This is a genomic window from Pseudoalteromonas luteoviolacea (genome assembly GCF_021654285.1).
Classification (GTDB): domain Bacteria; phylum Pseudomonadota; class Gammaproteobacteria; order Enterobacterales; family Alteromonadaceae; genus Pseudoalteromonas; species Pseudoalteromonas luteoviolacea_J.
The window spans coordinates 1-57,671 of the sequence record NZ_JAKFZS010000025.1 but is presented as its reverse complement, the minus strand read 5'-3'; the positions used below and the strand labels follow the sequence as shown (position 1 = coordinate 57,671).

At 40.1% G+C, this 57,671-nt stretch carries 48 protein-coding genes and 2 pseudogenes (1 of these 50 running past the window's edge); 20 read left to right on the top strand and 30 right to left on the bottom strand.

Annotation, left to right across the window (positions count from 1 at the left end):
• The 5 genes from L1077_RS20375 to L1077_RS20355 all read right to left on the bottom strand — a co-directional run.
• Positions 1 to 1,257, bottom strand: the 5' portion of a protein-coding gene (locus L1077_RS20375; protein WP_237138742.1) for an ABC transporter permease. It extends 186 nt beyond the left edge of the window; only the first 1,257 of its 1,443 coding nucleotides appear in the window; it begins with the start codon at positions 1,255 to 1,257; its stop codon lies beyond the left edge, outside the window.
• Positions 1,258 to 1,314: 57 nt separating this feature from the next.
• Complete coding sequence (locus L1077_RS20370) at positions 1,315 to 2,037, bottom strand: ABC transporter ATP-binding protein (protein WP_237138741.1); 723 nt, start codon at positions 2,035 to 2,037, stop codon at positions 1,315 to 1,317.
• A 154-nt stretch (positions 2,038 to 2,191) separates the two neighbouring features.
• Entirely contained in the window at positions 2,192 to 2,644 is a 453-nt protein-coding gene (locus tag L1077_RS20365; protein WP_063363560.1) for a hypothetical protein, read from the bottom strand.
• A 14-nt stretch (positions 2,645 to 2,658) separates the two neighbouring features.
• Complete coding sequence (locus tag L1077_RS20360) at positions 2,659 to 3,930, bottom strand: MFS transporter (RefSeq protein ID WP_237138740.1); 1,272 nt, start codon at positions 3,928 to 3,930, stop codon at positions 2,659 to 2,661.
• Positions 3,931 to 3,933: 3 nt separating this feature from the next.
• The gene (locus tag L1077_RS20355; protein ID WP_237138739.1) at positions 3,934 to 4,755 is read right to left on the bottom strand and encodes a nicotianamine synthase family protein; all 822 of its coding nucleotides are present in this window, start codon (positions 4,753 to 4,755) and stop codon (positions 3,934 to 3,936) included.
• Positions 4,756 to 4,919: 164 nt separating this feature from the next.
• Here L1077_RS20355 and L1077_RS20350 point away from each other — a divergent pair, with 164 nt between their 5' ends.
• Positions 4,920 to 6,092, top strand: coding sequence for an efflux RND transporter periplasmic adaptor subunit (locus L1077_RS20350; protein WP_237138738.1), 1,173 nt, complete (start codon positions 4,920 to 4,922; stop codon positions 6,090 to 6,092).
• The gene (locus L1077_RS20345; RefSeq protein ID WP_237138737.1) at positions 6,089 to 9,193 is read left to right on the top strand and encodes an efflux RND transporter permease subunit; all 3,105 of its coding nucleotides are present in this window, start codon (positions 6,089 to 6,091) and stop codon (positions 9,191 to 9,193) included. The genes L1077_RS20350 and L1077_RS20345 overlap by 4 nt, the downstream gene beginning before the upstream one ends.
• Positions 9,194 to 9,260: 67 nt before the next feature.
• Here L1077_RS20345 and L1077_RS20340 read toward each other — a convergent pair whose 3' ends face one another.
• Positions 9,261 to 11,390, bottom strand: coding sequence for a TonB-dependent siderophore receptor (locus L1077_RS20340; RefSeq protein WP_237138736.1), 2,130 nt, complete (start codon positions 11,388 to 11,390; stop codon positions 9,261 to 9,263).
• A 282-nt stretch (positions 11,391 to 11,672) separates the two neighbouring features.
• On the opposite strand from L1077_RS20340, the gene L1077_RS20335 reads away from it, so the two are divergent.
• A complete protein-coding gene (locus L1077_RS20335) occupies positions 11,673 to 12,038 on the top strand; it encodes a hypothetical protein (protein WP_237138735.1) in 366 nt (121 codons plus the stop codon).
• Between the two features lie 259 nt (positions 12,039 to 12,297).
• On the opposite strand, the gene L1077_RS20330 is transcribed toward L1077_RS20335, so the two are convergent.
• Positions 12,298 to 13,107: an FkbM family methyltransferase gene (locus L1077_RS20330; protein WP_237138734.1), complete on the bottom strand. Its 810-nt coding sequence runs from the start codon at positions 13,105 to 13,107 to the stop codon at positions 12,298 to 12,300.
• A gap of 752 nt (positions 13,108 to 13,859) precedes the next feature.
• Here L1077_RS20330 and L1077_RS20325 point away from each other — a divergent pair.
• Positions 13,860 to 14,087: a hypothetical protein gene (locus tag L1077_RS20325; protein ID WP_237138733.1), complete on the top strand. Its 228-nt coding sequence runs from the start codon at positions 13,860 to 13,862 to the stop codon at positions 14,085 to 14,087.
• A gap of 92 nt (positions 14,088 to 14,179) precedes the next feature.
• On the top strand, positions 14,180 to 14,395 hold the full coding sequence (locus L1077_RS20320) for a hypothetical protein (RefSeq protein WP_237138732.1): 216 nt from the start codon (positions 14,180 to 14,182) through the stop codon (positions 14,393 to 14,395).
• Between the two features lie 54 nt (positions 14,396 to 14,449).
• Here L1077_RS20320 and L1077_RS20315 read toward each other — a convergent pair whose 3' ends face one another.
• Positions 14,450 to 15,505, bottom strand: coding sequence for a Kelch repeat-containing protein (locus L1077_RS20315; protein ID WP_237138731.1), 1,056 nt, complete (start codon positions 15,503 to 15,505; stop codon positions 14,450 to 14,452).
• 691 nt (positions 15,506 to 16,196) lie between these two features.
• Between L1077_RS20315 and L1077_RS20310 the strand changes: the two genes are divergently transcribed.
• From L1077_RS20310 to L1077_RS20295, 4 genes are all read left to right on the top strand, one after another.
• Positions 16,197 to 17,330 carry a helix-turn-helix domain-containing protein gene (locus L1077_RS20310; RefSeq protein WP_237138730.1) on the top strand — a complete coding sequence of 378 codons (1,134 nt, stop codon included), beginning with the start codon at positions 16,197 to 16,199 and terminating at the stop codon, positions 17,328 to 17,330.
• 148 nt (positions 17,331 to 17,478) lie between these two features.
• On the top strand, positions 17,479 to 18,156 hold the full coding sequence (locus tag L1077_RS20305) for a DUF4386 domain-containing protein (protein WP_237138729.1): 678 nt from the start codon (positions 17,479 to 17,481) through the stop codon (positions 18,154 to 18,156).
• 805 nt (positions 18,157 to 18,961) lie between these two features.
• Positions 18,962 to 19,639 carry a DUF4386 domain-containing protein gene (locus L1077_RS20300; RefSeq protein WP_237138728.1) on the top strand — a complete coding sequence of 226 codons (678 nt, stop codon included), beginning with the start codon at positions 18,962 to 18,964 and terminating at the stop codon, positions 19,637 to 19,639.
• Between the two features lie 140 nt (positions 19,640 to 19,779).
• A complete protein-coding gene (locus tag L1077_RS20295) occupies positions 19,780 to 19,923 on the top strand; it encodes a hypothetical protein (protein WP_237138727.1) in 144 nt (47 codons plus the stop codon).
• A 310-nt stretch (positions 19,924 to 20,233) separates the two neighbouring features.
• Here L1077_RS20295 and L1077_RS20290 read toward each other — a convergent pair whose 3' ends face one another.
• Positions 20,234 to 23,035, bottom strand: a complete 2,802-nt coding sequence (locus L1077_RS20290; protein ID WP_237138726.1) for a tetratricopeptide repeat protein — start codon at positions 23,033 to 23,035, stop codon at positions 20,234 to 20,236.
• 211 nt (positions 23,036 to 23,246) lie between these two features.
• Between L1077_RS20290 and L1077_RS20285 the strand changes: the two genes are divergently transcribed.
• Complete coding sequence (locus L1077_RS20285) at positions 23,247 to 24,251, top strand: GNAT family N-acetyltransferase (protein WP_237138725.1); 1,005 nt, start codon at positions 23,247 to 23,249, stop codon at positions 24,249 to 24,251.
• A 60-nt stretch (positions 24,252 to 24,311) separates the two neighbouring features.
• Here L1077_RS20285 and L1077_RS20280 read toward each other — a convergent pair whose 3' ends face one another.
• On the bottom strand, positions 24,312 to 25,946 hold the full coding sequence (locus L1077_RS20280) for a PKD domain-containing protein (RefSeq protein WP_237138724.1): 1,635 nt from the start codon (positions 25,944 to 25,946) through the stop codon (positions 24,312 to 24,314).
• Between the two features lie 420 nt (positions 25,947 to 26,366).
• Here L1077_RS20280 and L1077_RS20275 point away from each other — a divergent pair, with 420 nt between their 5' ends.
• Together L1077_RS20275 and L1077_RS20270 are read left to right on the top strand one after the other, a co-directional pair.
• Complete coding sequence (locus L1077_RS20275; protein ID WP_237138723.1) at positions 26,367 to 26,837, top strand: hypothetical protein; 471 nt, start codon at positions 26,367 to 26,369, stop codon at positions 26,835 to 26,837.
• Between the two features lie 74 nt (positions 26,838 to 26,911).
• Entirely contained in the window at positions 26,912 to 27,079 is a 168-nt protein-coding gene (locus tag L1077_RS20270) for a hypothetical protein (protein ID WP_237138722.1), read from the top strand.
• 71 nt (positions 27,080 to 27,150) lie between these two features.
• On the opposite strand, the gene L1077_RS20265 is transcribed toward L1077_RS20270, so the two are convergent.
• Together L1077_RS20265 and L1077_RS20260 are read right to left on the bottom strand one after the other, a co-directional pair.
• Positions 27,151 to 28,716 carry a HEAT repeat domain-containing protein gene (locus L1077_RS20265; RefSeq protein WP_237138721.1) on the bottom strand — a complete coding sequence of 522 codons (1,566 nt, stop codon included), beginning with the start codon at positions 28,714 to 28,716 and terminating at the stop codon, positions 27,151 to 27,153.
• A 44-nt stretch (positions 28,717 to 28,760) separates the two neighbouring features.
• Entirely contained in the window at positions 28,761 to 29,732 is a 972-nt protein-coding gene (locus L1077_RS20260; RefSeq protein ID WP_211036829.1) for a hypothetical protein, read from the bottom strand.
• A gap of 405 nt (positions 29,733 to 30,137) precedes the next feature.
• On the opposite strand from L1077_RS20260, the gene L1077_RS20255 reads away from it, so the two are divergent.
• Entirely contained in the window at positions 30,138 to 30,395 is a 258-nt protein-coding gene (locus L1077_RS20255; protein ID WP_063362957.1) for a hypothetical protein, read from the top strand.
• Between the two features lie 322 nt (positions 30,396 to 30,717).
• A complete protein-coding gene (locus L1077_RS20250) occupies positions 30,718 to 30,978 on the top strand; it encodes a hypothetical protein (RefSeq protein ID WP_237138720.1) in 261 nt (86 codons plus the stop codon).
• Positions 30,979 to 31,469: 491 nt separating this feature from the next.
• Here L1077_RS20250 and L1077_RS20245 read toward each other — a convergent pair whose 3' ends face one another.
• Together L1077_RS20245 and L1077_RS20240 are read right to left on the bottom strand one after the other, a co-directional pair.
• Positions 31,470 to 32,882 (bottom strand): serine hydrolase domain-containing protein, encoded by a 1,413-nt coding sequence (locus tag L1077_RS20245; RefSeq protein WP_237138719.1) that lies wholly within the window; start codon positions 32,880 to 32,882, stop codon positions 31,470 to 31,472.
• A 372-nt stretch (positions 32,883 to 33,254) separates the two neighbouring features.
• Positions 33,255 to 33,470, bottom strand: a complete 216-nt coding sequence (locus tag L1077_RS20240; RefSeq protein WP_237138718.1) for a hypothetical protein — start codon at positions 33,468 to 33,470, stop codon at positions 33,255 to 33,257.
• A 428-nt stretch (positions 33,471 to 33,898) separates the two neighbouring features.
• On the opposite strand from L1077_RS20240, the gene L1077_RS20235 reads away from it, so the two are divergent.
• Together L1077_RS20235 and L1077_RS20230 are read left to right on the top strand one after the other, a co-directional pair.
• Positions 33,899 to 34,273 (top strand): hypothetical protein, encoded by a 375-nt coding sequence (locus L1077_RS20235; RefSeq protein WP_237138717.1) that lies wholly within the window; start codon positions 33,899 to 33,901, stop codon positions 34,271 to 34,273.
• A 90-nt stretch (positions 34,274 to 34,363) separates the two neighbouring features.
• Positions 34,364 to 36,352: a TonB-dependent receptor plug domain-containing protein gene (locus tag L1077_RS20230; RefSeq protein ID WP_237138716.1), complete on the top strand. Its 1,989-nt coding sequence runs from the start codon at positions 34,364 to 34,366 to the stop codon at positions 36,350 to 36,352.
• Positions 36,353 to 36,441: 89 nt separating this feature from the next.
• On the opposite strand, the gene L1077_RS20225 is transcribed toward L1077_RS20230, so the two are convergent.
• Both L1077_RS20225 and L1077_RS20220 read right to left on the bottom strand, forming a co-directional pair.
• Entirely contained in the window at positions 36,442 to 36,930 is a 489-nt protein-coding gene (locus tag L1077_RS20225) for a DUF1579 domain-containing protein (RefSeq protein WP_237138715.1), read from the bottom strand.
• 155 nt (positions 36,931 to 37,085) lie between these two features.
• Positions 37,086 to 38,660: an alkaline phosphatase gene (locus L1077_RS20220; protein ID WP_237138714.1), complete on the bottom strand. Its 1,575-nt coding sequence runs from the start codon at positions 38,658 to 38,660 to the stop codon at positions 37,086 to 37,088.
• A gap of 446 nt (positions 38,661 to 39,106) precedes the next feature.
• On the opposite strand from L1077_RS20220, the gene L1077_RS20215 reads away from it, so the two are divergent.
• Both L1077_RS20215 and L1077_RS20210 read left to right on the top strand, forming a co-directional pair.
• Positions 39,107 to 41,278 carry a M3 family metallopeptidase gene (locus L1077_RS20215; RefSeq protein ID WP_237138713.1) on the top strand — a complete coding sequence of 724 codons (2,172 nt, stop codon included), beginning with the start codon at positions 39,107 to 39,109 and terminating at the stop codon, positions 41,276 to 41,278.
• Between the two features lie 226 nt (positions 41,279 to 41,504).
• Positions 41,505 to 42,698 (top strand): CobW family GTP-binding protein, encoded by a 1,194-nt coding sequence (locus tag L1077_RS20210; protein ID WP_063362965.1) that lies wholly within the window; start codon positions 41,505 to 41,507, stop codon positions 42,696 to 42,698.
• Positions 42,699 to 42,767: 69 nt separating this feature from the next.
• Here the strand turns inward: L1077_RS20210 and L1077_RS20205 are convergent, their stop codons facing one another.
• The 11 genes from L1077_RS20205 to L1077_RS20155 all read right to left on the bottom strand — a co-directional run bounded on the left by L1077_RS20205 (position 42,768) and on the right by L1077_RS20155 (position 53,020).
• Positions 42,768 to 43,301: a nucleotidyltransferase family protein gene (locus tag L1077_RS20205; protein WP_237138712.1), complete on the bottom strand. Its 534-nt coding sequence runs from the start codon at positions 43,299 to 43,301 to the stop codon at positions 42,768 to 42,770.
• A gap of 71 nt (positions 43,302 to 43,372) precedes the next feature.
• Positions 43,373 to 43,561: a hypothetical protein gene (locus tag L1077_RS20200; protein WP_237138711.1), complete on the bottom strand. Its 189-nt coding sequence runs from the start codon at positions 43,559 to 43,561 to the stop codon at positions 43,373 to 43,375.
• Positions 43,562 to 43,780: 219 nt separating this feature from the next.
• Positions 43,781 to 43,969, bottom strand: coding sequence for a hypothetical protein (locus L1077_RS20195; protein ID WP_063362967.1), 189 nt, complete (start codon positions 43,967 to 43,969; stop codon positions 43,781 to 43,783).
• Positions 43,970 to 44,138: 169 nt separating this feature from the next.
• Positions 44,139 to 46,241 (bottom strand): multicopper oxidase family protein, encoded by a 2,103-nt coding sequence (locus L1077_RS20190; protein WP_237138710.1) that lies wholly within the window; start codon positions 46,239 to 46,241, stop codon positions 44,139 to 44,141.
• Positions 46,242 to 46,504: 263 nt separating this feature from the next.
• Positions 46,505 to 46,882 (bottom strand): calcium-binding protein, encoded by a 378-nt coding sequence (locus tag L1077_RS20185; protein WP_237138709.1) that lies wholly within the window; start codon positions 46,880 to 46,882, stop codon positions 46,505 to 46,507.
• Positions 46,883 to 46,988: 106 nt separating this feature from the next.
• The gene (locus tag L1077_RS20180; protein WP_237138708.1) at positions 46,989 to 48,074 is read right to left on the bottom strand and encodes a hypothetical protein; all 1,086 of its coding nucleotides are present in this window, start codon (positions 48,072 to 48,074) and stop codon (positions 46,989 to 46,991) included.
• Positions 48,075 to 48,304: 230 nt separating this feature from the next.
• A complete protein-coding gene (locus L1077_RS20175; protein ID WP_237138707.1) occupies positions 48,305 to 48,760 on the bottom strand; it encodes an RDD family protein in 456 nt (151 codons plus the stop codon).
• Positions 48,761 to 49,035: 275 nt separating this feature from the next.
• Positions 49,036 to 50,835: a hypothetical protein gene (locus tag L1077_RS20170; protein WP_237138706.1), complete on the bottom strand. Its 1,800-nt coding sequence runs from the start codon at positions 50,833 to 50,835 to the stop codon at positions 49,036 to 49,038.
• A gap of 120 nt (positions 50,836 to 50,955) precedes the next feature.
• Positions 50,956 to 51,240, bottom strand: coding sequence for a hypothetical protein (locus L1077_RS20165; protein WP_237138705.1), 285 nt, complete (start codon positions 51,238 to 51,240; stop codon positions 50,956 to 50,958).
• 549 nt (positions 51,241 to 51,789) lie between these two features.
• Positions 51,790 to 52,374, bottom strand: coding sequence for a hypothetical protein (locus tag L1077_RS20160; RefSeq protein WP_237138704.1), 585 nt, complete (start codon positions 52,372 to 52,374; stop codon positions 51,790 to 51,792).
• 166 nt (positions 52,375 to 52,540) lie between these two features.
• Positions 52,541 to 53,020, bottom strand: a complete 480-nt coding sequence (locus tag L1077_RS20155; protein WP_237138703.1) for a hypothetical protein — start codon at positions 53,018 to 53,020, stop codon at positions 52,541 to 52,543.
• Positions 53,021 to 53,278: 258 nt separating this feature from the next.
• Between L1077_RS20155 and L1077_RS27695 the strand changes: the two are divergent.
• A pseudogene (locus L1077_RS27695) lies at positions 53,279 to 53,562 on the top strand (phage integrase N-terminal SAM-like domain-containing protein).
• Positions 53,563 to 53,741: 179 nt separating this feature from the next.
• Positions 53,742 to 53,888: pseudogene (locus L1077_RS20145) on the top strand (IS110 family transposase); the annotation flags it as partial.
• Between the two features lie 368 nt (positions 53,889 to 54,256).
• Here L1077_RS20145 and L1077_RS20140 read toward each other — a convergent pair.
• The 3 genes from L1077_RS20140 to L1077_RS20130 all read right to left on the bottom strand — a co-directional run bounded on the left by L1077_RS20140 (position 54,257) and on the right by L1077_RS20130 (position 57,670).
• On the bottom strand, positions 54,257 to 54,733 hold the full coding sequence (locus L1077_RS20140) for a hypothetical protein (protein ID WP_237138702.1): 477 nt from the start codon (positions 54,731 to 54,733) through the stop codon (positions 54,257 to 54,259).
• 50 nt (positions 54,734 to 54,783) lie between these two features.
• Entirely contained in the window at positions 54,784 to 55,929 is a 1,146-nt protein-coding gene (locus tag L1077_RS20135) for a DUF3800 domain-containing protein (protein ID WP_237138701.1), read from the bottom strand.
• A gap of 802 nt (positions 55,930 to 56,731) precedes the next feature.
• Entirely contained in the window at positions 56,732 to 57,670 is a 939-nt protein-coding gene (locus tag L1077_RS20130; protein ID WP_237138700.1) for a transposase, read from the bottom strand.
• Between the last annotated feature and the right edge of the window lies 1 nt (position 57,671).

Here is a 57,671-nt window from a genome sequence, read left to right as displayed (position 1 = left end):
GTCATTGTGATGATCAATTTCTTCTGTATGCAACTTATTGAGTTTTTGAATACGCGCATAACGGTGCGCTTCTGCTTGTTGCTCAAAGTCTAAAAAGTGTCTCGTATCAGTACGCGTGAGCGCCATTGAAAAATCTCGTACAAACAAATAAGGATTCAACCAATAAAACTGGCTAACAAAACGCTGCTGCGCTGAGAATTGCTCAAGCTGTTTTTCGTAATGCTTTTTATATATCTCAGCATTAAGCTTTTCGCCCTCTTGCATTACCAACCCTTTGTAATTGACTGGCAGCTCCTCGACCGTGCTCACGCCATATTTTTTCAATGTGTCTTCACGGAACTTATTAAAGTAAGGATCGTTCGGATTGTGACTGTCCCCGACTTTACGGTTATCCAGTTTAATGGCTAACTCAAAGTCATTGCGCTTTTGATGAGGGTACTGATTATGTGCAAATTCAGCCAGCATGCGCGGCATCAAAATAGTCAAAATAAACCAAATAGACGTTAATAACACCAAAGCTTGCTTTGGCGCTTTTACTAAACTAGAAACAAACAGTGTTAAGCCAATCCAAAATAGGCAATAAAGCACGTAAACGGTGAATAACAACAATAGCCTAAGTGGCGCTTCAGATGAAAATGCGGCACCTGTGCTTGCCGCCAATACCAGCGCCAAAATAAAAACAGGCAAAATAAAGATCACGGACAAGAATAAATAGCTTAAGCTTTTTCCTGTGACTAAATCTCGAAATGACACGCCCATAGACATAAGTTGGCGTAAAGTCCCGCTTTTTTGCTCACCACTGATGCTTGCAAAGCCCAGCGCAATAATGAGTAACGGCCAAATCGTTAATAAGATATTGGCACTACTTAGCTCTGAAAATCGCAGTAAGGTCCCACCATCTTGATCATTGGCAAAATTAGCACTGTTTTGCTTATGTGCTTCTAAGAAAATGCTGTTGCCAACCCAAGAGTTCACCCCTAAATCAAAAAAGCTTAATGCGCTGGGCGTACGAAAAGCAAAGTGACCAAAATGCGCCACTCGGTGCGGGTGCCTATCGGGCTGCGCTTCCCACTGCTGCTCAACAAGTGATTGGGCTTTTGCCTGCGTTTGCGCGTTATGTTGATACTGCTGCCAACCTGTGAATAACGCGATTGCCAGCAATAATTGGATCATGATGAAGATCAACCACAAGCTAGGGCTTTTACGCTTACTGGCTAATTCGTGGCGAAATATCTTCATTACTCTGTGATTTATCATGTAATTATATTTCCTGTATGAACACAGCAGTGTTTAACCTACTGTCACGACGACTGCTTAGCTTGCTTCGCGGATAACACTTTTACCTGAAATCAACTCATGGTAAGTATTTTCAAGTGTCTGCAATGGCAGTTGTTTGTTATCAAGCAAGGTCAGCAATGTACCTTTGTCCATGATCCCAATTTTGTCGGCTAACGTGTGCGCACAATAAAAGTCATGCGTTACCATCAAAATCGCAGCGCCTTTTTTCGCAAGCTGCTCGATGATGCGGATAAACTCCAAGGTCGCACTTGGATCAAGGCCTGACGTCGGCTCATCCAATAAAAGTACCTTTGCTTGTCGAATGATCGCAAAGGCAATGCCGACTTTTTGCCTCATGCCTTTCGAGTAATTTTTTAAAGATTGTGAGCGCGCACTTGGCTCCAAACCTGTCTCATCCAAAGCCGCGTTGATTTGCACCTCAGTCACAGATAAATCGGATAAACTCGCCAAATACTTAAGATTATCAATGGCATTAAACTCTTGATACAAATTGACTTGCTCAGGTAAGTAAACAAGCTTTTCTTTTGAGCCTTTGCTGCTGTGTACATCCACACCATCAATCAAAGCTTGCCCGCTATCTGGCTGTAAGAAATTCAGAAAAATATTCAGCGTGGTACTTTTTCCTGCACCATTTGCACCTAACAGGCACATGATTTGGCCTTCTTCAACATTAAAGCTAAGGTCGTTAATTACCTGCTTATCTGAAAAGGATTTTTTTAAATTTTTGGCTTCTAACACAAAACACTCCTTATACTAAAAAATTCCGCCAAAGCGACAACCACCTAGAATTTAGGTATTTCTCATCGCTCGAGCGGAACTTAAAATAGACGACTACGTCAATATTGCTTAGTTATAACATAACATTTGTTGATTAAATAGAAACATTTATCATTTAGCCTGTCGGCACTAAGAAACTAGCCGTGCCTGTAAATGCGCCACCTTCAACATGGATCTGTGCATTTTTGTAGTACACCAGATCTTTTGAAAGGTGTTTTTTACAGTGTTTTGGGAAAAAACCTTCAAAACGGACTTCTTCTGTGGTGTTAATTGTGCGTTTAAATTTAATATCTAAACCTCGTATATACACTTCACCAGCTTTTTCACTAAGCTGATTGTCCCAGCAACCGTATATAATCCCTAGCTGAGAAATCCAAATCATCGCGCTTTGCGCACTGAAATGAAATTGACCGTCTCCTGGCATCTGAAAGTGCTCGACATTAATTCTGCCGTCGATGTAACCCGGCTCTAACGACACCGAGCTAAACGACATGCGTTCTTCACGCCAACCATTTTCTAAATAGTCAGACATATAAGCACGTTGCTGCTGTGGGGTGAGATGAATCATTTAAAGTTCCTTACTTATTGGGTAGATGTGCTGGTTGCGTTGCTTTGCGATTCTTGGGTTGCAGAAGCGCTCAACACTGTGTTCAGTATTGCTGTAATAAGGCCAATTAGAATTAGGCAATACCATGCTAGATGTTCACTGATATTGGATAAATCAAACGCGACACCGACCACGCTGCTGCCTGCAATGAGGCCCACTCCCGCGAATAGATAGAAAAAACCGTAGTGCGTAGCGACTGACTTGTCTTTTGCCAATTCGGAGATCTCGCTCATAATAAACGGGAAACTCACCATAGTACCTAGGGTAAAAATCACAGCTAACACACTCAGTGGCAGGTAATACAACACCCCGTGCTCATATGGCCAAGCGGGGATGAGCGTAGCGAAAGACAGACCCATCAATGCGATACCGATACTTATCCACTGCTTTGGTGATAGCCAACGTTCGCATAGTTTGGTGACAGGAAATTGTAAAAAAATCGAGATCAAAGCACATAGAGTCAATACCCAAGCGACATCTTTCGCACTACCTTGTTGGTCAACAATATGCATTGGGATTGCGAATGAGATCTGGTTGATAAGCATAAAATACCCTGCCATTACCGCAGAGAACTTTAAAAATGCACGATTACCCAATACACCAGCTACCATTGCTTTCACGCCACCATTTTGAGAGGTCGCAGAGGACTTATCATCACTGTCGCTTTTATCTTGCTTTTGACGCTCAGGGATCAACACTGTGAATACCAGTGCAAACAATGCAAATGGTAATGCAGAGACAATGCATAACATATCAAAGCTAATGTTGAGTAGCAGTACCCCGCAAACCGGGCCAAGTAGCTCGCCACCGTTTCGCGCAACCCCCACTAAAGAGAACATTTGCGCGCGGCTGAGCACTTTTTGCTTTGAAAAATAAGCCTGTGCCGCCGGAGTAAATAACGCACCAGCAAAGCCCGTTAAAAATGCAGCAAGAAACAATAACGCGGTTATGTCTGAGAATAAAAACAGACAAAAGCCAACTGCACGTAACAAGCAACCAATAACAATCAGCTTCTTTTCACCAAATAGATCTGCGAGTAACCCACCAACTAGGAATAAGCCCTGCTGGCAAAATGAACGCACACCTAAGACAACCCCCACCAAGGTGGCACTGAGTAACAAATCTTGCTTTAAATATCCCGCCAAAAACGGGATCAGCATGTAAAACCCGAGGTTAAACACAAAGGCAGCAACCAACATCCACCGATACTCAGCCGAAAGCCGCAAGTAAGAACTAAAAATTGACATAAGTTACTCTGGCTTTTGCGCAATTAAAATTGAGTGAAAGTTATCTGCATAGGTTTGGATTTTCAGTTTGAGCTGAAATGGCGCAAGACCTTGCTCATCAATGCTTGGATATAACAAGGTGCGTAAATTATAAGCTGTACGAACAACCAGCTGTGCACCCGGCTTCATCTGTGCATACAAGTGCGCAATGATTTTCTCTTTCAAAGACTCATCACCGACTAAGGCCGCAAGCCAAATCACGTCATATTGGTCAAGATTACCTTGCTCACAAATATCATTGTGGATAAATTTCATTTGGTGCTGTTGTGACAGTGCATCGCACACCTGCTGACCCAATAATAGATCTGGGCCATTGATATCAAGGTTATCAACACTCAAGCCACTTTGATGTAATGCCAGTGTCGTTAATGGCAATGCGCCCGAGCCAACCATTAATACATTCTTGACCGGCGTCGCTGCCAATGAGTGGATCGCGTTTATCTCCAACCCTGTGGCCCGTTGGTAATGTTTGTAATACGGATATTCGTTGCTCAAAGTCAACTTTGAATCTGAACTTTGAACGATACGCTCTGCCCAATGTCGCTCATATAAGCTCGATGCCTGACTGAACAGTTGCTGGATCCCAGGTTTTATCGCTTGGATCTCTTGTTGCGCCAAAACATTATCTGCAAAGTCACTGCCATGCTCATTAGAAAGCAAGTCCAAAAACTGATGAAACGTCGTCATATTGTCTGGGGTGATCTCAAGTGCGGACATTGACTTGATATGTTGGAATCCATCCACGATTTTAGTTGCGTGAACGAGTGCCTGATTTGAAATATTCATAACGAAGAATTTACTATATTGCCCCTGTTTTATGTTATAACATAACTTACAAGTAACCTTGATGTAAACCAATTAAGATGAATAAATTCATTCTACTTAATAACTTACATTTTATGTAAACATAAAATTTACGATTAAAATAAATACAGACAGAGTCTTTTTTCATGGGAATAAATAAAAATAAGTCTTATTATCATACACATACAAGGCGATTACTGGTCTTGCTTGCTGTATTAATTTTAGGCGGTTCAGCGTGCGCAGCACTCCTTATATTCGGAAAAAAAGAAGTCGCAGTATCCCCGCGCATAGACACTCGCCCAACAGTTGTGACACAGCCTTTAACTATTGTTGATTATCGGACAAAGCTTTCGCTTTCTGGTGTATTGCAACCGAGCGAGCAAACCGACATTGCGTTTGAACTCAGTGGCAAAATCGTGTGGTTAAATAACAAGTTCATTGAGGGCGGGATCGTCAAAAAGGGCGAAGTTTTAGCTTCACTTGACCCGTTTGATTACGAGACTGAAGTAAAAGACAAACAAGCAAATCTAGCACTTGCACAAGCAACTCTGTCTGAAGAACTGGCTAAGGCAGCTGTCGCTAAAAAAGAGTGGGCACATAACCCCAATACCACCGAACTTGCACTGAGAAAGCCCCAAGTAGCGAGCGCCAAAGCTCGCTTAAAAGCTGCGCAAGCAAGCTTAGAGAAAGCCAACAAAAACCTTTTAAGAACAAAATACTATGCACCATATGATGCACTTGTAACCAACCGACATACGGGGCTTGGGCAAGTCGTGTCTAAAGCGCAAGCACTAGGCCAGCTGGTGAATTTAAGTTATGGCGAAATGCATGTACCCATTGCTGGATTTGACCGTCCATTTTTACCAACCTTGCCGATCACAGACGTCCAAATAAGCACCGGCAGCATTGAAAGAAACGGCGTTTTAACACGCCATACGGGCCGCTTTAATGAGCAAACACGCATGGCATACTATGTAATAAGAATTGACGACCCCTACGCATTACATAGCGATAATACCCCCTTGTATTTTGGTCAATTTTTACAAGCCAATGTCAATGGAATAACGCTTGAAAACGTCCTCAAAATACCGCAAGCACAGCTTAAAAATAAGGCGGTATGGTTACTAGATGAGAGTCAAACTCTGACCAAGTATTCTGCGCCTGTACTTCGCCAAGAGCAGGACTTTGCACTGATAGCCGCCCCCAAACAGCAACGCTATCAGCTTGTGACACGGCTCCCTGAATATCCACAGCATGGCATGCAAGTAAAACAACAAACCGCTAACGTGCAATTGGCAGACAAAGGAGATAACCAATGAGTCAGCGTCCAGGTTTGATAGGTTACTTTGTTAATCACCCTGTTGCCGCTAACTTAATGTTATTACTGATTGTTTGCATGGGGATACTTGGCTACAACAGTATTCAACGGCAAACCTTTCCAATATCAGATAGCAATAAGGTGACCATCAGAGCAGTACAGCTTGGTGCATCAGCTAAAGAGATAGAAGAAAACATTTTGATAAAAGTCGAGCAGGCCTTGAAACCTCAAGTGGGGATAAAGCGCATTGTCAGTACCGCTTCTCCTTCCGGTGGCCATATCGAAATTCAGCTCCATAACAACGAAAACGTGGCCTCACGACTAGATGAGATCAAGTTAAAGCTCGACAGCATCGCAACTTTTCCAAACGATATGGAACCCTTGTTGGTGTATGAAAATGTGCAAAGGCAACGTGCATTTAGCGTCGTTGTATCGGGCTTGGATGACCCAGTGTCATTAAGGCGGCTGGGAGATGAACTGAGAGATGAATTATTACAATTGAAAGGGATCTCTCATGTCGACCTATCTGCGATGCCTGACTATGAAGTCGCCATAGAAATCGCACCTGATAAACTAAGAGAATACAACCTAACCCTTGCACAAGTTGTAACAGCACTGCGGGCTCAATCAAATAACCTCTCCGCAGGACAAATTAAAACTGCCAGCGGTAACATCTACCTTAGAATGCAATCCCGCCAATACACTGGTCTGGGGATAGCAGAAGTGCCGATTTTAACCGGCTTGCTAGGTGAAAAGATTTACCTAAAGGACATTGCTATTATCAAAGACGGCTTTAAAGAGTCACTCAATCAGGGGCGATTTAACGGTAAGCGCGCTCTGTATATTATGGTATTAGCTGATAAAGAGCAGTCACTTACACAAGTTGTGGACACCGTAAAGCCATACATTGAGCGCAAGCGCCAAACACTGCCAAGCGAAGTAGAGATTTACGAATTTGTCGACGTAACCTACTACCTAGATGGCCGATTAAATATGATGTTAAGCAACCTAGCTCAGGGTGCCCTACTCGTCTTTATCGTACTCGCAGTGTTTTTACGCACCCGACTGGCCATTTGGGTCATGTTAGGCCTACCCGTTGCCATGCTCGGCGCATTCTGGTTGATGCCGTTACTCGGCGTCACCATGAATTTGGTTTCATTATTTGCCTTCATCATGGTGCTCGGCATTGTGGTAGACGACGCCATCGTCATCGGTGAAAGCGTGTGTGAGCAAATAGAAAAGCATGGACACTCTAATCAGCAAATCATTCTCGGTACGCAAAAAGTCGCCATGCCTGCCACATTTGGCGTGTTAACAACCATCGCTGTATTTATGCCCTTTATGTTCAGCACAGGTCCCAACTCAGGTCAATTTATTGCCATTGCTGGCGTGTGCATCTTATGTTTATTTTTCAGTCTTATCGAGTCAAAACTGATTTTACCTGCTCACCTCGCTTCTACTCCTATGCCTAAGCTGTCTAGCACACACTGGCGTTCGCGCTTTAATAATCACTTTCAACAAGGGTTAAACAAAAGATACGTGCCGATGCTTAAGCTATGCATCAAACATAGGTATGCGGTGATCACAGGCTTTATCTTGATGCTGGTTTTTTCAGTGAGCCTGCTTATCAGTGGCCAAGTTCGCTTTACGCCAGTACCTAAAGTGCCGCATGACTATCCGTCGATCAACATTCAAATGAATAATAACGTCTCAGAGGCGCAGACACTGGAAGCGGTAAGGCAAATTGAAAGCTTGATTCAACGAGTGGAGCAAGAAATACAAGCTGAAACAGGCAAAATCATGGTCGATGCCATGTATACACGCGTTGATCATCTGACTGAAGCTGAAGTTGTCACGCCGTTAGTCGCCGAAGCAGACAGACCTTTTAATACCTTTGAATTAGCCAGGCGCTGGCGAGAAGCCCTCCCCACTATACCTGGAGTTAAAAAGTTTACTATTGAATCAGATGTCATTGATATTGCGGAGAAAGGAGACTTACAGTACCAGCTGTTTGCACACGACATCGCAACTTTACAACTGGCAAGTAAGGACTTCATCGACAAACTAAATAGTGTAGACGGCGTACACAGTGTTTTTTCTTCACTTGATAGCGCACAAACTGAATATCAAGTGCAGCTCAAGCCATTGGCACACCAATTACAAATCACCGCAAGTGATGTGACCTCACAACTTGCAGCCCGATATTTTGGTATAGAGATGCAGCGTGTAATGCGTGAAGGGCAAGAAGTGATCTTTATGGTCAAAGGCGTACATGCTGATCGTGAAAAAGTCAGTGAAATAAATAGAACGCTCATTACACTCCCCAAAGGCGAACAGGTATTTTTTGGTGATATTGCCACAACCGTCGAAGTACCTGGGATCTCGGTGATCACTCGTGAGCAAGGCCATCAAGTTATCACTATCAGTGCCAATGTCGACGAGCAAGTATCAGCCATCAATGACGTCGCTAAATTAATCGAAGAGACACTTCTGCCTCAGCTTAAAGTAAAACATCCGGAGCTTATGACACAGCTCGGCGGTGCGCTATTAGAGCAGCGTAAAGAGCAAAGCCAAGTGGTCAGCTTCGCCATTGTCGGACTGTTAGTTGTCTATGTATTACTCGCACTGCCGCTACAAAGTTATGCTCAACCTGTTATCGTGATGTCGGTTATCCCCTTTGCCTTAGTCGGTGCGCTATGGGGCCATTTCATTTTAGGCTATAGCCTAAGCATGATGTCTATTTTTGGTATCATCGCCGCAGCTGGCGTTGTGCTCAATGACTCATTGGTCATGACACATGTGATAAATAAAAGCCGAACTCTGGGTCAAGATATTAAAGACGCGGTCATCGATGCGGGTGTGTCCCGTTTTAGAGCCATATTTTTGACATCTTTGACCACGTTTTTGGGCTTAGTCCCTATCATGTTTGAATCAAGCTTACAGGCGCAATTTGTTATTCCAACCGCCATTTCTCTGAGCTTCTCAGTACTCTTCGCCACATTTGTTACCCTAATAATGGTACCTTGCTTATATGTCGTACTAGAGGACATCAAAGGAATATTCAGTAACATACAACGGCGCTTGATTTCACAACAAGCATAAAAAAATGCCTTGGTAGGGAGACTTACCAAGGCATTTTGTTAAGACTTATTAGTCTCTGTCGTTGTTCTTAAAACTGATAAGACGTAGACAGTAATACTTTACGAGGCTCACCAGGCTGCACCCAGAACTGCGTATAAGAGTTCGTAAAGTGTTTGCGATCAAAGGCATTATGGACTTGTGCTTTTACTGACCACTGAGCATTAATATCATAATTAGCGAATAAGTTAGCTGTCACGTAAGAAGGGAGGTAAAAGTCAACACCACGTTGGCCTAGGCGCTCATCCACATACTGAAGACCGCCACCGACGGTCAGTGCATTGCCACTTACCACATACTCTTGACTGACTTGCAAGCTAGCCGAATGCTCTGGAATGTTTAACAGATCATCACCTTGTTTAATCGACACATAAATAGCTGAATCGACGTAGTCTTCCTCAACCTGTGCGTCTAGGTACATGTAAGAGAATTTCACTTTAATATCCGCGGGTAATTGACCGGCGATATCCAGTTCGTAACCTGCACTACTTGCTTTACCAATCGAAAGCCCTGCGCCTCGGTGATCAGGGTTAGGATCTGCAACAATGATATTCTTCTGCTCATTATCAAAATACGCTACGGCAATATCTAAATTATTATCAAGTAGAGACAACTTAGTACCAAACTCTAGTGAATCTGTTTCGTTCAAATCAAATACATTGCCTTTGAAGTCAGCACCAAGATTCATACGATACCCTTGGCCATAAGAGGAATAGACAGACCAATTATCAGCGACTTGATATACAACACCCAGTTGCGGGCTAAAACGCGTTTCAGAATGTTCTGTATAAATATCTCTACGTTTGTCATCTAAAGTTTGCTTCATTGAATCAAAACGACCGCCAATACGCACTTGCAATGTATCACTCAATTCAATCTGGTTTTGGATGTACAAACCTGTCGACCACTGATTTTCTTGAGTAACAACGGCGGGGAGACGTTCACCCGGCGTTACTTGACCATAAACTGGGTTATGCACGTTGATCGCATATAGATCTTGATCCGAAGCAGTCGGTGATACTGGTACACCTCTGGCAACTAAGTAGGCTCTATCATACTCAAATCTATCATAGTCAACACCTGCAATGATGTTGTGCTTGATTGAACCTGTTTCAAGCTCGCCCGCCACTTCGAAACGCACAACATATTGATCCGTATCATAATGGCGCTCACGGTGCTGTCTAGATAACGTTTGTCCGTCAAAGTAGAACTTTTGATGCGATGGTAAAAGTTCTACATCACTTGAGAAGCTGTCTAATTCAGTTTGGCGATACGCAGCGGCAGAGCTCAGCTCCCATGTATCGTTTAGGTCATAATTCCACTGTAATTGATGACCTAGGACACTGGTTGTTGTAGGGCCATCACTGGGCTCACCTAAAAAGCGTTCAATTGGCATGAACTCAAAATTCCCCCCAACGGCAATGATACCGCGGTCAAATGGGATCTCATTCTCAGCATACTCTAAATCATAAAAAATTTGCGAGCGTTCGCTTTGCTTGAAGACCAATGACGTCATTAGACCATGCTTTTGCGTTTCAATGGTGTCACGGAAGCTATCTTCCTCTTGATAAAACCCAATAAAACGGCCAGCTACATCATCACTAATGACCGTATTCACGTCAGCCTCAAAACGGCGGTATGCGCGGTTACCTGCGGTAAGTTGAACCGAGCTTGCATCATCAAAAGTGGCTTTTTTAGTTACAAGGTTAATTGAACCACCAGGCTCACCTCGGCCATACAGTGCAGCTTTTGGCCCTTTTAAAACTTCAATACGCTCAATGCCAGATACATCACGTGGCCCTGAAAAGCCACGTCCTGCATTAAATCCATTTACCAAGTATCCACTTGGTACATTTTCGTCACCGAAGAATCCGCGAATAGCATAGCTATCCCAAAGGCCACCTAGACTATTTTGGCGGCTCACAGAAGCTGACATATCGAGCACATCTGTCAGATCAGTTAACCCTGTATTTTCAATTAACTGCGCATCAAATTCAAAAATCGCTTCTGGCGTTTCAAGATGAGAAAACTCACCACGATAAGCTTGACGCTCACCTTTGACTTCGATTGTTTCGATGCTGTTTTGAGCTTGTGCAGAGAAAATAGCAGCAAGAGAGAGAGTAAGTACGCTTAAACGGCAAGCATAGTTAAGGGGTTTCATTACAAATCCTTTATTTGATATGTTATAACGTTTTTAGGTACTTTAACATGTGTCAAAGCCACTGTTAAGATCTATTCGCAATAACGCACCATCAATCATCAATTTGTAACCTTCTGATTTACCTGCTTAACTACTTTAATAAAATAAAAAGTAATATCGCGATTTTACGAAATTAAATTTCATTAAAATATTTTAATGGTTAAATGTTTGACTTAAATAAATATAATATTTAAATTTAAAACTTCTTAAAACATGAATAATTAATAATAACAAGGAAAGAAAATGAAAAATTCAACTATGTTAGCGTTAGCTTTAACAACTGGCTTTTTTGCAAACTCTGCCTTTTCAGCAGAGTTGGTATGCCGTGTTAATTCATTAAATGGTCAGTCACATAATAGTGGCACTTCAAATTGTTGGGCTATGGATTTTAGTTTCAGAAATTCATCGAGCGGCGTTTTTTATTTAAAAGATGTGACAAAACCAATCGAGAGAGTTCAATGGAACAACAATCGTAGTTGCAGTGGTACACAGTGTGCGGTTACAGTACGATCATTCCAATATAAAAGCATGACAGCACATATTTTTTATAAAGACGGCACCTCTGAGTTGACTAATAGAGCTGTAATGTTTTATGAAAATGGCATGTAATAAAATAGGCTCACATTAGAGAAAATCACTAGAGCTTTATCAAAAGCTCTAGTGATTAATATAATAAAAACTTTAATTTTAATTATTATAAATATTACTTATAATTAAAACATAAATGAGTTTTAAGCTTTCACATCTCAAAAAGAGCACCGTCGCTTCTGCTACATACCTTTACTCAAGCGCTTGTATACTTGACATTAAAATTTGGCTTATGATTACCGCTTGATAAGCAAGCTCTCAGTGTTGCAACCGCATATAATTACTCAAAACATAGTCGATAATCAGGCTTTTTCGGATTATTTGGAAAGTCCAACCCCTCAACTGGGTAACTATTTTTAGAAACTTTTACATTCGACATGAGAGATTTATTGATGAAGGTGATCTCTACTGTTTCTGGAAAATCAATTGAATCAACATATCTACCATAGTTATTACCATGAATATGTACAATGTAAAAGTGCTCTGATATGGCTTCAATGAACTGATTGAACTCATTACTTTTTGTATCTAAGTTGTGGAACTCCGCCGCTACAACATTTATTCTGTTAGCATGTTTACATAAATCGCCGATTACCTGATACTCAGCGCCTTCAATATCCATCTTAAGAAATACAGTATCACTTTTACTACCGCAGTATTGTTCGATTAGTTCATCTAAGCTAATATCGAGCTGATCAGACTTATCACTTACACGACGCTTTAAATGAATATTTTTATCGCGAAAGAACGAGTAGAAAAAGACACAATTAAGTAAGCGAGTCCAATATTTATTACGTTTATCATGGCGAAACAAAATTGTATTAATTAAGGACTTAACACTATTTTGTAACGTCTTTTTAACGATAAAACCAAGGCCTACAGTATAATCAACCCCAACCACTTTAGAGTTAGGGTTCTCCATTTGAAACTCTTTATCAAATTTCCAGTCATCATTGATCCCAAGAGACAACAATGTATCAGTACCTGATATATAAGATTTTGGTACAACGTAGCCACCATCAAACTTGTTTCCCATACGAATAAGATCTGAGCAATGGTTTGGCTGTAGCGCTGGCTTATTAATTGACATTTTACTTCCTGGAATGTTCCTTATGAAGGTTCAAATATTAACTTTGCACAATTTAATTTACAAGTATAGGTACATTTTAAAATGTAAAATACATCAAAAAATCCAAAAATAAAATATAAATATTTTCATTTAAATATGGAAATAAAAATCATAAAAAGCTTGTTAAAAAGATCTTAAAAACACAAGATTCAACCAGATGGACGTTCGCATTTTATCCAACTAACTTTATCAGCATGACATGATCTGTATAATTATAAAGCCCTAAATAACCAAATTTACTTAAACCTAATTTATTTCAGTAACGGTATCGTAAAAAAGCTATAAGACAGTCTCAGGAACGATTAAATCCCCTTCAGTCATAACAAATAGTTCACCTGTTAAATTCAGAGTCTTACCAACATATAATCAAGACCATAAAGTGAACTTTAAAACTACCTATGAGTTACTGTAAATTACTCTATATGCTATTCGATAAGGGATATAGATATGCAAATATCAGCTTTTATATCGATTTATCTCTAATTTTTTTATGTTCATAGCAGTCCTAAATATAGTCTCCACCACTTCATTCCAACTAATTAAGAAAAAATTTACTCAAAAATTTTGAGTAAATAGATTCACAATTCTTACAAAACACTTATTTGAATTAATTTAATTTAAATTTGATTAATTAAAAGTCTTTACAAACACATCTAATTGATTAAAATGCGCCCCGACAATTAGTAATGATAATTATTTTCAACAAGGATTTAATGATGATTAAAGCACTACTTTTTGCCGCATCAGCAGCGGTGTTCGCAACTTTCCCACAGCAATCTCAAGCTATTGGCGGCTATGTAGATGTACTTTGCTATAAAAATGACACTTTGATATTCAACCTACGATTTTCTGGGTATGAGACTGACTATATTATTCGTACGATAGATCACTGCGAAAGAAGACTTGGAGGGAAAGCCAAAACACTTGGTTCTAGTTGGTAAAGGGTATTAAAACTCTCAATTAAGCAAAATTAAAAACTGTTCCATACCAATCTAATCAATTAATAATAAAATTTATATAAAAAGGAATGACAATGATTAAGCCAATTCTTTTCGCGCTTACAGCAGCAGTAGTTTCTGCAATGCCAATGGAATCACAAGCATTTTCTAGCGGGTTCAAGGTTACATGTTTTAAAGACAATAAAATACTGTGGAGTTTTGATTTCTTGCATGGGGAAGAATCTTATGCGTCTCGTGCAGCTTACCACTGCGAAACAAGACATGGCGGTAAGGCACATTGGAGTTATTAATTCCAATAATAGAGAATAGCCCCATTAGGTGGCTATTCTCCAAATTTACAACACCTACTGTTCTGCTGTAATTGAAAGTGTATTTTGCAATGTGTCTTGAGGGCCTACTTTTGCAGCTCCACCAATCACATATAATGTGTTATTCAAGGTAACAGCACCATGTCCATGACGTGCTTGAGGCAAATCGGGTAGTGCTTGCCATTGATCCATTTTTGGGTCATAGCTCCAAGCATTCGAAAAAGCCTCCCCTTCTTGCCATTGATGATTTGGCCCAAACACTTCTCCACCAGTGACAATGATTTTTTCATCCAGCACACTCGCGGACAGCCCTGCTGACGCGATAGGTAATGGGCTTAAGGCAGTCCAAGTATCCATTTTCGTGTCATATACTTCAACGTTAATTAGATTTTTACCACCCTGTGCCAAAGAGCGTCCACCAATGACATAAATCTTACTGCCAATGACAGCACTTGCAGCAGAATTTCGCTCAATACTCGCGGGCTTTGCTTTTCGCCAATATGCATTATTAACGAGCACATAATGCGCGTTGGAATCTACCTTCTTGCCAGTCTTTGAAGAGACTGTTTTGCCACCAATAACATGGATGTACTTTCCGACATTGGCATAAACAGACTCCGCTAGCGGAATAGGGAGTGAAGGCCCTGAGCGCCAACTCTGAAACTTGCCATCCAATCTGAACACAGACCTTTTTATTTTCCACGCATCATCTTTAGGCCCTGAATACCCTCCGATCCCATAAATATAATGTCTATTACTCACCATCCCCAGATGGTGACGACGTTCGGGTAATGAAGGGGCTGTCTGCCAACGTTCAGTTGAAGGGTTTAACAAATAAACATCTTTACTCGGGCCCAGACCATGAAAAGACGGCGTTTTTGATGGAGTAAAGCCACCCCCAACGATGATCCGCTCCTTAAATACCGCGGGATAGATCTCTTGCAATGGTATAGGTAAAGAAGGCGCTTGTTGCCAATAAGCTTTTTTATCATCAACTGCTTCTGTGCTTGCCCATACACTAGCAACGTTCAGGCCACTGAATAATAAGCAAAATTTCACCAATAAATATCTTTTCGCAGTTAACAAATGCATTCGCACTCCTTAGTATTTGGTTGTCTGTATTTATACCGTTATTCTCTTACTCACGATCAGTGTAAGCGTATTGGCATCTACATCACTGTTAAATAAATAACACACCCTAAATAAGAGTAGATATAAATGCGCCAAATCGCTGTAAATTAAGTTGAATTCCATAGAAGTAATAGCAAGTTTACTTTCGGCCACTTGTCTACAAAAAGCGTCTCACTCATCAAACTTTTTATACTGGCACTCAAAACCCTTTTACAGTTCAATGCTCATAAATACAGAGACCAAAACAGGACACCTTTTTGTCTACACGACCTCAATGCGAGTCCCAACCAAGATGGTAAAAAATTGCAACAACCATACCTACGAGCAATACAAAGTAAGTTAGCTGACTTAATGAAAAAGCGGCACAGCTAGGGTTGAAACCAATAGAATATATGATTAAAAATAGACTTTATAAGGCTTGAGTTTGCATCATAGTTGGTTGGCATACATTAACAACCAGTTTATTGAACACCAATGAGAAAGAATACATTTGAAGCAGACGCATAAGAAATATATCTATTTAAATCATCACCTTCCAGTCATAAAATTATTAATTAAACTCTAAAAAAACACCCCATTAAACTTTACATAAGAATTACACACACTTAATATACAGCGAGTTTTATCTACTATATCTAGTATTAGGGAAATTATGGATGTTTTAGACACCATCATCTATTCCGGTATGTGGGGTGTGATTTTACTTGCACTTGTGCAAGCAATGCACAAACCTAAGCAACCACAAACAACGTATCTCATCGCGCTATTATTCTTGCTACTTATACATGTTAGCGGAGAGCTCGTCATTTATACGGGTGCATATCAGTACTTTCCTGCATTGGTAGGAATGCAAATGCCTGTACGAATCCTCCTTGGTCCAGCTTTATTTTTTTATGCATGCGCCACTATGTCGCCAACGCTTGCGATTTCTAAAAAAAGCTACGCATTAGCCATGATAGGGCCTGTTGTGGCTATTCTTGTGATGTTGCCATTTGCTATCGGATTCACATCAGCCGAAAAACTTGCTTTAGCAGATCCCGCAACACGTAACCCAGAGCACTTTAAAATCGCGTTATACACCTGTGTTGCCAATATGATTGTATTTATGGTGTTTAATGCCTTTTACTTCATCAAAGCACTGCAAGTACACGCCAGACACCGTCAGCAATTATTGGAACGCTTTGCAGAAATACAATCAAAATCTCTAGACTGGTTTAGGATCATGCTCGTGTTATGGGGCATTGTTTGGCTTTGCTACTCGCTATCTTACGTACCAACCCTGACTGGTTGGAAACTGCCATGGTTAAAGCTTTTACCATTTTTTGAAGCTGCCGTTTTACTAGCATTCGCTCAATTAGCACTTAATCAGCCAATCTTAACCAAAGAGGATAAAGGGCAGCCTATTTCGATACAATCGAGAACGGCAACATTAAGCCAAGCAAAAATGGACGCGATATCAGATAATTTAAAAGATATCATGACGCAAGAACAGATATTTATGGACGAAGAGCTGTCTTTAAACAAACTTTCAAAGGCCATTAGTGTCAGTGAGAACCATATTTCTGAGACCTTATCGCAGCAACTTAAAACCAACTTTTTCCAATTTGTTAACGGATACCGGATTGCTGCAGCTGAAAAACTCCTACAAGAAACCGATAAACGCGTCTCGACCATTCAATATGAGGTTGGGTTTAATTCAAAATCAACGTTTAACACAGCGTTTAAAAAAGCAACAGGATTAACCCCTTCACTGTATAGGAAGCAAGCCGCGTTTATAACTCACTAAAATATATACGAATAAAAAGACCGAACGGGCCCATTAGGACGATCTAAACACAATTTACGACAACAATAGACCCATCTTAAAAACGCACTGTCGACATGCACACTAAATAAAGCATGTCGGCAAGCAAAAAAATAAAAGGGTTTTATTTATGTCTACTTTACTTGCTACACGTATTGCCGGATTACTTATCCTGATCTCAACCAGCTCATTTATGTATGCCGATTCCATCATTTATGAGCTACTCACTAAGCCAGACTTTTTAGAGCAAGCAGCCCTTAACAGATCATCACTGGCGTTTGCAGCATTATTAGAGTTTATTAACTGTGCTGCGGTCATTGGCATGTCCATTCTGATTTACCCGACTATCAGACAATATAGTGAACGCATTGCCATCGGATATGTGAGTGGTCGTTTGATTGAAGGCGCAACCTTGATCACCGGTGCAGTAACGCTGATGACATTGATTGCCATGGGTAAACAGGTCATTGACAACCCAGATGTATCGAGTGAATACCTTTATATGATGGGCAGTGCGCTAAAATCTGAGCGTTGGTTTGGCTTTTTAATGGGGATGTTTTCTTTAGGCTTGTGTGGTTTTTTACTGAACATCACTTTATACCAATACCGCCTAATTCCAAGAGCCATTTCAGTACTTGGCATGATTGGTTACGCAGTTTTACTACTAAAAGTCGCTTTTGATTACTTTGGTTTTGATTTCTCAGGTGCTTGGATGTATATCCCAGGTGGCATATACGAACTAATCTTCCCACTATGGATGATTTTCAAAGGCTTTGATTTAAGCGCAAAACCAAAAGCACAATCTTAATTAATATAAAACCCACCAAGGAAGCTAAATACGGCTTCCTTTTTCTGTTTTTAAGCGCATCCATTGCAATCCCCTCCCCCGACAAACTCCGATAGCCCATAAAGTATCTTGTTGAAAACTTAAGCCACAATCGCGCTTTAATAAAACACTCACATGACTGACCTGATGACCCCTATCTGACTTACGTTCAGGCGTTGAAGGAAGTCATGATTGAAGCGACCGCTATTCTTTAAGGTGTGCCTTATGTCGATTGACGTTTTTAACACAAGACAAGCTGAAACCTATCACGCTAGCAATACGGGCATCAACATGATGACAAATAAACATCGACTGGGAATAAAAACACTAGCATTAAGAAACATAGGCTTATACGTAATAAGATTAAACAGATCCAATTAAATTAGCACAATTAGATAAAGACAAACCGACTTCCAACGGCTTGATGACAAAATTAAAGCGTCATACTAAAAAGCTCGCTCACAGATATCGAATTACTTTTGTCCCAAATGGCCTCCGAGCGAAATAGATTCTTGTGAGCCATTCATTGGTACAACCCTGAGTTTAATTAAAAGTGACAGTGCAATGCATACTGAACGATAACAACTGATTTGTCTGCATTTTATCGAGAGTAAACAAAAACCTTTTATAACTCACTAAAATATATACGAATAAAAAGACCGAACGGGCCCATTAGGACGATCTAAACACAATTTACGACAACAATAGACCCATCTTAAAAACGCACTGTCGACATGCACACTAAATAAAGCATGTCGGCAAGCAAAAAAATAAAAGGGTTTTATTTATGTCTACTTTACTTGCTACACGCATTGCCGGCTTACTTATCCTGATCTCAACCAGCTCATTTATGTATGCCGATTCCATCATTTATGAGCTACTCACTAAGCCAGACTTTTTAGAGCAAGCAGCCCTTAACAGATCATCACTGGCGTTTGCAGCATTATTAGAGTTTATTAACTGTGCTGCGGTCATTGGCATGTCCATTCTGATTTACCCGACTATCAGACAATATAGTGAACGCATTGCCATCGGATATGTGAGTGGTCGTTTGATTGAAGGCGCAACCTTGATCACCGGTGCAGTAACGCTGATGACATTGATTGCCATGGGTAAACAGGTCATTGACAACCCAGATGTATCGAGTGAATACCTTTATATGATGGGCAGTGCGCTAAAATCTGAGCGTTGGTTTGGCTTTTTAATGGGGATGTTTTCTTTAGGCTTGTGTGGTTTTTTACTGAACATCACTTTATACCAATACCGCCTAATTCCAAGAGCCATTTCAGTACTTGGCATGATTGGTTACGCAGTTTTACTACTAAAAGTCGCTTTTGATTACTTTGGTTTTGATTTCTCAGGTGCTTGGATGTATATCCCAGGTGGCATATACGAACTAATCTTCCCACTATGGATGATTTTCAAAGGCTTTGATTTAAGCGCAAAACCAAAAGTGAAAATTTAATAAATATATTAGTGGTAATAATATTACCCACAATACCATCAGCAGAAAAAACACTTTGAAAAAAACGATTGAACAAATTAAAAACATATGCTTTTATAATCAAGCACAAGATTGTGCAAATAAATTCAAGGAATATTATAATGATTAAACTTAATAAAAAAACCATATTAAAAGTTGTTGGTGGTTCTAAATGTATAGGGCCTCATACAACTGCTCCAATAGAAGGTGTGTTAGGAAGCATTTCGCAGTGTCGTAACTGTGATAAGCCACCCGAAACAAAATAAAATTAAGCTTACATAACATAAGCTTAAAATAGAGCAGGCATTTGTACACTGCAAAATGTCTTAAATCTTGGAATATAGATTAAGGTAAAAACCTGCTCTTACCCCTACTAAGAAATTCAACTCTACTAAAAAACGCTTGTCACACACATAACAAAGCGCATAAAAAAACTCAAAAAATAAAAGTAAAAATAAAAATAAATTTTAAAATAATAACAACCACACCTAAGATAGAATTAAATATTTAATATAATTAAGTCGTAAAAACCACCAAAATTATAATTATACATCGAGTGCCATTTATAAAACCAAATTATTGTGAACCACAAGTTGAAAACATTATTTCGAAACATGCGCCTTTTTCGTACTCTGGGCAATATCGAATACTGCCTTGCAAAACATATGTGACTAGATTAAAAACCATATATAGCCCCAGCCCTACCTTCCCCTGATGTCGTGCAGTGGTATAAAACGGCTCAAACATATGCGCTATCGCTTGCTGCTCAACCCCCCTTCCATTGTCAGTAAAGCGTAGAATCACTTGCTCTTGTTCGGTGGTGACATCTATTGATATGTGTCCCGCTTTTCCTTCAAGCCCATGTAGCAGTGAATTGAAATACAAGTCCTCAAAAATCTTACCGAGCGCTTGAGAGTCACACTGTACCATGCAGTTTTCTGGACAATCTATCTCAACAATCACATCACTGTCCTTACCATGAAACCCAATAACCCCTTCAATACAAGCTTTAAGGTCAATGCGACTTTCACTACTAACGTATTCATGAGCTGACGCTTGCTTAAAGCGCTTAATGAGTTGAGCGGCTCGCTCCGTATTACTGTCTATCAACTCAATACTCGATAAAGATACATCAATAAAGGACTTTGTATCACTGAGTGTTAACTTGCTGGCTTCTAGCTTAGACTTAAACTCATACAGCTCTTTTAGTAATATAGAGCTGGCGGTAACCGTCGTGCCAAGCGGTGTATTTAATTCATGAGAAACCCCTGCAACTAAACGCCCTAAAGACGCCATTTTTTGTGCTTCAACTAAGTTGGCTTGTGTTGATGTCAGCTCTTCGAGTATCTCTGCCAACTCATCTCTTGATTGCTTTAAGCTTAAAGTCCGCTCTTCAACTCGCTTCTCAAGCGTTGCGTTTAATTCAGCCAATGCCAACTCCGATGCTTTAATTTCAGAAATGTCTTTAATCGTGCCACTAACTCTGAGCACAGTACCATCTTTTGATCGGGAAGTGACCTTCCCCCTATCTGAAACCCACAGCCATCGTCCACTTTTAGTCATGACACGATAGTTAACTTCGTAAAAGTCACTGTCGCCTTCAAGGTGGCAGGTAAATTTACTGTGCAAACGTTCATAATCATCGGGATGAACACTGGATTTTATGGCATTTAAATCGGTGCCAATTTGCTCACATGGCAAGCAGAGCTTATTCATCTGGTTATCTCTGGTTATTACACCTGTTTGTAAATCCCAATCCCACAACTCATCACCACTCCCCCAAAGGGCATGGCTTAACCTTTCTTTTACTTCACTAACTTGCTTTAGTGCCGCTTGTTCAACTCTGAGCTGTTTATTTTTGGTGCGCCAAAAATAACTAAAAGACAAAAAGCAAAACACAAATAGCATACCGATTAAAAAAACCACTTGTTGTACAGCTTGCTTTTCAATTTCAAGGTCTTTGATGCGATTTTGTTGGACTAAACTGGCTATTTCTCGCTCTTTTTCTCTGACACCAAACTCAATCGCCAACGCACTGATCCGGTATTGATTATTCTTCTCTTCCCATTTATTTTTTAACGTTAAATAGTCTTTGATGTGCGCCAAGGCTTGCATATGCATGCCTTGTTGTTCAAATATAGCGGCGACTTCAAGCTGGCAGTCCATGAGTAAAGCCTCTCTTTGATGTTCTTGAGCAATCTCTATCGCCCGCAAATAAGCCTCGATCGCACTCTGTGGCTGTTGTCTGACCAAATGCAGTTTCGCCAGCGCCTGATGGATCTCTGCAATTCTATCTTCCCAAGGTGAACCTTGATACAGCGAAATACTCTGTGTTAAATAACGCTCAGCTAATTCAAGTTGCCCGGTATCAATGTACAGACGCCCTAAGTCTAGGTAAGTAGAAATATTTGGATCTGGTCTATTTATTTCTTTTTTCAAAGCCACCGCTTCTTTGAGCATTTGCTCTGACTTTTTAAAATCTCCCGCTTCTCGATACACACTACCAAGTCGGTTATAGGAGTGGATCATGCCAAGCTTATACCCTAGCTTTTCTTTGAGCCTTAAGGACTTCAGGTGCATCTCTATTGCTTTTTCAAACTTGCCCACTTCATCAAAATAAGTGCCCATGTTGCTATAAAAAATGGCTTGTTGATTAGGGTTATTAAGTGTCAACGAAATTTGGATCGCTCTTTTTTGATGAAATAAGACCTTTTCGTATAAGTTCATTTTCCTGTAAAGAGACGCTAAACTTTGATGAATAGATGCCGCCATGGTCGGATTTTTCAGCTTGCGGTATAAACTCAAACTTTGTAAATAACTGCCAAGAGCTGCTTCATAATCTCGCGTTTTACTGTCTAAATGTCCAGAAAGACGATGCGCATTTGCTAAGTAGCCCTCAAACTTTCCCAGTTTCGCCTGCTCTATCACATCAATTAATCGCGCTCTAGCCAAGTCATATCTGCGCTGGCGAATGGCAATATCTGCCAGCACAATTTGCACACGCAGCTCGTTTGTCATGACGGTGCTCTTTTGAGCAAACTGCTGAGCTTGTAAAGCGACTTCATTGGCTTTGTTCAAATCGCCATAAGATATATAGGCACGAGACAGATGGCTCAATAATCTTGCAGACTGATCATGGCTTGGATGTTGCTCTAAAAGTTGAAGCCCTTCACCGGCATATTCAAGTGCTTGAGGTGTATTGTAGTGAAAGTTTTTTTGTACATAATCGATAATCGCTTCGATTTTTTCAGTGCCTTGACTATTTTCAATATTTTTAACAAGCTGCTCATTGGACAAGGTGGCAAACGCAAAGCTATTGAAAAATAGCACGATAATACAAAATACAGCAGCATGTATGTTCAAGGCTAATCCAGACATCGTTACAACCTGTGTTTTGTGCTCAAGCAACTAAAAAAATCTTATCTGCTGAGCGACTCCATGGGGTTAAGTTTAGCTGGTTGTGAAAATTCTGTTTAAATGCTGCCTATTTGTACCCAAATCATTGAAATAAGATAAAAACCCCTCATATAAATTCCACAACAAAAATAAAATTAAATGGAGTACAGCCCAACCTGGCTGGTATTTAATAATGACGAGTAACACAGACTCAATCTTGTCTTTTAAATCGTTAATGTCGGCAACACACGATGAACTTGAAAGGCTCACACAGGGCGTCATCGATACCTATGACACCAAAACATTGCAAGGTTTTGACATGAACGCTGCGATAGCAGCAGAAAGCAAAGATCTTTTCTCAAGATGTGACGACTATAAAAATGGCTTTGCCGAAGTAAGAGCCCGCCGAAACATTGCCGACTCTGTTCCAGACAAACATTTACACGACCAGATAATTAAATTGCCCTGTGGCACACTTTGGCTAGCTGGAATTTATCGCAACAACTTAGATCAAACATTAATAGAAGTCATTGGCGAAAAAGCGGTTAAATTTGCAGATCTCAAGCTTTACTTGCCTGAGATTTTAGCGTTTTTTAGTTGGTGTAAGCCTGAAATGGTCTCTATATGGTCGAAGCCAAACAGCGCTCACTTTAACGCCCTTAAACAGGTTAAGGGTGCAGAATTGGAAGACTGCTTTTGGGGCGCTAAGATTGAACATATTAGCAAACTAAACTCAAATGAAATCGCCCTTAAACCATTTGATTTGGCGAATGACTGGTCTTGGTATAAAGATGAATACCACACTTTTCATAAAGACGTTCCGCAGTTAAAAGATCGCCTAGAAGTCGAAGATAAAGAATCTATTGCTGAGTCAGTAAAAAACGACTTGTGTTATGTTGCTTACAAAGCAACACAAAAAATAGGTGCATTAGTACTAGAGCCTTGTACTGAACTTGGCTATAAGGGCGTTCTTATCAGTGATTTTATCATTGCAAAACAGCACAGAGGGCAAGGCTTCGGCCCTAAGATCCAAGCTGATGTACTCCGCCAAATTAGTGCACGTTTTGAATTTATATGCGGCTATATTTACGCTGGCAACCAAGCTTCAATGAATAACGCCAAACACACTAGAACACTACTTAGAACTGAGTTTACACTGCCAATTGAGCACTTCGTTGGCAATAATGACGCTGACTAAAAATAAAAAAGCCACTATGTGATTGCAATAGTGGCTTTTTTAAATCACCTTTATAAGTGATTAGTTGCAGTCACGAACCCACTGCCACACTTCCCATTTAGATGAGTGCTCTGCAGGTGACGCGCCTTTGTTCCACCACTGCGCTTCATAAATGCTGCCATTTTGTGACGCTTGATCGCCTTTTAAATACACTTTACCGGCAGACCACGCATCAACAGCACAACCACCACCTAGAGAAATAGATACCTGTTGAGTCTTGGTTGACTGTAAACCCTCAGTATCCTTTACGGTTAAAGACACGCTATAAGTGCCCTCAGAACCATATGTATGCACAGGGTTTCTCAATTGACTCGTAGTACCATCACCAAATTGCCAGTTATAACTAACCACGCCTTTATCATCAAAGGATGTATCAGTAAAAGTCACAGCCAAACCACTTTGTGTGAAAGAGAAGTTTGCAACTGGCGCAGTGTTATCAACAGGGCCATTATCTCCTCTCGGAATGACGCCACCAAAGTGTGTTGCCACTTCTAGCCAGATCAATTCAATGCGGGTACCGCGATTCAACTTTGTCGTACATTGCGTGCTATTACCATAATGGTGCAGTGCAATGACATTATTGTCATAAGCAGAAACAACTGGCGAACCTGAAGAACCGCCTATGGTGTCACATTTATAGCCCATGTCAGTATCAGAGCCACGACCTGCTGTCACCGTTTGGTCAATTTGACAGTAACCACCGGTATTTTGATCACTCTCAATCGCTAGCTCTTTTGGATTGCCACTACCGTGCTGTGGAATGAAAATACGCTGCCCTTTTTGCTGAGCTGACACATCTAAACCAAAATGACCGAACTGTCTGATTTTTTCAAAATCATTGACTGTAAATAACGTATAGTCCAGTCTATAATCCGTCGCAAGTAGCTGATCTGCCATTACTTTAACAGTGCCATTTGTACTACCAGTACCACATGCTGAACGCTGATAGTTAAACCACACCTCGACATTTTTCGCATCTGCTGCTGAGTCAAAGCAGTGATTATTGGTAAACATATGATTGCCGGCACCAACACGCCAAGCGGTACACAAACTGCGCCCACCAATTAATAAGCGTGCAACTGGGCGGCTTCGCTCATACTCAACTGGATGAGATGTTTCCCAGCATGCGACATCTCTACGTTCGTTAATACCACAAGTAGAATTAGGCTCAATCATGTCAAAACCTGACATGACTTCATTCGCCGCAATCTCAGTATCAGAGTAACCAGCAAAGAAGTCAGCAATTTCAATACCATGTCCTTGCTCCCAAAGACTTGTATCACTGACAACCAATCTCAGCTTGATCGCATCTGATGAAACTGACATAGATGAAGAGACACCGCTGTCATTTTGATCATAACGATAGACTTCTTGACCTTTTAAGTCACTGACTTCAAGGTAGGCACCTTTTGGCAGAGAAAACTTAGCGAAATTCACTTTGATAAAGTGTGCGTTGGGGTAATTAATAACATGTTCAAACTCATTATTGGCAGAGTTAACTACGCTATTAAGGCCTAAATTTAGTTGATAAGAAACCGCTTGGGCGATCTCAGTCTTTTGGGTAACGCCAGTATCTTGAACGCTTGCTTGCGTGCCACTAGCAAGTACTAGCGCGCATACAGGAAGTATTGATTTGATTACTTTACATGATGTCATAAGGTTAAAATCCTTTAATTGTAATTATTGTGCTTTTTTAATAAAAAGCTTATGAAATCTATGTTATTGCAAGGTTAAATTCAAGATAAAACTTTAATTCCCCCTGTAAACAATTCATGACATGAAACCCAAGACCTCGTGGTTCTTCTTGATACCTATCTCATTTATTACCCTGTCAATTTTCGATTAAACCATCAAAAATTGCGTACTATATAACGTAATATTACCTACCAAAAATCGTATTTTTTAAGCTAAATTTCAATAGATTAAAAAATAAACCGGAAGATCTGCCAGCTTACTATCACGAAAGCTAAATGCTAAGTTATATAAGTACCTATATTCATACGTTATATCAGCCAGTTGTTAACTGGCATTAATCTCTAAACAATACTTAATAACATTAAAAGAGAAATCAAAATAATGAAAAAACAATTGGCAATGGGCTTACTTTTTACGCTCGGCTCTATCAATGCTTTCGCACAAGAGTGCAAAACTGAAGTGGAAACAAGCAAAGTCAGTTATTATCAAGGTTTCGCAAACTGTAGTACTTTTGTAAATGGTTCACTTCAAAATATCAGCAAGTTCATCAATTTAACGACAAACTCCACAGTATTTATCGGAGACTGGGTATATAACCCTGCAACCAAAAATCAAGTCTATGCCACTTGTTTTGCAAACGTGCCTTTTGCGTATTCCGAGACAAAAACAACCAATGTGAGGTATTGCAAAAATAAAGTCCTTATCGAAGCGCGAGGAGGTTCACCTGAGCACGCTATGTCGATTCTGAGACAGCGCGGCGCAACTGAAGTGGGCGGCTGTAGACCAGACTTTACCGATCAACCAGTACACTTTGTTTGTGCTGGCTACATCTTAGATTGGGTTAAACAGTAACACTATTATTCTATTAACAAATCAACCAAATGCGTACTTGCAGATTAGGCACGCTACATCATTAAGGAAAACAGATGAAAATTAAACTAAACAAGAAAAAGATAAAAGCATTAAGTAATGACACACTCGCATTACCGGTAAAACTCACACCTAACATTGCAGGTGGTGGCCGCAGAACATATGGCCCAGATCACTGTGACAATCAGAGTATTGCACAACGCATGTGTACTGAAGAAATTTAATGTATAAAAGATGAGTCTCGTTCCTTTAAAAAGTAGAGACTCACTTATGATGAATTGCCTACATTAAATAATTACATATTCATAATCGTACTCAGTCTCTTTTTAATCACCGGATTGGATTGCGATTGATAAAGACCATCTAAGCGCTCTATATTCATAGCTGATAATTTATAGTTTGCTTGCTGATATACACGAGCGAAAGCATCAATCGAGGCCATTTCAGGAGATGCTAATAAGCTCGTTACTACCTGATCCTGATAGTCCGCCATTTGCCCTAAAGATTTAATAGTATTCTTTCTGACCTGTACATCCGAGTGCTGGAGCAAAGCTGGGAGTTTTGCAATCAGCTTAGGGTTTTTGCTATTGGCCACCGCTAACACTGCGGTTGAAAGGTGAGCAGGACTGCGCATTTTATCAGCCAAATAATCAGCCACTTGGTTGGATTGCACTGGAGAAAACTTACTCATTGTACCCATGTTAAGTAGCGCCATATCGGAAATCGCCTCATTTGTTCCTTTCTCTACAACATGCCTTAAGCTAGAGAAACCAATATCTGATGCATTTTCAAAGCGTCCTAACGCCATCACTAACTTTTGCTGTACCTGAACACCTAACTCATCATCAGTCAAAAGATCTGAGAGCATTTGCTCAGCCTGAAGAGTCTGTGCTTTTTGTAACGCGTAGATAAATGCAGAAGTTAAATTTTCATGCTGCTCAAACAGGCCTTTTAAGCCACTTTGATCAAAGTTATTAAGCATATATAGTCCAATCGCTTTTGCTAAATTAGGATCTAAATTACCTTTTAGCGACTGTATATACTCCAAAAAGTTATCCCCTGTGACCTCGATACCAGTGCCCCGTGCGTTATCATCCGGCAGAATATGTGTGTTGTGATTAGCTTGCCAATCAACGGGTTCAAAAGGCGTGTGTGTAATAGGCTTAACTGACACAGTTTGTACAACTTCATAGCGTTGTCCACTACGCTGCCAAATTTGATTATTATTATATTCTAGAGTCAATGGTGTGCCTGGACGGGATAAATTCAAAGTGATCTGCCACTGTTCTTCTTCTGTGTTGTCTGCATGTTTTTGATGGGCTGTCACTACTCGTTCTATCACATTATGTTGTTGAACGTACTGGAATGTTTTCACGCCCAACGCATCTTCAAAAGTAAGCGGTGAGTCTAATGAGTAACTCATTAAATCAAGTACTTTAGATAGCACAGATAATGGGTGCTGTTCACTTAACCCAAGCATATCAAGATCTGAAAATTGTCGAGACTGATACTTCACCAAAAAGGGAATTTGCGTGGGCATTGTTTGTAACTTATTGTCTGCCATAAACACAATATCACTCAACATGGCGGCTGACTTGGTCGATGCAGACGCATGAGGTTGGAAATTCATTTTCCAACTCAACTCAGAGAATGTCATCGCGCTACCACTTTCACTCAACACAGCAGAATGAATATCGACTTGATAGGCAAAAAAATATGATTTTTCAGTCAGTGTTTTTGACTGCTCTTGTGTAACTGCTTCAGGCTCAATTAAAATTTTATCATTATTGCTCAAAGAGTTGAGTATCGCCAAGCCAACTACCACAGCTACAGCGGCGCATATATAAATTGTTTTTTTCATGGACTCATCTCAAAAGTGGTGGCTAGGCCACCACGTTTTACAGTTTATAGATTTTCCCAAACAGGGCTTGCATATTCGTATAGCACTGTTTCACGCGTATATAGTGGATCCCATTTCATAACATCCACATTGAATTGCAACAGGCCCCATAGCTTTTTACAGTAAGCTTGTATTTTGCCATCACCACCTGTCAGCTTGGTGCTAATTTTGAGCTCTAAGAAGCCTTGCTCAACAACTTGTGTATCTTGAACCACACGGCGGATCCCTGCTTCTACATACCCCTTACCTTTGACTTTAAGTAAATTTAATTTACCTTTTACGCCCGCCTCAGAAATACCGTGACCAAACGAGCCGTAGGCAGAGCTAGATACCAGACCGCCAACATAAGGTTCAACAGATGCATATACATAATCTGGACGTCTCACACCATCAACTTCATATGGCTCTTCGTTTCCATGACCGCCAATTACACCGCCAACAGTAAACTCCGCACCGGCTTCAACACCTGCGCCAAATTTAACACCTACTTTTAGCAACCCTAAAGGATCGAGAGGTAGCTCAACCTTAGGTTTGATAGGCTCAGGAATTAAATCGAAATAGTATTCGATTGGATAAGTGATAGAGGCATTAAGTAAGTCATCACAATTTGGTTTAAAACTTGCTACCGTGTCATCGCCAACAGTAAAGTTAAAGCTCATGCCTTGTGTACAATCTAGCTTGCTTGGATCAAAGGAAAACTCTAATTCTCCGATGGACATTTTAAAATTACGGTTATGTAGTTTTATCCAATTTCCCGCCTGATACGCCCCTTGCGTCGCGCCATTACTAACCTGATCGACATACATCCAGCCCTGCTGATCACGATATTGGTGCGACTGACCAATCACATTATTCTTTTGAATAGTTCTCACATTGCGTTCTACATAGCCCGGATCTTTATAAAGGTAGGCATTTGCAGCAGGTGACAATGTAATCGCAGAGACAACGCCTAGCAATGCAGCGTATTTAAATTTCATGGTTATCCTCATATATCTTTTAAGTTTTTAAATGTATATATGTTGCGCAACAAGATAAAGATAACACACTTTTTTTACAATTAGCTTTCATTTTTACCTTTTTCAGATAAATAAAAGCGGGAAAATTATTAGAACCCCTCACAAAAATACGTATTTTAAACTTCACTAATACATTATTTAGAATAATAAGGAATGTTATTATTGTTATAATTAGATTAAAAAACCAGAAATAGGAATAAAATAAAACCAACAACCCCATAAAAATAAAGCTTGAGACAATAGATGATGCAAAATACCACAATTCATAATATAGAAATAAAAATATGCTACATGCATAAATTTCATTTGAATAAATAAAACAGACACAATACTGTTTAATTTTCAAACAGCAAAAGGAGCTTAGATATGTCATCTAAAATAAAATCGGCCTTAATCACAGCCATTGCGGCAACAACACTATTTGCATCGTTAACATCCACAGCATCTGCGAGGTATATATATTACTCAAAGCACTACACATATGTGACTCAAGATGAAGCCACTGCTAAATTCAGAGCTGAATTTAAAGCAAAATACCCAGGTATTCAGATCACCTATGCATATTGCTATTACCCAGGTGGTGGCATGCCTGTTTTTATGTGTAATGGAAAGGGAATAAGATAGTAGAAAAACAGAATCTAGAACCGAAAATAAAGCGGTATTTCGGTTTGTTGCATTTAAGAATAAAGCTGAAACCTTTTAGGATATAGAATTTCACACTTGGGTGCGTAACCTTATTGATGTACTGCAGCCAAATACACAAAATAAGATTAATCGTTACGGGCAATAATCGACTGTGAGTACAGCATCATAACGTTACCTAAGTAGAAACGCCACACCACTACCATTGTACATATATCATCTATTTTACGGTCTGTTAGACCTGTCTAACTAATGAAACAGACGTAGCGACTTACAACTTTAAATTAATAAGAGGAGCTTAGATATGTTATCTAAAATTAAATCAGTATTAATTACAGCCATTATGGCGACAACATTATTTGCATCGTTAACTTCCACAGCATCAGAGAGAGAGGTTTTCTATAGAGCACACTATACTTATGTCCCTTTGAGTGAAGCTATGGTTAAGTTTAGGAATGACTTTGAAGCGAAATACCCGGGGGTTCAGATCATCTATTCAGCTTGTTATTACCCAATAGCAACTATTTTTAACGTATTTATTTGCGAAGGAAAGGGAAGAGTATAAAACTAGAAATTAAAACCGAAAGTACAGCGGTATTTCGGTTTGTTGAAGTGAATAATAAACCTGTAACCAGTGAAAAATACAAAGCTCTCACACTTGAACGTGTTCACATTGATATACTTAAGCCATATACAACAGATAATATCAACCTTTATGGCCAATAATCGGCTGTAAACGCAGCGTCATAAAGTCACCTAAATAAAGCTATAGCTGACATACATCATTCATTTTACGGCCTCTCCCCCCCTCCAGCAGTAGCTTATGAGCAAGATATTTAACGAGTAATAATAATAGGTAAATTATTCGACAGGTTCACAGCTAACTTTTACTTTTTACAGCTAAATTAGAAGCACTTTTCTTAAGAAATATGGAAACTAAGGAAATGGCAAGATACCCATAAAGACTCTCATTTTTAGTCAAAAACAATGGCAAAACCACCTTGAGAATTCAAAGTGGTTTAATTTATAAGTACCCTAGTGACACTTTTAATTAAATTATTCCACCCTTTCAAGTAGCTCGTTAATCTGCCTGCGAACTGGCGACACAACATCTGATTGATTTGCTAAAATTACCACCACATATCCCGTATCCAAATGAATATCAAGACGTGCATCAACCCCTAAATAAGCGCCACCATGACCAACAATACGATTACCAGGCTGACCACCAACCGAAAACCCATAGCCATACCATTTTGCCGAGTTGTAGGCAGACTTTTCACTGTAAGCTTCCTCGGTTAGCTCTTTACTGAGTAATTTATAATTTGTCAGTGCAAGTGCAAAGCGATGTAAATCTTTACTTGTCGAAAATCCACCACCAGCAGGACTACCTTTTACAGCGCGAGTATAAGTACTTTTCACCCAATTATCACTGTGCATGCGCTTTAAATAACCCGTTGCTAATTTCGGTGTAGTTGAGTCTAACTCAAAGCTGCCAGAGTCAGTCATATTGGCCTGATCGTAAATGTATTTTTGAACAAAGTCGTAGTATGACAACCCGCTGGCTTTTTCAATCACAAGGCCAAGCATCAACATCCCTGAGTTACTATAGCGGTTACGTGAACCTGGAGAAAAGTGCAGTGGCGCCCCCGCAATGAGTGGTTTATAGCTTTCTAAATCTCGGTATAACTCTTTGTTACTGTCATTAAATTCATCGTTGAAAAAGTTACCCAGCCCTGAGGTATGCGTCATCAAGTGACGCACAGTGATTTGATCAACCTCTCCTTCAGGCAACCAACTGCGGTCAACATAATCAACAAGTTTATCATCCAACTTTAATTTACCTTGCTCAACTAACTTTAAAGCAGCCAATGCCGTAAACATCTTATTTATTGAACCCAGTGCAAACCGAGTATCTAATGTGTTTTTTACTCGCCACTCTCTGTTAGCAAAACCAACTGCTTGGTTAAAAATAACCTTTTCTCCTTTTGCAACCAATACCACGCCAGAGAAAGCATCATTGTTACCCAAGCGATCCATCAAGATGGCAAGCTCACTCGCAACTTTTTGGTTCGATAGTCCCGCTGTAGCTTTCTCTTTGGCTGGCGTATCACGTAAATAGAAATAGTTCATCCCGTGAGGGTTTTGTGCTTCTCGATTAATCATCAACGTATAAGTAAGCTGATGATTTTCTGATTTCACTAACAGGCGTTCGTTGTTATTCTCTTCGGATAACACTTTAAGTAAAGTCAGCTTTCCATGCGTATTTTGTATATTTAAAAAAGCACCAACATGCGCTTCGATACCATAAGTTTGAATACGGTTTTGTGACATGTGTTTTAACAAATATTCCTGTACATCATGTCTATCACCTTTATTAAATAACTGTAAAAACGAATTAGACAGTTCCTGCTTAGCTAATAAGCAACCAGAAAAAACTAGAGAGACTAGAAGTATGAAATTTTTCAAAATCAATCCTTTATTATTATTTATGGGTATTCCTTGTCTTAATGAAAAACATTAAGGCATCAAGTGCTCAATCTACATCAATGAATAAATAAAAAACATGCTTTTACATAGAAAAGTTAACATTAGAATTTAAGAAAAAAATATAACCCTTTTTTTAAATCATTAAATTAGACACGTAAAAACTGATGTGCACAAAAAACAGCTCATCAAAATATATTTATTTTTAGAATTAAATAGATACAACTATTCATTTAAAAGCTTGATAAAATTAAGCGGTTGGTAATTATCTAAAAGAGGAAAAGACGATGAGATATTTATAGAGTCGCGCCTACAGTGCTTAAACAAACATGTAGGCACATTTATTTATATTTTTTAACACTCGCAGAAGTAATCTTGCCCTGAAATTGATAGTGTTCTACAGTCTCGTAACGTTGCACAATCCTGTAACGTCCCACAATTATTTCCTAGTGTAAGGCAAGCATAGCTCTGATAGCTACTACCACCAGCAACATTGACCGTCGCTTGATTATCAATACTGTTATCTTTTGTTAATTTTTTTAAGGCCACTTTTTTAAACTTGAACTTCATCGTTTTCTCCTTGTTTATTTCCTGTCTTTTTATAGTTTATTTTTTATACAAAAAATAAGTAGACAATAACAATACCCATACAATAAGTTGATAGAAAATCACTGTTATTTAATTGAAAAATACAACCAATGAAATATCTTATTTCTATACATTAGATACTCTCCAGATTGATAAGCGGGAATTTTTAAAAGACATTGAATATCCACAACTCTCTCAATATGATTTTGTAAAACACATCCCATCAAATAATTTCAGTACGGTATAAGGCTCGTTATTTCATGCAATCAGCCTCGTAGTCGCAATTGAACTAAAGCTGTTGCATTTACACACCAGACTTATCAAAAGAATAAACATCCATTAACCGCATACCTATTCACAAACTAGATAAAATATTCTAAAGTACGCTCACTTTCGTCACTGAGAATCATATGCTTAAGCACTTATCACACATCTTTGTTATTGCTGCTGTGTTAGTCGCCTTTGTTGGCCAGTCGCTCGCTTATAATTTCGTGATGTCTTATGAACAAGATTCAGTACTTGTTTCTGATGTGCATACCCCTGCTTCAAACTCTTTAGGCACTGCCAAACAAAACGCACAAAGTGAAGATGATTGTTGTGAGGTTGACTGCTGTGAAGATGAATGTATTTGTCCAGCAAATGCCTGCATGACTTTCGCCTATGTGAAACCAGACAATCAATCCGTATCATTATCTAAATACCATCATTTGGCACATACTATTGCCCATCAGCACCCGATTGATATGAAAGATTTACTCTTTCGTCCCCCTATTTTTACCTCTTAAGGATCAGTGCGCCTGTAATTCGCACATTTTTTAAAATTCATTTTATTTATACGCATTGTGCGTATCGCTTTTGCATGTTTAGAGGTAAAAATGCTTAACACCTATTCTACTATCGCCATCTCTGCGATGCTCCTGCCATTTGTATCATATGCAGGTGAGCATCATCATGAAGACAGCCATGGCGATCATCACCACGACCATAACAATAATCAGGTTGAAAAAATCCAAGTTACTGCATCTAGACTTGGCCGTATCGTTACAGAATCCGCCACACGCACTGAAGTTATCAATGCAGAAGAGGTGCAAGAAAAAGCCCTGATGAGGCCGGGCAACATTTCAATGCTCGTCGCCGAAACAGGGGGAGTCAGAGTACAAAATACATCACCGGCGCTCGGCAGTGCCAATATTAGATTACAAGGGTTATACGGCCGTTATACCCAGCTATTAAGCGACGGCTTACCTTTATACGGCGGCCAAAGTGCGTCAATCGGGTTACTTCAGATCCCACCAACTGATCTGGCCAACGTCGAAATCATCAAAGGGTCGGCATCGTCGCTCTATGGTGGCTCGGCACTGGGTGGCGTGATCAACTTAATATCGCGCACCCCCTCAGACCAATTTGAAGGGGAAGTTTTATTTAATGCGACTTCTAAAGATGGTCAAGACATCACAGCTTATGTCGCTTCGCCAGTAACAGAAGCACTCAGTACATCTATCACTGCAGGGGCGCACCATCAAGCAGCAAAAGACCTTGATAATGACGGCTGGGTAGATATGGCTGCTTACAACCGAGCGACTATGCGGCCTCGACTTTATTGGTCTAGTGACAGTGGAGCAAACTTATATGCCACCTTTGGTGCCATGACTGAGCAACGTACAGCGGGAACTCTTGAAGGCGCACTCATGCCTGACGGACAACCCTATGTTCAGGCACAAGATACCACTAGACTCGACAGCGGCTTTATCTTTGAGCAACCACTAGACGACGTGCTCAACCTCAATGTCCGAGGTTCTGTCATGCATCAAGATCACGACCATCAATATGGCCAAGTACTAGAAAACGACACGCATGAAAGCTACCTGCTTGAAACGAGTTTATCTGGCTATACGGACGATGCAGCTTGGCTTGTGGGTATTGCGCATCAAAGCGATGAGTTTTCATCAGAAAGTTACCCTGAGTTTAACTACCAATTTGAAGTTCCGGGCCTATTTTCACAATTAGACTACGACATCACCCAAGATGTCGCGATGTCACTTAGTGCCCGAGCAGATTGGCACAGTGAATATGGCACGCAATTCAGCCCACGCATCTCCGTACTCTACAACCCAAGTGATTGGACGGTACGTGGCTCATACGGCAAAGGATTCTATGCACCCACGCCCTTTATCGAAGACATTGATGATACGGGCCTTTCACGACTTGCGCCGATGACAGATTTAGAAGCGGAGCGCGCAACGACCGCATCCATTGATATTGGTTATACGTTCAATGGCATCGAAGCCAGTATGACCTTGTTTGCTTCTGATGTGGATAACGTCACAGAGCTTGAAATGCTAGATGGTGCAGATACGCGCTCAGATAAAACAGTACGTATTGTGAACGCGCTTGGGCAAAGTGAAATTCGCGGCACTGAATTGCTACTGCGTTATCGTTGGCATGACATTAAATTGACCGCCAGCTACTTATATACAGATGCCAGTAAAGCGACATCGGCAGGTTTCGGTCGCGAACCTCTTGCTTTGACACCAAGACACTCCGCTGGTGCGGTGATCATGTGGGAAGAACATGGTAGTCATTTAGTTGGGTTTGAAGCCTATTATACTGGCACGCAAAAGTTAGAAAACAATCCCTATCTGGACAACAGCGACCCATATTGGCACCTTGGACTGCTGGGCCAAATCACACTGGGCAACGTCAGTTGGTTTTTAAATGCTGAAAACTTACTGAATATCCGTCAAACCAAAGACTACTCACTCTTGCTACCGCAACAGGCAAAAAGTGGACGCTGGACAACTGATATTTGGTCTCGCAATGACGGATTTACCGTCAATGCAGGAGTCAGAGTCACGTTTGGTTAAGGCGATCTGGTCGCTAATTAGGGAAATAGACTTAGCTCTATTTCCCCTTTTCATCTGCTTAGAGGGTTAAGAACGTAGTAGATTGTGAATCACTGTACGCGGGTAAATTCCATCTTCCAGTTCACTTCCCATGTTTCGCCATCATCTTTAGAAAATGCTTGCTGCCAAGTTGGCATATCCGGGTTCGTTGAGTCCCATACAAATCTGACCTTAACAGCCACACCATTATAGGTTTCATCAGCATAAAAACGCCCTACGCCATCCGTGAACTGTCCTACAACTGGGGTATCCATTGCACCGGGTTTTCGCCCATCAAGCCACCAAATAGACCACTCATTGGTCTCACTGTTGTAGGAGCGAACTGCTTTTGCTCTTATTGACTCACTTGGCATGTGTAAATGATTATCTTCGACATTACCAAACCCACCCAGTGTTTTCACTGTGGATGATTCGCCATCAAATTCAATCCATTCTTGCGAGCCATTTAAAATATCTTTTAAACGACGGTGTTTTACTTGCCAGTCGCCAATAATAAAATCGAAATCCTTTGGTTCATTGTGCTCACGTGTTTGAAGCATGGGTCTTCCTGTTGATTGTTTTTAGTTTCGAGACACGATACCACAAAAACTGTATATTTAAACAGTACTAGATATGGAACATTTAAGAAAGTGATTGATTTAAAAAAGATCAGGGAAGTAAGCACACAGAGCCGCATGCATACTTGGTAGACGTTTTATCGGGCAGTAGATCGCAGTAATGCGGCTTCCATCACCTGAAATACGCTGGTGTTGTCAACGTAGTTGCCATTCCAATTATAATGCTCACCCCAAAGCTGCCCAGCTTTTGGATCTGTGCGTGAAAATTCCTTAAATCTGTCAGCACCTTTACCCAGCACCCAAAGAGGGACTAACTCATTAGTATGGTTGCGCGACGCCCACTGATAGCCAGCGATGTTGCCTTTACCTCTGTTTTGAACCGCTAAAAAAGCATTAAATTGATCTTCTGCTGGGTTAAAACGTGCCGTTTCTAAAGACGCTTTACTTCTATCCATTGCAACTGCACCACCTTGGCCATTTGTCCAAGTGCCCTCTCCCCAGATCCCACCGCATTCATGATCTGAGGTGATAATCAGCAAGGTTTCGTCCCAACTAGAATTGGTTTCAACCCACTTAATTACTGCATCCACAGCTTGGTTAAAGTCGACTTGCTCTTCGATGAACCTCGGCATATTGTTGGCGTGCCCCATCCAATCCACTGCACCACCTTCAATCATGGCAAAAAAACCGTCTTGGTCTTGGTTCAATACATTTAATGCCCCCATGCTCATGGTTGCAAGGCTTGGCACGCCCTCGTTAAATGCCATCCCTGACGGCGTATTTGCACTATTTAAACCAGCTCGACTCGCTTGCAATGTCGAACCTGAACGGACAATCCCGACGACGCGCTCAGGAAGAGGCTGCCCTTGCGCCAACGCTTCAAATTCAGATTTAGACTCGATATACGCAGTGGCGCTTCCTTTCTCGTTAGCACGTAACACGTTATATGTTTGCTCACCGCCCACGTATTTGTATGTTTGCTTGTCTTGTGGTTTTAACTGTCCGCTGGCGTCATAAATTGGATGTCCTGCGCCCATGATCACTGACAGGCCAGAGTCATGCATTTCGTTGAAAATCTCAGCGTAATTATTGCGAGACACATTATGTGCTACCGCCGCCGCAGGCGTCGCGTGAGAAACCATCACAGATGTCACGGTACCCGCAGATAGCCCCTTTTTCATTGCAATTTGCGCAATCGTATCGAATTGCTCGCTGTTACTCCAATCCATATTCACCCGACCAACCGCCGTTTTTCGGCCACTCATTAACGCCGTACCAGCAGCGGCACTATCGGTGTAAGAGGTATAACTCCCTGATCCGGTGAAGTCATTTAACATGGCATTTTCAAAACGCTGCCAACGAGTTAGAGGGTCATAGCCTTGCTCAACAGCACCTGCCGCTGTTGATATATCTGCACCTTTAGCTAATGTATTGCCATCTTCATCCACTAAATTTAAAGCACTATGTGCAAGTCCAAAAACCAGAGGTTTTGTCCCATCAGGGCGTGTCACCTGATAAGTTTGCTGACCCGCAAGGCCTTGATAATAATCGGCTGCTAACCACCCGTTAAAGCCAATGCCATCTGACACCATCAAAATAATATTTTTAGGACCACTTGGCTCTGTTATTTCTTGTTTTTTATTAGGTTGTATTGCACATGAGGTTGATAACATCACTGTGGCAATTAGCGATAATTTAAATAATTTTTGCATCTTAATTCAGTCACTCAGTTAGTTAACAGCTGAAAAATATACCAATGCGCTGCTACCTTTTTGAGACACATGCGACAGAGCGTATAACAAAACAGCTGAAATACGTTATGTTATAAGATAACATTACCACCGACTAAGTTGATAAAAATATTTCATCGCTAAATTTAGGAAAATAACTAAATCAACATATTTAGTGCGTTTAACATCCATTTTCGATATTAAACACCAAAAATGAGAGGAAGTTACGCATAAAACACAGTTCATCAAACGCCGTTGAACAACAGGAAAACCGCCACCATTAAGCACAATTTGTACCTTTTACGTGGTTTTTCGGTTCAACTGTAAGTTTTATGCGATAAATGCCAACAATGCAGTATTGTTATTATGTATCATCTAAGCACAACTAAAAATATTAAATTTCACTACCTTTATCTAGGGGATATACAGTGTTAAGAAAAACGCATTTGGCGCTAGCAATTTCAGCAGCCATGTTTCTGAACGGTTGTTCAGACGCACCAGAACAGCAACAAGCAACGCAAGCAGAAGCAACTAAATCAGCATCAGCAAACGCAGCCGCTGGCAACATTGCTCAAAACCCATTTTTCCAAGAGTGGAACACACCATTTGGTGCACCACCACTTGGCGACATCAAGACAGCACACTTTTTACCAGCTTTCAAACAAGCAATTGTTGAGCACAAAAAAGAAATTGATGCGATCACAGAAAATGAACGCCCTGCTGATTTTGACAACACCATTGCAGCAATGGAGTTGGCAGGTTCAACACTAAACCGTGTTTCACTTGTATTTGGTAACCTTGCAAATACTGAGTCAAACGATGAAATGCAATCGTTACAGCGTGAAATTTCACCTATGCTAACACGTCATCGTAGTGACATTCGTATGAATGAAGCACTATTCAAGCGTGTAGCAGCGGTATACGACAACCGTAAATCAGCACTATTAAATGCTGAGCAAACACGTCTACTTGAGCGTGTTTACAATAGCTTTGTTCGCTCAGGTGCAAAACTGACTGGTGAAGAACGTGCTGAGTTTGCAAAAATTAATGAGCGCCTTTCTGCACTAACAACTGAGTTTGGTCAAAATTCACTGAATGACTCTCGTGCGTTCACTTTGGTATTAGAAGAGTCAGACTTAGCAGGCTTACCTCAAGCACAGCGTGATGCAGCAGCAGCGGCAGCAGCGGCAAGAGACCTACCTGGTAAATACGTTATTACACTGAACCGTTCTAGCGTTCAGCCTTTCTTACAATTCTCTGACAGACGTGACCTACGTGAAAAAGCGTTTAAAGGCTGGGCTAATCGCGGCGACAACGACAATGAGTTTGATAACAAAGCCATCATTGCAGAAATCGTTGAACTTCGTGCGAAGCGTGCGCAACTACTAGGTTACAAACATCACTCTGAGTATGTACTAACGAACTCAATGGCAAGCAAGCCTGAGACGGCGATGGACCTACTACTAAAAGTGTGGGAACCAGCGGTTGAGAAAGCAGAGCAAGAACGCGAGTGGATCAAAGAGCTAATGGCTGCTGAAGGCGTGACACATGAGCTTGAAGCATGGGATTGGCGCTACTACGCAGAGAAAGTGCGTAAAGCTAAATTCGACCTAGACCAAGGTCAAATCGCTGAATACTTCGAACTAAACAACATGATCGAAGCACAGTTCTATACAGCTGAGCGTTTATTCGGTCTGAAATTTGTTGAGCGTACTGATATTCCAGTATACAACCCAGTTGTCCGTGTTTGGGAAGTACAAGATAAAGCTGGTAAAGCAATCGGCTTGTTTTATGGTGACTACTACGCACGTTCAACGAAGCGTTCTGGTGCTTGGATGAGTTCATTCCGTTCACAGCAGAAACTAGCTGGTGACGTGAAGCCACTTATCCTAAACAACATGAACCTAAATAAGCCAGCTGAAGGCGAGCCAACGCTAATGAGTTACTCAGATGCAGTAACTTTATTCCATGAGTTTGGCCACGCGCTACACGGTTTATTGTCAAACGTAACTTACCCAACACTTGCAGGTACTAGCGTACCGCGTGACTGGGTTGAGTTCCCGGCACAGTTATTTGAGCACTTCATTGCACAGCCAGAAATGCTTAAAAAGTTCGCGCTACATTACAAAACAAATGAGCCAATGCCAAAAGAGCTACTTGACAAGATCAAACAGGCTGGCACGTTCAACCAAGGTTTTGCAACTGTAGAATTTACAGCGTCTGCGCTAGTAGATATGGCTTACCACCAGCTAACTGATGTGAAAGATTTAGATGTTCGCGCATTTGAAAACAAGATCTTAACTGGCTATGGCAAACCTGAAGAAATCATCATGCGTCACCGCAGTACACACTTCGGTCATATTTTCGCAGGTGGCTACTCGTCAGCTTACTACGCATACATGTGGTCAGAAATCTTAGATGCTGATGGTTTTGACGCTTTCCTTGAAAAGAAAGACATCTTCGATAAAGAAACTGCTGAGCGTTTATATCAGTTTATCTATAGCCGTGGTGATACATTAGACTACTTTGAAGCTTATGAAGGCTTCAGAGGCAGAAAGCCAACAACTGATGCACTACTTCGTAACAGAGGCTTAGATTAATCTAGTCTGCTAAAAAAAGCCGAAGTCATGTACTTCGGCTTTTTTACTTATAATCCTCTTTCTCCAATCTACCTGCGTTTTACAAATCACAGCGACTTTAACCAAACCAACCAAGCGCTTTACCACCGACGCGTCAAGTTATGTTATATTGTACCAAAACAAACCCATTATTCTGTTACTGCTTAGCTTCAAAACCAGAAATATCGAAGCATATTAGGAAAATTTAATGTCTATTCCAGTTACCATTTTGCACGGCTTTTTAGGTTCAGGTAAAACCACTTTACTGCGTAGTATACTTTCTCAGTCTGTTGAGCATGACTGTGTACCGGGCGTAGTTGTAAACGACATGAGTGAATTGGATGTCGACGGGGTTTTGATTAAAAACACCGAGGTCTTTGATGATGACAGTAATGACTTTTTTACCATCAGCGGCCACAGTATTAGCAGTGCAAAAGGCCTTAAAGAACTTAAAGTGGCATTAAAAACGCTGAAAAAAAATGCGCAGCCACCTTGGATCATTATCGAAACTTCTGGCAGCAGCCACCCTTTGCCTTTGATTGAGTTCTTCAAAAATAATCGCGACTATGCGTTAAAAGGCGTTGTCACACTCGTTGACTCAACCTGGTTAAAAGACGATTACCAATTTGCACAATCGCTTGTGCCTAAATGGCAAGAAAACCTGAGCAATCAAATCAGAGGCATTGAAAACTTACTGGTTGAGCAAATCTTATTTTCTAACCAAATCTTTTTGACCAAAACGGATAAAATAACCGCAAAAGCGGTCGAGACCATAGCGCAAGCACTACACCCAATTAACCCTTATGCGGCTATCTCTGGGACAGCTTGGGGCAATATGGATGTGACGCAATTTCACCAATTTGAAGACTATAACTTCTTTTTAGTTGAACAGTTGATCACTGAGCTGCGCAGCACCGTCAATGCCCCTTTAACGCTATCAGGCAAACAGAATCAAAAAATTGTGTCTAAAGTCATAAGAGATGATCGACCGTTTCACCCAACGCGTTTATGGGAGGTGTGCCATAACCACTTAACCCATGGTGTTTTTCGCAGTAAAGGGTTCTTTTGGCTACCAACCAGAGATGAGATGTCTTTATTATGGAGCCAAGCTAATGGCAGCGTTGGACTAGAATTTGTTGGTTTCTGGCGCGCGCCCATTTTAAAAGACGAAAGCCATAATTTTACCCAAGAGCACTATGATATTTTAAAGAAAAAAGTCGATAAAATAGAGAGTCGATTTGGTGATAGGCGCTGCCGACTGACAGTCATTGGTCAAAAAGATGAGGCGTCGAGTTTCGTAAAAGCACTTGAAGCATGTTTTTTAACAGATGAAGAACTCAATTTTTGGCGAAACGGCGGCACTTTTGAAGATCCGTGGCCAACCAATGTCGCAAAGATCTAATCACGTTAACATGGCAGGAAGGCTAAGATACTTTCCTGCCCTTACCTACATGTGAGTTACATGTCATCGTTACATCACGTTAAGCTTTGGCCAATGTACTAACCAGCCTTTTGAACGTACTCTTGTATCAAAAACTGCCCTTTTCCTTTTTGGATTATAGGTTAACTGCCCGCGAAAAAGCGATTCAAAACCAAAAGCCGCAATGCATTCATATTGGTGCTTTGTGACTTGAGTAATTGCGACTGCCGTTTCTTTTTCAGGCCAATAGCTCATCGCATGCAATGTACTGGTGTATGGTTCATCTTGATTTTTAATATGCATATTAGCCTGATTACGCACTTGCCAGTTAAGCTCAGGCATGCAATTCGACAGCTGCTTCTCATATACTAAATACCGACTTGAACCGGCTTCATCAGCATCAAAATAAACCACGTCCACATCATTTAAAGGCGTAAACCCTCTAAAATCGTGGAGTGAGTCCCAAATTAAATTACGAACAAATCCTGCGGCTATATAACATTGCGGCAACGCTAATTGGGCAACCGCATCAAGTGCTTTTAGCCTTATAGGGTCTCGTTTAACCAGTTCGATAACCTTATCCATCTTGGCTCATAAAATGTTTTAAAGCATCATAGTAAAGATAATCGTAGTTTTTGCCTATGAACTCTTTTAAATTAGCAAGTCATTTCGGGTCTAAAGCTGATGCACCCAATATGGCTCATGCAGTACCATTGAGGTTTTGTTAAAGGACAATAATACGGACTTCCAGTTTGCGCGCCGCCAGCAACTTTATGCGTTTGTTTGGTTGGAAGGGGATGTGATTGAAGCTTTTTCATCGCTTTCTTTTTTAATTGTAGTTTCATTTCAATTTTCCTTATTGATTATAAAACCATCAATATACAAGATACCATCTCTTAAGGTAAACGTTTAAAACCAAACTATCTTAATAACATGTAAAAATGTGCACGAGGAAAATGTCGTGATGTTGTCATTTAATAATATGAAATCAGTTCACGAAATCTAAGTAGTAACGATGGTTAATCTTGGAGTCATATTAATTTGGGAGCAATCGCTCCCATGAATTAACAGCTGACTTCAGGTCTATTACTGATACAACCTAAGTAACTCATGCAATACCACGCTGGCTGAGTGTGAGGGCAATTAAAAGGACTTCTTGACTGAGCACCGCCAGCAATTTGATTTGTGCGCTCAACTAAAATTGTTTGCCCTTGCAACTTTTTGATCGCTTTCTTCTTTAAATGTAATTTCATACAAACTCTCCTTATTATTGATTGAAGATCCAATATACTCGTTACACTCGAAAACACTCAAATGACTAAAATTCAACCACCCAATTAACTCTGTGCGCTTGACGATGATTTATTGCCCTCAAAGCCAAGGTGATAAAGCCTAGGCTCAGAGGGCATGTTGAAACGCTTTCTATTGCTTGCTATCAACTAACCTTACTTTTTGCATCATGCCTTGATCCTCATGATCAAGAATATGGCAATGCAATACAAAATCACCAGTATATTGCTGTTTTACATTACCTTTAAATCCCGGTAGGGAGTTGGGGTAACGATATTTACTGTAAATCACGGTATGCGGCGCTTTCCCCTGCTTTTCAGAGACATACTTCTCAATATCATGATAATCTTTTATATATACTTGCTTGCCAATATCATGAAATGGCACACCTGAGTACTCATCTTTCTCTATGGCTAAGGTGTCTCTCCACACCCATTGCGGGTTACCATCAGGGCCTTTCCTCTGCGCATAAAACGGATTGACATGAATATGAAATGGGTGCATCGGAGCAAGGCCTCTCGTACATAAGTCCCATCGCTGCCATTGGCCAAGCTCTAACTCTCGTGTTTCAATTTGCCCATAAGGCTTACCATCAACTGAAAAAATCACATCTCCACCTTTGCTTCCAGGCGGCGCATTACCATCATTCAAATCAGCATTGCTGACATCTTGGCAACTTATATTATCTCGCCCTTTAACTGACGCGCGCTCTCCCAAATAAAACATCATGTTTTCGATATAGGTATCATGTGTCATTTGTCTAATTTCTTGCTCGGTAGGTGCTTTGTGTGCTTGATATTGCAATAGACTATTGCTTGTTGGCAGTTTGGCTTGTGCAGTGCCTACTGGGTTGCCTTCAACAACAATTTGTAACAGCTCAGCGGTATCCTCTGGCACCCCTTGCAAAGACTTATGAGGCGCTGAGTCCAAATCCACTAACCAGTAAACTCCCGCTTTACTGGGCGCTTGATACAAATAGTCTGCACGATATCCTGGCTGCAACGGCTCAATAGAATAATCTTTATTGGCTAAATCCCATCTATCCAATTGACCCGTATTTAAACCATCCACTGAGATTTGATTAAGAAAGCCAAGTGGCTTTGGGTTCAGGCTTTTATTCCAATTAGATTCAACAACTGACAGCTTTACTGTTTCTCGTACTCCTGCATGGATAAATCGCCAACGCTGAATTTCATTGGGTTTCATCTTAATTTGAGGAACAACCAATCCATTAATCAGTGTTCTGCGCTGCATTTTTTGCCAACTGCCCGGCCCAAATATGCTGAGCTTTTCAAATTTCCCCGGCTGACCAGGAATTTCTTTGGTACACACAGACACATCGGCAGGTGTATCACCCACTTCATAGTATTCGATTATCCCATTACAATCATATGCCACTTGCTGTAGCACAAAAATGTTGTCAGCTTTTCCTTTAATTTGAGGCTGCGTCGCAATGTTTTTTTCCGATGTATCACTTTCAATGATGATGGCGCCTGCCATCCCACTTGATACTTGTAGCGCTGTAGAGCCATGAACATGCGCGTGATACCAAAATGTCCCTTGTGGGTGATCTTCCGGTATTCTGATTTCATATTCAAACCCTTTCCCAGGTTGGAGCTCTAACAACACATTATCACTACGCTTACTCGGTGAAACCCACAAACCATGAGTATGAAAGTTAGTGACATTAAAATTATGCGGTGTATTCATTTTTTTTGTTTGCGCATCACTCAATAGTTCATCTGAATGATGTGAACCATGCCCACTGCCCGCGCATAAATAATCAGGTGCCTTATCACAGCCGGGTAACCGGTTTTCTAACCTAAACCGTAAAATTTCGCCAGGCGCAAGCCTTAATGTTGGACCCACCAAAGCACTTTTAAATTTATCGTTCGGATTTCGTTTATAAGCATAATTTCGTAACCATGTATTACATTTTGCGATTTCCCTTTGCTGGTACTGAACCGCCATTGTAAAATTGAGTTCACCCTTTATAGAACTAAGTACCTCTGGGTTCTCAAACGGCGCGAGCTCGGGAGGAATATATTCATATTCACAGTCTTTCGAAGACGGCATCGATGATGGTAGATATGCTGAGGGGTTATAGTCTTTAACATCAAAATAGTTTGGCTGCCACTGAGACTGTTTATGATGTGTGTGAACATGCTCTAAAGAGGAGCACGAGGCAGATAACATCGCACTTAAAGCAATAAACACCGACTTTTTCATACGCATAGAGTAATCCTTTGGTGATTGTACGTCTTTTCATATTGTCAAATCTGTATATTTAGAAAGCCATTACACTGTATTACACATTTGGGTTATACATGTCCCGCCACTTCGGCCTGTTAATGTATAAATTAATTACGCTATGGATTTATATAAGTGCTAAAAAGAAAGGAAACCTTGTTACTTATTACACAAAACTAAGCACCAAAAGAGAGGAAATAAGGGAGAAATACTCCCTTAAAAATCATAAGTAATACTAAACCTTGCGTTTAAAAGCTCTCGCAAGAGTTATAATACGGTGTACCTGTGATATTTTTACAGATATCATAACCTGCGCCACCATAATAAAAATCACCAGCAGTACCGCCTTCTAAATAATCATCTCCATTACCACCGTAAAGTCGGTCAGATGCGGTATCTCCATACAACTTATCATTCCCGTTACCACCATAAAGAATGTCACTACCGGTTTTGCCATAAAGACGGTCGTTACCATCATAACCATAAATGATATCAGTACCTGTGCTACCAACGATAATGTCATCACCACCAGTGCCATAGTGTGTGCCACGCGCTTCAGCAGAACTTGCAAAAGAAGCCGCAGCCAGCGTACCGACTACCATAAGTAAATTTACTCGTTTCATCATTTTTCCTTAATTATAATTGATTGTTTTACTTGTTTTTTTGGAAAATTAATCCCAAATCCTGTCTATTCTGCTACAGACTACAAAGCAGCATTTTTTAACTGTGACATCAATTTGAATCATCACGTATATCGCTATGCATCAAACGTAGTTTTGTTATTTCAGTGTCGTTTAAGGCGTATCTGGAAAGTGATTTAAGTGCATACAGTCGAATGGGAGGTGGCTCATTTTCATCATCCACTACTTGCCAAAGCACACTGCGATTTTCATCTGATTTAAAAGGGCTGTCTCCCAAGGACATGACCGCGCGCGCACGTGTATTAACATCCGGATCAGTCAAAGCCAATGTTCTCACGCCTTTTAAATCCTCGTTGTTGGTCGCCCATTGCGCCATTTGATAAACCCCGTGGCGACGCACATTTTTATCTTCTGCTTGTACTACTTTTGACAAGGTTTGGTGTACACGTTGATAGTCTTCTGCTGAACTTGGAGCTGGTTTTAATGCCATCAAAGCAAACTGCTGCAGATCAGAACTGAGATCATTCCCAGCATCAATATGTGCCAATACGCGATCTCGTGTCTCACCTGTGACTTCGTCCATTTTCGCTAGGAGCAACAGGCCAGCTGATCTTGCTTGCTCATCATTCGATAGATCCAGCGCCATATCGAGCGCCGCGACTTGCGCCATTGGATGCCCTGACTCAGATAGCACCGCACTGAGCTCCCTGCCAAGCAAGCTATTTGGGTCATGGATAAATGTATCAATCAATTCAGTGACTAAATTAGGGTCCTGCTCAAGCAACATCAAAAGCTGTGTACGCATTGCGATATGCTTATTACTCGGACCCATAATGGCATGCTTAAGAGGTTCGGGGTTTTGTGTGATGCTGGCTTTAAGCTGCTCCAACGTATTATCAAGCTTGTCACTAGCTGTGATATTTAAATCGTTTTTTAACGTGGTATTTGTTGTTTTACTGTCGGCAGATGAAACTAACCTCTGATCTTGTACTTGATTATTTTCGCTGTCGTCAGATAAAAAATCAGTTTGAACGATTTTTTTTTGCGCCGACTTTTGTGGTTCAGATTGATTTGATTTTGATGAAACACCCAATTGTGAAAAATAAATACCTGCAAACAAAATAAAAATGACTATCGCAACTAGATATCTATTCAAAAAATGCTTTTTTTGCAGCATCCTTACACTCTTTTGTTGTTTTATTTTTAGGCTAAATTAAATGACTTGCGTGACGGTTATGTTGCATAAACGAGAATATTTTTTGACCCGTAAAGTCTTTGAATTAAGAAAAGACGTTCAATGAAAATACAGCTTTTACGTAGAAATATAAGAGCAGAAATGTGAAAAGACTGACCGAAAACAGTCAGCCTTTATAAATTAACACAATGAAAATTAAACTGACAGCGCCGTTATCCTTGCTCCCCTTCATCGTGTAAGCGAATAACCACAGTGCCTGCGATCTTGTCATGAAAGCCTTGTTTTTTAGCATCCCAAGCCACCCAAAAAAAGCCAAGGCCAAAAGGAAGCATTGAAATATAATAGGCAACATACCTAATAATAGACTGTTTTTTAGATAAGTTTGCCCCAGTTTTTTCATCAACAATTTTTGCCTTAATCACCATTTTTCCGGGCGTTGCTGACTTATATAACCAGAATAGAATAACAACAATCAACGGGAGAATATAACTTATCAAAAAATCTGCGGGCCCTTGCATGACATCCGTGGATTGCCAGTATGCCTTACCATAAATCATATAAATTAAAGGCACTGTGAGTAACATAAGAAAAACCGTATCAATTATGCTTGCACCAAAGCGAGCCCAAAAACCAACATAGCTTGGGCGCTCATTCTCAATTTTATTCATAAATTAAACCACTAAAAAAAGTAGAGGCTATCATAGCTATCTATTGAAAGAACGACTAGCAGTAAATTTTACTGTGCTAATATATAATATAAAAAAGCCGCGAAAAATCACGGCTGTATTGTGGTGCTCATTCATAGCAAAAGAAAGACACCATAAGAGCCCAACAGTATTGGTGCAGCATCGGTCACACCAATAGCTCAATCAAAGAGTAATCACTCAACCTCTATATTTATCGAACAGTCTTCAAATAACATCGGGGTATTAAAAGTTGTAGACTAAGACTCAACTCTGAAGATTCTTAAACCACAGCCTTCAAAACTCTTTAGCTTAGGCCCAGCTCCTCTTGTATTATTAACATTAAGATTTACGCCAGCCTGTTGACCAAATGATATATAGCCCAGCTCGAAGTTAGTGGAGTGTGTGACCTCACCAATGATATTCAACGCAACATTTATCTTAGGGGGAGTATAATCAAATGTGAGAGTATCTTCAGGCCCGCACTCTTTACCAACTTCTTGCCAACAAGCAGAGAAGCCTTGTGAGTCATTTGACAGCAACTTCAAACGATATGGAGTCGACTGAACTTGAGCAATAATAACACCGTCAATTAGGTTTATAGGGTAGACGGTTTCACCATCTATACTAGATATGGTTAATATACTCGCATTTGTCTGCATATGCTTATGAAATAACCATTGCCTTGGCTTACCATTATGTTTATCGTTCACAATTAAGCCGTCTAAATGATGTGGCTCAAAACCATTCAGGCTAGTGTTTGGTTTAAAATCATATGCAACAAAGTGTTTTCCATTACCACGACCATCAAGATCAAAAACATCTAGGTATATTTTACCCTCATGTATCCCAAGCACCTCTAATTTACTAGACTCTCTCAGCTCACAACCTTGTGACTCAGGATCACAATGAGGATCTGCTTTGTTAGACTCGATATCGTATGGATGAGATACTGATAAAATATTATTCGCAACAGATGCCGTTTTTTTAGTCACGCCATCGTTATTTACAACTCGGCCATCAGCAAAAATATCAAATCCGTCACTCCCACCTAATGTTCGATGCTGACCAACTACATCAGTCAACGATAGGGAAGATTGCGCTTTAAATAAAATTCCTGACCCATGACGTAACCAATCGTCTTTATACACGCCACCATTGAGTTCACTCATAGTATCAATCGCAAACGCAAATCCACCAGCACGCTCCTCGAAAAGCGTAAGCTCAGCAAAGTCTGCTTGACTCACCGTTGTTAAAATTAATTTACCCTGTGAATTAAGCTTCCAGTTAAGCGCTTGAGACGCCTCTATATCAGTGCCAAACCCTGTGATCATTCTGCCGTTATTATCAGCATCCATTTCCAATATCATGGTTTGCTGGGCCTCAGACACGACTGGCCACTGCATTGAACCTGTTTCAGTATTTAGTTCAAGCTCAAGACTATTCCTGGCATAATTTCCGTATGTCAGATACCAACGCCCTACAAGTGAACTCTCTTCCACTTGAAGACTGTCTATATCCGCACTGTTTATGACCTTTCTTTTTTCTATTAGCGAAGATTGATAGTTTTTAACCTGCCGCCAACTTAAGTAGGTACCATCTTCTTCGAAACTTAGGTCAAAACCATTGACTTCAATCAGCGTCATTTCATCCAATTTAACGATTACGGGATGAATGCCTGATAGGCGAGCCTGATAATATTTATCTCCGGTTCGCGTCAATGAGAAAGACTTAATTTCATCTAAGCCGTACAAAGTCCCGCGATGCTCATCATCAATTGTAAAGTAACTACTGATTGGTACTTCATGATCCAATTCCTCAACAAACAAAAAGCGTCCAGTCATTACTTCATCAGTGTAAAACTCAGTATGTATTGTGCAATCTTCTGTCGGTTCATATACAACATACTTTGCATAAGTCCTTTGATAGGTATCAAAAGACCCTCCACAACCACTCACTTTACCAATGAGATGCCCCTCATCCGCAGTTAAATCAACGAAGAAACGCGCCTCGTATTGAAATAGGTCGGTAACAAATAGGATAACAAATAGGACAGGCACTTTTCTGTTTGAGGTTAGAAAAATTGTCCAGCAGGTTCCGTCCCTAACCAGCGCAAAACGCTTGGCAAAATTAGCGACAAAGGAGCACAGCCAAGCTTTTTGTGTCCGTCCTTTAAGAATTTACAGTGAGCGTGCCCTTTGCCAGAAATTATTAGTCTCTAAGTTCTTGTTCCAAAGCTCAAACTTAGCACGGTGACTTTCCCATGGTTCATCTAAAACTTCACGTTTGTCAGTGACAGAATAAGCCATACCTTCCATGAACCATTGAGGAGTATCTAGCCATACCTCAAAGTTACCAAGTTTTTCATGCTGTAAATGGTGAACAAATTCATGAGAGAGGAAAGTCGAATTCCAACCTCTAGGACCTACTATTATACCAATTGTACTAATTGTTAAAGCTCTCATGTGTTCAAGACCGAATGAGTTAAAGCAGGCCGAAGTAGAACAAAAAATTACTTTAGGACTTTTCTCGAACGAAGCCACTTTTTTTCTATGAAAAAATATGCTGATGAATAAAGCCTTGATGCATCACCAAGTTTAGAAGAGTCATCAATACAGATGGTAGCACTAACACAGTTCAAACCATTAAGCTCAGGTGCCAATATTCGGATAGGTTTGTATCCATGCCAAAAAACTAATGGGCTTAAAAATAAAACAACCAGTAACAATTTCATCTTCATACATTCACATAACGAATGAGATGGGCTCCCTGTTTATTGGCAAATGTGCCAGATTGAAGGTGCGAAGCTAAAATCAGGAGCTGTCCATCATGAATTCAGGCAGCAGGTTTTCTTACAAACACGTTTATTACTCATTTTTCCACCCCGAATTCAAGTTAAGAAATTATGCCTTAAAGTTAGGCAAAGATCAGTGTGTTTAACTTGCCAGAGGGAGTCATACCAACGCTCCGATAAGGGGTGCCGCCAAGCCCCCCCTTAATTGGCTTGCTATATCCTATTTATTTAGTTCGTGGACCATTAACACTTCGCCGGTTTTTGCATCCTTAACTATTGTTTTGAACGGCCTAAACTGTTTATCTTCACGCATACATTTTATATAGCGCTCTTGGAGGTCATCTATAGCTTTTATATCTTGTGGCTTTTCGAGAGACATATACTCCTTCATATAATCACCATATGACTTTGGCTTGCTCTTAGAGCTATATGATGAAGTGTAATTTCCTGTTGTGACAGAAACAGCTGCACTTGCTCCGTGATATGCACCATTTATATCTAGATCTTTATAAAGTCTATTTTTAATATACTCAGACATATGTTCAGTAGATATCTTATTTAGCTTGCTTCGATCTTTTACTGTTTCACCATTAATCTGAATTCCTTCTGCATAAACTATGCTTTCGCATTCGCCACTTGCTTTTAGATATTCAGGATGATCGCTAGGAATTTCACCCAACACGGGGTTAAATTGAGTTGTCTCATAGATCTTCTTCACTGGCTGATATGATTTTTTAGCACCAGTGGAAGCACATCCCGCTAGCAACAATAACGATACAACAAATATCAGGTTTCGAAACATCATAAACTCCATACATTTTTAGATATAACGCCTTACCAATGGGCGCATAAATGCTTGGCTAAAATTAACAACGAAGGAGCGCAAGCCAAGCATTTTGCGTCCTTTTAAGTTACTTGTTAGCAGTAAAATCACTCCAAAGCTTCTTTACTTCGATTTTTGATTCCACGTCCTAGAGAGAAAGGTTTAATTTATTGATATTTTTATCATCAATTGTACAACCAAATGTCAAATGATATTTACCGTTGGAAGACTTATAGCCATCGTCAACTGATATTACTTTACCATCAATATCAAGTTCTCTTGTTTTTTTTAAATGCTCATACTTTTCATTTAGCAATTGGTACAAATCCTTAAATGCTGCATTACAGCCATTTGCATTCACGTATTCTTTTTCAGCAATAATAGAATATACATTCTTAGTAGAATCAATTATTTGAACAATAAATGAATCGAATACGTTTAGTCCGTCAGTTTCTTTTACGTTTAAATAAAAAATTCGAGTTGGATATTCAACAGTACTTGTTTTTAAATATTCATCTGGTATCGCTTTGCCAATATGAATTCCAAATACATTTGTCAGGTCTTCTTTGGGCTCAAAAGAGCAGCCGAATAAAAAAAACACGAAGAATAATGTAAAGGAACTAACCATGCACTTCTCTTTACTGCTAACAATTTAATATCGACCCAACGGGTCATTCTTCTCATTGTATCACTTTTATCACAATAACTAACTTGTTGCTAAAGCTATATTTTTCAATCATTATAGACATTATGGAAAGGATCAAAACGAACCACTGGGTCGTTTTCTTGACTATGGGAGAAACACAGCAAAACTGTATATAAATACAGATATACTTTAGAGCTAACTTAATGAGAACTCGTTCACCATTTTTAAACCACACCGTCGATGTTTATGTTGACTAAGCAATATTCTCTCAGAACCGTTGATACATACCTTGAGTGGATTTCTTCCTATATTCACTTTCATGGCAAGCGACACCCACTTCTATGGGCAATACCGAGGTTGTCGAATATCTCGACTACCTTGTACTTAAACGTAATGTGTCGCCTAAAACACAAGCGACAGCGTTAAATTCCTTATCTTTTCTGTATAAACAAATCATTAAACAGGATTTGTGTCCTAATTTAACGTTTGTAAGAAGCAAGCGCCAATCTAAGTTGAACAAATAGAACAAATAGAATAGAACAAATAGGACAGGCACTTTTCTGTTCTCCAGTGAACATTACTGGGCACGGGGGTTAGTGTTTTCCGAGCTCTTGTCATTCCTATTCAACTTAACTTTATGCTGGATATTTAAACAGCTCGATTTAAGCAATTAATTTGTGCCTGTCCAACAGGAGGTCAAACAAAAGCAGATAAAACCAGTGTGTGGTTACAAGACTTGATTGAACGAGATGGTTTTAAACGCGCGGTTGTGGCATTGGCTGCGAAAAATGCCCATCTAATCTGGGCCCTACTGCAATCAGGCAAAGAATATCAGGTTGATTATGTGTGATTTAATTAACTAAACGAGGTTCACCAAAACACTTAATCCCACCGAGTCTCAGCAATAGCTATTGACGATAACACGGTCAGACCGAGAGCAACAAAACCTGTTTAATCGGGAAGTAGAAAATACTGTCTAACGAATGAGGTCATTGCTCAAGCGAAAATCACCAGGGCGATAGCGTAGCAAAGCTAATAAACGCCGAGCCTAGAGCTGCTATCAGATCTTCTTGTTGTCGAAGACACCTGCTGCTTGACAAAGGGGAGTCCATGTAGCCCTGTTAACAGGCTAAAAATTGTTGGCTAAGATAGCGACGAAGGAGCAAAAGCCAACTGTATTTTGTCCTTGTTTAACAGCTTGTTATACGTATTTTACACCTAATTTTCGGTGCTTAGTTGTGTAAGATAATTTTTTAATTTTACAAAACCTTCAAGTCCACGCTGATCGGTTTTATGTTCGGGCTCCCAAAACGCTACGGCAGTGTATTGATATAAAGAGCTTTCTAGCATCCAAGTATCTCCATCCATTCCCCGAGTTTTATCTTTTGGAAATTCCAATGCTTTCTCTAATTTGCTCACTAAAGTTGAGTACTGTTCTTCCGTTAACTCAATACGTTTCTTTGATTTAATACCTTTCCAATCATAACCACCAGCGCCCTCATAAGTTGTAGTTAATAAATGATAAGGTTTATGTCTATTGACCTCGTAGATAACAGGATTTGAGAAAGTAGGAACTACTTTCATTTTTAAAACTGGTCGAAGATAAAAACCAGGGTCCGTATATTCGATGGTGTTTCTCGTAGATTTGCAACCAACAATTGAAACTAAAATCAAAAAAATTGAAAAGTATTTCATATTACCACACCGATCCTTCGATACGTATAACGCTTCAAACACCGGTGCAGCTATGCTGCATCCGCGTGATTTGACTTGTTATATTCTCCGAACATGAACTGTTTATGCTTTTCATGTTCGCCCATGGACATGACGTGAAAAAGGAAATCTTTATTTTTATTATCTGACTTAGATATAAGGTCAGATATTAGCTGTAAACAATTTTGCTGATGGCCAGTTAGTGATGATTTAACTTCATCTAAATCACTAAGTTTTAAATTGCTTATGAACGTGAAATAATTTTTAAACAGGCCACATAACACATCTGAAACTTGCACCTCAATGTATGAGTTTGAGTCAACAAATTCGTAATTAATGCTACTGAGTTCCTTATCATAATCCTCATATTGCTCAAAACACTTTTGAATTTCAAATTCATTATCTAATACATGCTTCGAGCCATTGAAAAGCTTTATTCTTTGGTTGTAAAAGATTGAAAAGCCGTCAATTAATGACCCCACTTTATGGTCATACACAAAAAAGTACTCTTCAATATTACGGCACATATCGAACAGCTTAGAAAGACTTAACAAACTAAATGAAGTTCTTTTGTCTACAATTTTCCTCGCCCTTGCCTCTGGCTTAGAGTATTTTTTTGCTAATTTATTCAATCCTTTATTAAAAGAAGCTGCATCTTTAGGCTCTACTTTTGGGTAGGCATACTTTGATAACAAGCTCAGAAAGTTGGACTTATTCATTTTCATTAGCTCGTATAGTGCATCCTTATGATAGTCAAGGTACATTCTCTTTCCGCCAGCAGGTGAATAGTTTAAACCTCCATATTTGTCTACATGCTCACAACAATCATCAATGACATCCACTAAAGACCAGTATTCCATATTGATGTTGTCATAATGAATATAGTAATCACTTTTAAGCAACCACTCTAATATAGTCACCAGCTTTTTAGATTTTAGGTTATCAAGAAATCCACCTTTCGCAACCTGTTTGAACTTCAATTCTTTAGCCGATGGAGGAAGCTTAAGAGTATTTAAAAGTTCTTTGATATCACTTTCTGCAACATCACCTTCGTGCACTATTCCTGCAAGAACAAAGCACGGCGATGGATTAGAATGTGAATCCGTATTAAATCGTTTTCCTTTGAGGAAAAGCTTTCGAATATTGTTTGATTCATCATAAAAAAATGTATAACTCATTCACCAAACTCCCTGGAGAATATAACGCCTCAGTTAAAAGGCAAAATTTGGTTGGCTATAATATGAAGCGGAGCGAAACCAGCCAACTGAATTTTGTCCGCTTTTAAAGTGTTTGTTATGTATGCTTTTTGTAAGACAAAAACCAACTGTTACCCCTGATAGAATAATAAGTCCGATAAACACCTCCTACACTACATGAGCTATAGGATATTGAACGATTACCCCAATTGCAGTTTTTACCGCTGTATGAAATATCTATACGTACCCCACCAAAGAGAAACTCTGTAATCCAGATATCCATATTAGAGGCTTTAGCCCATTCTTGATTAAGGATGCCTAAAATATTGCGAACCTGACCTCTACTAAGGTTTTTACCTACACCGAATGATTTCTTCCAAAGGTTACATGATGGAGAACAAATAGGACAGGCACTTTTCTGTTCTTTTCTGTTTTATACCAATCCGCTTAAATATCTGATCTAATATAGAGCATATAAAATTACAGACTAAATAACGTTGAACCCAAGTATTTTGAACCGCTTTTAGCGCTTTCTCGAAAAGAACCCAACACACGTAAACGGATACTATTACTTGCCGAAGGCAAATAGTAGGACAGGCACTTTTCTATTCTTTTCTGTTTTAAAGTTAGAGCCGAATTCAGAGATGTATTCCAAGCCTAAGGTGTTTCTGAGTAACGTGACTAAAATCCGCTTTATGGTAGAAATAAATATAACTTAGGAATATATTCATTTTATTAAACAAGAAGAGTCTAGATTGATAAGCAAGGCTAAAACTACTTTTTACTAACCAACTCCTTTATACCAATTCACATCATTTTTAGCGGCATGTACTCTTAACACAGTTTGCGAACCCGCAAAGTTACCATAGTGACTTCCAAAACTTTGTATCCTATCCAGCCACGTCGCTTCTTCGATGCTTAGTGATACTAGAATATTGGGCGTACACTTTGGTATGTAACCCTTCTTTTTGGGATGAACATGTCGACCCGTCCAGTCAACTAGCTCAAGGTAGTCAATTAATGAGAATGGTATTGTGTTTACATGCTCCCTCGCACCAAACGGTTTTAGTGATTTAGGTTGTTTAACATGGCTCTTGGCTTCATTTGGATTTGATTTTTTTGAGTTTGATTTGGTGTTTTTAAAGTGCTTTATGCGCTCTTGAATCGATGTAAAGTCGCTATCCTCAAGATTATTTGCCATGTTGGCTCGAATTGGATTTAAGTCCACGTAAGCCATGCAACTGAGCAATGCCGTCTCATCTAACAAGGCTTGTGATTTATACCGCCCTTCCCAGTATTTGCCCGTGCAGTTATCTTCCTTGTTTGCTTCTTTTGCAATGTACTCATTCAAGTTTTTCATAAACCAACTAATGTCAAACAGCCTAGTTCGCCACTTTTCAACTAACTCAGATACAAGCAGTTGGTCTGCCTCACTAAGAGTATCACCGTTTCGATGCTTATCTGCGATAGGACTACCTTTGTACAACTTATACCATCTAGATATTACTTCGTTATCTGACCAACTAAGAGCTAGCTGCCTATTTACTTTAACAACCAAATGATAGTGATTACTCATGATGGCATAAGCTGCTATATCAATGGCAAATACACGACTTAACAGCTTTATTCTTTCGACTAACCAAGTTCGTCTATGGTCAAAGTTTTTACCTGTGTACTTATCTTCTCCACACAAAAAAGCACGGCGTACACACCGTGCTATCAAG

Bases quoted from the DNA above. Each gene is read 5' to 3' on its own strand.
- L1077_RS20340 (WP_237138736.1), bottom strand. From the start codon at position 11,390: ATGAAACCCCTTAACTATGCTTGCCGTTTAAGCGTACTTACTCTCTCT.
- L1077_RS20290 (WP_237138726.1), bottom strand. From the start codon at position 23,035: ATGTCTGGATTAGCCTTGAACATACATGCTGCTGTATTTTGTATTATC.
- L1077_RS20140 (WP_237138702.1), bottom strand. From the start codon at position 54,733: ATGAAATACTTTTCAATTTTTTTGATTTTAGTTTCAATTGTTGGTTGC.
- L1077_RS20190 (WP_237138710.1), bottom strand. From the start codon at position 46,241: ATGCGTATGAAAAAGTCGGTGTTTATTGCTTTAAGTGCGATGTTATCT.
- L1077_RS20300 (WP_237138728.1), top strand. From the start codon at position 18,962: ATGTCTACTTTACTTGCTACACGCATTGCCGGCTTACTTATCCTGATC.
- L1077_RS20255 (WP_063362957.1), top strand. From the start codon at position 30,138: ATGTCATCTAAAATAAAATCGGCCTTAATCACAGCCATTGCGGCAACA.
- L1077_RS20275 (WP_237138723.1), top strand. From the start codon at position 26,367: ATGAAAAAACAATTGGCAATGGGCTTACTTTTTACGCTCGGCTCTATC.
- L1077_RS20175 (WP_237138707.1), bottom strand. From the start codon at position 48,760: ATGAATAAAATTGAGAATGAGCGCCCAAGCTATGTTGGTTTTTGGGCT.
- L1077_RS20205 (WP_237138712.1), bottom strand. From the start codon at position 43,301: ATGGATAAGGTTATCGAACTGGTTAAACGAGACCCTATAAGGCTAAAA.
- L1077_RS20160 (WP_237138704.1), bottom strand. From the start codon at position 52,374: ATGATGTTTCGAAACCTGATATTTGTTGTATCGTTATTGTTGCTAGCG.
- L1077_RS20250 (WP_237138720.1), top strand. From the start codon at position 30,718: ATGTTATCTAAAATTAAATCAGTATTAATTACAGCCATTATGGCGACA.
- L1077_RS20200 (WP_237138711.1), bottom strand. From the start codon at position 43,561: ATGAAACTACAATTAAAAAAGAAAGCGATGAAAAAGCTTCAATCACAT.
- L1077_RS20335 (WP_237138735.1), top strand. From the start codon at position 11,673: ATGAAAAATTCAACTATGTTAGCGTTAGCTTTAACAACTGGCTTTTTT.
- L1077_RS20240 (WP_237138718.1), bottom strand. From the start codon at position 33,470: ATGAAGTTCAAGTTTAAAAAAGTGGCCTTAAAAAAATTAACAAAAGAT.
- L1077_RS20195 (WP_063362967.1), bottom strand. From the start codon at position 43,969: ATGAAATTACATTTAAAGAAGAAAGCGATCAAAAAGTTGCAAGGGCAA.
- L1077_RS20235 (WP_237138717.1), top strand. From the start codon at position 33,899: ATGCTTAAGCACTTATCACACATCTTTGTTATTGCTGCTGTGTTAGTC.
- L1077_RS20360 (WP_237138740.1), bottom strand. From the start codon at position 3,930: ATGTCAATTTTTAGTTCTTACTTGCGGCTTTCGGCTGAGTATCGGTGG.
- L1077_RS20280 (WP_237138724.1), bottom strand. From the start codon at position 25,946: ATGACATCATGTAAAGTAATCAAATCAATACTTCCTGTATGCGCGCTA.
- L1077_RS20210 (WP_063362965.1), top strand. From the start codon at position 41,505: ATGTCTATTCCAGTTACCATTTTGCACGGCTTTTTAGGTTCAGGTAAA.
- L1077_RS20265 (WP_237138721.1), bottom strand. From the start codon at position 28,716: ATGAAAAAAACAATTTATATATGCGCCGCTGTAGCTGTGGTAGTTGGC.
- L1077_RS20185 (WP_237138709.1), bottom strand. From the start codon at position 46,882: ATGATGAAACGAGTAAATTTACTTATGGTAGTCGGTACGCTGGCTGCG.
- L1077_RS20325 (WP_237138733.1), top strand. From the start codon at position 13,860: ATGATGATTAAAGCACTACTTTTTGCCGCATCAGCAGCGGTGTTCGCA.
- L1077_RS20310 (WP_237138730.1), top strand. From the start codon at position 16,197: ATGGATGTTTTAGACACCATCATCTATTCCGGTATGTGGGGTGTGATT.
- L1077_RS20305 (WP_237138729.1), top strand. From the start codon at position 17,479: ATGTCTACTTTACTTGCTACACGTATTGCCGGATTACTTATCCTGATC.
- L1077_RS20230 (WP_237138716.1), top strand. From the start codon at position 34,364: ATGCTTAACACCTATTCTACTATCGCCATCTCTGCGATGCTCCTGCCA.
- L1077_RS20220 (WP_237138714.1), bottom strand. From the start codon at position 38,660: ATGCAAAAATTATTTAAATTATCGCTAATTGCCACAGTGATGTTATCA.
- L1077_RS20345 (WP_237138737.1), top strand. From the start codon at position 6,089: ATGAGTCAGCGTCCAGGTTTGATAGGTTACTTTGTTAATCACCCTGTT.
- L1077_RS20180 (WP_237138708.1), bottom strand. From the start codon at position 48,074: ATGCTGCAAAAAAAGCATTTTTTGAATAGATATCTAGTTGCGATAGTC.
- L1077_RS20350 (WP_237138738.1), top strand. From the start codon at position 4,920: ATGGGAATAAATAAAAATAAGTCTTATTATCATACACATACAAGGCGA.
- L1077_RS20355 (WP_237138739.1), bottom strand. From the start codon at position 4,755: ATGAATATTTCAAATCAGGCACTCGTTCACGCAACTAAAATCGTGGAT.
- L1077_RS20365 (WP_063363560.1), bottom strand. From the start codon at position 2,644: ATGATTCATCTCACCCCACAGCAGCAACGTGCTTATATGTCTGACTAT.
- L1077_RS20135 (WP_237138701.1), bottom strand. From the start codon at position 55,929: ATGAGTTATACATTTTTTTATGATGAATCAAACAATATTCGAAAGCTT.
- L1077_RS20315 (WP_237138731.1), bottom strand. From the start codon at position 15,505: ATGCATTTGTTAACTGCGAAAAGATATTTATTGGTGAAATTTTGCTTA.
- L1077_RS20260 (WP_211036829.1), bottom strand. From the start codon at position 29,732: ATGAAATTTAAATACGCTGCATTGCTAGGCGTTGTCTCTGCGATTACA.
- L1077_RS20320 (WP_237138732.1), top strand. From the start codon at position 14,180: ATGATTAAGCCAATTCTTTTCGCGCTTACAGCAGCAGTAGTTTCTGCA.
- L1077_RS20225 (WP_237138715.1), bottom strand. From the start codon at position 36,930: ATGCTTCAAACACGTGAGCACAATGAACCAAAGGATTTCGATTTTATT.
- L1077_RS20285 (WP_237138725.1), top strand. From the start codon at position 23,247: ATGACGAGTAACACAGACTCAATCTTGTCTTTTAAATCGTTAATGTCG.
- L1077_RS20270 (WP_237138722.1), top strand. From the start codon at position 26,912: ATGAAAATTAAACTAAACAAGAAAAAGATAAAAGCATTAAGTAATGAC.
- L1077_RS20330 (WP_237138734.1), bottom strand. From the start codon at position 13,107: ATGTCAATTAATAAGCCAGCGCTACAGCCAAACCATTGCTCAGATCTT.
- L1077_RS20295 (WP_237138727.1), top strand. From the start codon at position 19,780: ATGATTAAACTTAATAAAAAAACCATATTAAAAGTTGTTGGTGGTTCT.
- L1077_RS20165 (WP_237138705.1), bottom strand. From the start codon at position 51,240: ATGAGAGCTTTAACAATTAGTACAATTGGTATAATAGTAGGTCCTAGA.
- L1077_RS20155 (WP_237138703.1), bottom strand. From the start codon at position 53,020: ATGGTTAGTTCCTTTACATTATTCTTCGTGTTTTTTTTATTCGGCTGC.